This window comes from Pandoraea nosoerga, from assembly GCF_902459585.1.
Classification (GTDB): Bacteria; Pseudomonadota; Gammaproteobacteria; order Burkholderiales; family Burkholderiaceae; genus Pandoraea; species Pandoraea nosoerga.
In genome coordinates, this window is sequence record NZ_CABPSC010000002.1 from 1 (window position 1) to 57,671 (window position 57,671).

General features: G+C 66.4%; 45 protein-coding genes, 1 tRNA gene and 1 pseudogene (1 of these 47 running past the window's edge). 30 read left to right on the plus strand and 17 right to left on the minus strand.

Features of this window, described 5'->3' with window-relative positions; translation table 11 throughout:
* From PNO31109_RS03055 to PNO31109_RS03080, 6 genes and pseudogenes are all read left to right on the plus strand, one after another.
* Positions 1–262, plus strand: a pseudogene (locus PNO31109_RS03055) (hypothetical protein); the annotation flags it as partial.
* A gap of 92 nt (positions 263–354) precedes the next feature.
* Positions 355–1,050, plus strand: a complete 696-nt coding sequence (locus tag PNO31109_RS03060) for a DUF3613 domain-containing protein (RefSeq protein WP_150554191.1) — start codon at positions 355–357, stop codon at positions 1,048–1,050.
* A 6-nt stretch (positions 1,051–1,056) separates the two neighbouring features.
* Entirely contained in the window at positions 1,057–3,147 is a 2,091-nt protein-coding gene (locus PNO31109_RS03065) for a pilus assembly protein TadG-related protein (protein WP_150554192.1), read from the plus strand.
* Between the two features lie 153 nt (positions 3,148–3,300).
* Complete coding sequence (locus PNO31109_RS03070; protein ID WP_150554193.1) at positions 3,301–4,698, plus strand: sigma 54-interacting transcriptional regulator; 1,398 nt, start codon at positions 3,301–3,303, stop codon at positions 4,696–4,698.
* Between the two features lie 339 nt (positions 4,699–5,037).
* Positions 5,038–5,763: a DUF2968 domain-containing protein gene (locus PNO31109_RS03075; RefSeq protein WP_150554194.1), complete on the plus strand. Its 726-nt coding sequence runs from the start codon at positions 5,038–5,040 to the stop codon at positions 5,761–5,763.
* Positions 5,764–6,148: 385 nt separating this feature from the next.
* A complete protein-coding gene (locus PNO31109_RS03080) occupies positions 6,149–8,041 on the plus strand; it encodes a potassium transporter Kup (RefSeq protein ID WP_150554195.1) in 1,893 nt (630 codons plus the stop codon).
* 181 nt (positions 8,042–8,222) lie between these two features.
* Here the strand turns inward: PNO31109_RS03080 and PNO31109_RS03085 are convergent, their stop codons facing one another.
* Positions 8,223–10,559 (minus strand): Tex family protein, encoded by a 2,337-nt coding sequence (locus PNO31109_RS03085; protein WP_150554196.1) that lies wholly within the window; start codon positions 10,557–10,559, stop codon positions 8,223–8,225.
* 72 nt (positions 10,560–10,631) lie between these two features.
* Here PNO31109_RS03085 and PNO31109_RS03090 point away from each other — a divergent pair, with 72 nt between their 5' ends.
* The 3 genes from PNO31109_RS03090 to yoaA all read left to right on the plus strand — a co-directional run bounded on the left by PNO31109_RS03090 (position 10,632) and on the right by yoaA (position 14,327).
* Positions 10,632–11,558, plus strand: a complete 927-nt coding sequence (locus PNO31109_RS03090; protein WP_150554197.1) for a hypothetical protein — start codon at positions 10,632–10,634, stop codon at positions 11,556–11,558.
* A gap of 104 nt (positions 11,559–11,662) precedes the next feature.
* Positions 11,663–11,866 (plus strand): YdcH family protein, encoded by a 204-nt coding sequence (locus PNO31109_RS03095; RefSeq protein ID WP_150554198.1) that lies wholly within the window; start codon positions 11,663–11,665, stop codon positions 11,864–11,866.
* Between the two features lie 175 nt (positions 11,867–12,041).
* Positions 12,042–14,327 carry a DNA repair helicase YoaA gene (gene yoaA, locus PNO31109_RS03100; RefSeq protein ID WP_241013929.1) on the plus strand — a complete coding sequence of 762 codons (2,286 nt, stop codon included), beginning with the start codon at positions 12,042–12,044 and terminating at the stop codon, positions 14,325–14,327.
* A 110-nt stretch (positions 14,328–14,437) separates the two neighbouring features.
* Here the strand turns inward: yoaA and PNO31109_RS03105 are convergent, their stop codons facing one another.
* Positions 14,438–15,262: an outer membrane protein assembly factor BamD gene (locus PNO31109_RS03105; RefSeq protein ID WP_150554199.1), complete on the minus strand. Its 825-nt coding sequence runs from the start codon at positions 15,260–15,262 to the stop codon at positions 14,438–14,440.
* Between the two features lie 21 nt (positions 15,263–15,283).
* On the opposite strand from PNO31109_RS03105, the gene PNO31109_RS03110 reads away from it, so the two are divergent.
* Together PNO31109_RS03110 and pgeF are read left to right on the plus strand one after the other, a co-directional pair.
* Positions 15,284–16,477, plus strand: coding sequence for an RluA family pseudouridine synthase (locus PNO31109_RS03110; RefSeq protein ID WP_150554200.1), 1,194 nt, complete (start codon positions 15,284–15,286; stop codon positions 16,475–16,477).
* On the plus strand, positions 16,458–17,294 hold the full coding sequence (gene pgeF, locus PNO31109_RS03115) for a peptidoglycan editing factor PgeF (RefSeq protein WP_370749710.1): 837 nt from the start codon (positions 16,458–16,460) through the stop codon (positions 17,292–17,294). Before PNO31109_RS03110 ends, pgeF begins: the two co-directional genes overlap by 20 nt.
* 64 nt (positions 17,295–17,358) lie before the next feature.
* Here the strand turns inward: pgeF and PNO31109_RS03120 are convergent, their stop codons facing one another.
* A complete protein-coding gene (locus PNO31109_RS03120; protein ID WP_174966256.1) occupies positions 17,359–17,613 on the minus strand; it encodes a hypothetical protein in 255 nt (84 codons plus the stop codon).
* 284 nt (positions 17,614–17,897) lie between these two features.
* Here PNO31109_RS03120 and phaC point away from each other — a divergent pair, with 284 nt between their 5' ends.
* The 8 genes from phaC to PNO31109_RS03160 all read left to right on the plus strand — a co-directional run bounded on the left by phaC (position 17,898) and on the right by PNO31109_RS03160 (position 27,799).
* Positions 17,898–19,667: a class I poly(R)-hydroxyalkanoic acid synthase gene (gene phaC / locus PNO31109_RS03125; RefSeq protein ID WP_150554512.1), complete on the plus strand. Its 1,770-nt coding sequence runs from the start codon at positions 17,898–17,900 to the stop codon at positions 19,665–19,667.
* 61 nt (positions 19,668–19,728) lie between these two features.
* The gene (locus PNO31109_RS03130; protein ID WP_150554201.1) at positions 19,729–20,910 is read left to right on the plus strand and encodes an acetyl-CoA C-acetyltransferase; all 1,182 of its coding nucleotides are present in this window, start codon (positions 19,729–19,731) and stop codon (positions 20,908–20,910) included.
* A gap of 195 nt (positions 20,911–21,105) precedes the next feature.
* Positions 21,106–21,846, plus strand: coding sequence for a 3-ketoacyl-ACP reductase (locus PNO31109_RS03135; RefSeq protein ID WP_150554202.1), 741 nt, complete (start codon positions 21,106–21,108; stop codon positions 21,844–21,846).
* A gap of 156 nt (positions 21,847–22,002) precedes the next feature.
* The gene (gene phaR, locus PNO31109_RS03140) at positions 22,003–22,581 is read left to right on the plus strand and encodes a polyhydroxyalkanoate synthesis repressor PhaR (protein WP_150554203.1); all 579 of its coding nucleotides are present in this window, start codon (positions 22,003–22,005) and stop codon (positions 22,579–22,581) included.
* Positions 22,582–22,720: 139 nt separating this feature from the next.
* Positions 22,721–24,088 carry a 30S ribosomal protein S12 methylthiotransferase RimO gene (gene rimO / locus PNO31109_RS03145; RefSeq protein WP_150554204.1) on the plus strand — a complete coding sequence of 456 codons (1,368 nt, stop codon included), beginning with the start codon at positions 22,721–22,723 and terminating at the stop codon, positions 24,086–24,088.
* A gap of 130 nt (positions 24,089–24,218) precedes the next feature.
* Positions 24,219–25,154, plus strand: coding sequence for a sugar kinase (locus PNO31109_RS03150; RefSeq protein WP_150554205.1), 936 nt, complete (start codon positions 24,219–24,221; stop codon positions 25,152–25,154).
* Between the two features lie 189 nt (positions 25,155–25,343).
* Positions 25,344–26,525, plus strand: coding sequence for a beta-ketothiolase BktB (gene bktB / locus PNO31109_RS03155; RefSeq protein ID WP_150554206.1), 1,182 nt, complete (start codon positions 25,344–25,346; stop codon positions 26,523–26,525).
* A 53-nt stretch (positions 26,526–26,578) separates the two neighbouring features.
* On the plus strand, positions 26,579–27,799 hold the full coding sequence (locus tag PNO31109_RS03160) for a cystathionine beta-lyase (RefSeq protein ID WP_150554207.1): 1,221 nt from the start codon (positions 26,579–26,581) through the stop codon (positions 27,797–27,799).
* A 74-nt stretch (positions 27,800–27,873) separates the two neighbouring features.
* Here PNO31109_RS03160 and serB read toward each other — a convergent pair whose 3' ends face one another.
* The 8 genes from serB to mfd all read right to left on the minus strand — a co-directional run bounded on the left by serB (position 27,874) and on the right by mfd (position 39,338).
* Positions 27,874–28,752: a phosphoserine phosphatase SerB gene (serB, locus tag PNO31109_RS03165; protein ID WP_150554208.1), complete on the minus strand. Its 879-nt coding sequence runs from the start codon at positions 28,750–28,752 to the stop codon at positions 27,874–27,876.
* 63 nt (positions 28,753–28,815) lie between these two features.
* Positions 28,816–29,826 (minus strand): GlxA family transcriptional regulator, encoded by a 1,011-nt coding sequence (locus PNO31109_RS03170; protein WP_150554209.1) that lies wholly within the window; start codon positions 29,824–29,826, stop codon positions 28,816–28,818.
* 60 nt (positions 29,827–29,886) lie between these two features.
* Positions 29,887–30,444 carry a cysteine hydrolase family protein gene (locus PNO31109_RS03175; RefSeq protein ID WP_150554210.1) on the minus strand — a complete coding sequence of 186 codons (558 nt, stop codon included), beginning with the start codon at positions 30,442–30,444 and terminating at the stop codon, positions 29,887–29,889.
* A 144-nt stretch (positions 30,445–30,588) separates the two neighbouring features.
* Positions 30,589–31,542: an ornithine cyclodeaminase family protein gene (locus tag PNO31109_RS03180; RefSeq protein WP_150554211.1), complete on the minus strand. Its 954-nt coding sequence runs from the start codon at positions 31,540–31,542 to the stop codon at positions 30,589–30,591.
* A 175-nt stretch (positions 31,543–31,717) separates the two neighbouring features.
* Positions 31,718–32,746, minus strand: a complete 1,029-nt coding sequence (locus tag PNO31109_RS03185; protein ID WP_150554212.1) for a threonine/serine dehydratase family protein — start codon at positions 32,744–32,746, stop codon at positions 31,718–31,720.
* A 158-nt stretch (positions 32,747–32,904) separates the two neighbouring features.
* Positions 32,905–34,191, minus strand: coding sequence for an MFS transporter (locus tag PNO31109_RS03190; RefSeq protein ID WP_150554213.1), 1,287 nt, complete (start codon positions 34,189–34,191; stop codon positions 32,905–32,907).
* Positions 34,192–34,410: 219 nt separating this feature from the next.
* Positions 34,411–35,628 carry an acetylornithine deacetylase gene (argE, locus tag PNO31109_RS03195; protein ID WP_150554214.1) on the minus strand — a complete coding sequence of 406 codons (1,218 nt, stop codon included), beginning with the start codon at positions 35,626–35,628 and terminating at the stop codon, positions 34,411–34,413.
* A gap of 245 nt (positions 35,629–35,873) precedes the next feature.
* On the minus strand, positions 35,874–39,338 hold the full coding sequence (mfd, locus tag PNO31109_RS03200; protein WP_150554215.1) for a transcription-repair coupling factor: 3,465 nt from the start codon (positions 39,336–39,338) through the stop codon (positions 35,874–35,876).
* A gap of 109 nt (positions 39,339–39,447) precedes the next feature.
* On the opposite strand from mfd, the gene ispD reads away from it, so the two are divergent.
* Positions 39,448–40,170, plus strand: a complete 723-nt coding sequence (gene ispD, locus PNO31109_RS03205; RefSeq protein WP_150554216.1) for a 2-C-methyl-D-erythritol 4-phosphate cytidylyltransferase — start codon at positions 39,448–39,450, stop codon at positions 40,168–40,170.
* Between the two features lie 69 nt (positions 40,171–40,239).
* Complete coding sequence (gene ispF / locus PNO31109_RS03210) at positions 40,240–40,779, plus strand: 2-C-methyl-D-erythritol 2,4-cyclodiphosphate synthase (RefSeq protein ID WP_277396701.1); 540 nt, start codon at positions 40,240–40,242, stop codon at positions 40,777–40,779.
* Between the two features lie 294 nt (positions 40,780–41,073).
* Here ispF and PNO31109_RS03215 read toward each other — a convergent pair whose 3' ends face one another.
* From PNO31109_RS03215 to ompR, 4 genes are all read right to left on the minus strand, one after another.
* Positions 41,074–41,601 (minus strand): carboxymuconolactone decarboxylase family protein, encoded by a 528-nt coding sequence (locus PNO31109_RS03215; protein WP_150554217.1) that lies wholly within the window; start codon positions 41,599–41,601, stop codon positions 41,074–41,076.
* Positions 41,602–41,660: 59 nt separating this feature from the next.
* Entirely contained in the window at positions 41,661–42,209 is a 549-nt protein-coding gene (locus tag PNO31109_RS03220; RefSeq protein WP_150554218.1) for a peroxiredoxin, read from the minus strand.
* 242 nt (positions 42,210–42,451) lie between these two features.
* Entirely contained in the window at positions 42,452–43,792 is a 1,341-nt protein-coding gene (locus PNO31109_RS03225) for an ATP-binding protein (RefSeq protein ID WP_150554219.1), read from the minus strand.
* A 191-nt stretch (positions 43,793–43,983) separates the two neighbouring features.
* Positions 43,984–44,709, minus strand: coding sequence for an osmolarity response regulator transcription factor OmpR (ompR, locus tag PNO31109_RS03230; protein ID WP_010808867.1), 726 nt, complete (start codon positions 44,707–44,709; stop codon positions 43,984–43,986).
* Between the two features lie 169 nt (positions 44,710–44,878).
* Here ompR and PNO31109_RS03235 point away from each other — a divergent pair, with 169 nt between their 5' ends.
* From PNO31109_RS03235 to PNO31109_RS03245, 3 genes are all read left to right on the plus strand, one after another.
* Positions 44,879–45,208 (plus strand): hypothetical protein, encoded by a 330-nt coding sequence (locus tag PNO31109_RS03235; RefSeq protein ID WP_150554220.1) that lies wholly within the window; start codon positions 44,879–44,881, stop codon positions 45,206–45,208.
* A 277-nt stretch (positions 45,209–45,485) separates the two neighbouring features.
* On the plus strand, positions 45,486–46,988 hold the full coding sequence (locus tag PNO31109_RS03240; RefSeq protein ID WP_370749788.1) for a DUF1800 domain-containing protein: 1,503 nt from the start codon (positions 45,486–45,488) through the stop codon (positions 46,986–46,988).
* Between the two features lie 126 nt (positions 46,989–47,114).
* Positions 47,115–48,362: a DUF1501 domain-containing protein gene (locus PNO31109_RS03245; RefSeq protein WP_150554222.1), complete on the plus strand. Its 1,248-nt coding sequence runs from the start codon at positions 47,115–47,117 to the stop codon at positions 48,360–48,362.
* Positions 48,363–48,404: 42 nt separating this feature from the next.
* Here PNO31109_RS03245 and hpnD read toward each other — a convergent pair whose 3' ends face one another.
* Complete coding sequence (hpnD, locus tag PNO31109_RS03250) at positions 48,405–49,292, minus strand: presqualene diphosphate synthase HpnD (RefSeq protein ID WP_150554223.1); 888 nt, start codon at positions 49,290–49,292, stop codon at positions 48,405–48,407.
* Between the two features lie 270 nt (positions 49,293–49,562).
* Here hpnD and PNO31109_RS03255 point away from each other — a divergent pair.
* A tRNA-Leu gene (locus tag PNO31109_RS03255) sits at positions 49,563–49,649 on the plus strand.
* Positions 49,650–50,062: 413 nt separating this feature from the next.
* Here PNO31109_RS03255 and PNO31109_RS03260 read toward each other — a convergent pair.
* Positions 50,063–50,875: an IclR family transcriptional regulator gene (locus tag PNO31109_RS03260; protein WP_150554514.1), complete on the minus strand. Its 813-nt coding sequence runs from the start codon at positions 50,873–50,875 to the stop codon at positions 50,063–50,065.
* A gap of 353 nt (positions 50,876–51,228) precedes the next feature.
* On the opposite strand from PNO31109_RS03260, the gene PNO31109_RS03265 reads away from it, so the two are divergent.
* The 5 genes from PNO31109_RS03265 to PNO31109_RS03285 all read left to right on the plus strand — a co-directional run.
* A complete protein-coding gene (locus tag PNO31109_RS03265) occupies positions 51,229–52,782 on the plus strand; it encodes a class I adenylate-forming enzyme family protein (RefSeq protein WP_150554224.1) in 1,554 nt (517 codons plus the stop codon).
* 37 nt (positions 52,783–52,819) lie between these two features.
* Positions 52,820–53,614 carry a citryl-CoA lyase gene (locus PNO31109_RS03270; RefSeq protein WP_150554225.1) on the plus strand — a complete coding sequence of 265 codons (795 nt, stop codon included), beginning with the start codon at positions 52,820–52,822 and terminating at the stop codon, positions 53,612–53,614.
* A 48-nt stretch (positions 53,615–53,662) separates the two neighbouring features.
* On the plus strand, positions 53,663–54,988 hold the full coding sequence (locus PNO31109_RS03275; protein WP_150554226.1) for an MFS transporter: 1,326 nt from the start codon (positions 53,663–53,665) through the stop codon (positions 54,986–54,988).
* Between the two features lie 201 nt (positions 54,989–55,189).
* A complete protein-coding gene (locus PNO31109_RS03280; RefSeq protein WP_241014026.1) occupies positions 55,190–56,032 on the plus strand; it encodes a MurR/RpiR family transcriptional regulator in 843 nt (280 codons plus the stop codon).
* 433 nt (positions 56,033–56,465) lie between these two features.
* Positions 56,466–57,671: the 5' portion of an MFS transporter gene (locus PNO31109_RS03285; RefSeq protein ID WP_150554228.1), read on the plus strand. Its footprint extends 273 nt past the window's final position; the window shows 1,206 of its 1,479 coding nt (coding positions 1–1,206); the start codon lies at positions 56,466–56,468; its stop codon lies beyond the right edge, outside the window.

The window sequence follows — 57,671 nt, forward strand, 5'->3', positions numbered from 1 at the left end:
GTCACTGCGGCCCGCCCCACCCGCGTCACCCGTGCCGCCAGACGCCGCGGGCAAGGCGACGCCGTCGTCGGCGCGCGCTTTGGCAGCGGACGGCCCGGTGGTCGTGCGTCTGGGCGCCGGCGAGAGCAATTCGGGGTGGGCGAGGGCGGCTGCCGGCGCGGCGTCGCAGGCAGCGGCCGACGCGAAGCTCGCACGTGCGAGCGATGCGTCGCGCAGCGACATGCCGACGTCGCTGCTCGATCGGTTCGGCCACTCACAGTAAGGCAAGTCGCGCGAAGACGCTCGTGCGCGGGCGCCCCCCGCCACGCATGGCGGCGCGCCTCAGGCAGGCTCACGCAACAGGAGGGAGACGGAATGATGGCAGTCCGGAAGTTCACAGCAAAGGCGGGCATGCGCACGCACGCGGCCGGACGCCGGCACGCCGCCGCGTTCATCGCCCTCGCCAGGCTCGCCAGGTTCGGCGCCATGTTCGCCGCGTTCACCGTGTCCGCTGTATGGGCAGGTAGCGCTGTCGCGCAAATCAGCGCGCCGATCACGGGGACGATGGGCAGCGCCAGTGCCGCGGCCGACGCGAACGCGCGCACCGTCGCGCCGCCGGCGCAATCGGCGCAATCGGCGCAATCCGCGCAAGTGGCCGGCGATGTGGCTGGCGATGTGGCCGGCGATGTGGCCGCCGGTGCGGCGCAGCCGCGGGTCGTCCAGGCCTCGCAGGCGGGGCAGCCAGGGCAGGCGGCACCGGCTGCCAGGGTGCCGGCCAACGTCGTGCGCCGCACCACGCCGCTGCGGGTCGGCGAACATGCGTCCGACGGCATGCTCGGTGATGAAACCGAGGCGTTGCTGGCGCTCCAGGCGAGCAACCTCGCGGCAGGCCCGGGGCTGCCGATGCTGGGCGCCACCGCGTCGCGCGCATACAAGCGCTATCTGGACAGCTTCACCTACGCGATTCCGCAGTTCTATCCGACGATGGTGCAAACCGAGAGCGGGGTGGGCAACAACAGTGGCAGTGGCGGAGCCGCACCGGCGGCGGCGGGGGCTGGCGCCAGCCAGTGACGTGACATGACTGCGCGTGCGCGTGTGCGCCATTTCGTTCGTGTTCCACCCGGCGTGCGGCAGCGCGGCTCGGTGCCGATCGTGGCCTTCGCCTTCGTGATCGTCGCGCTGGTTCTCGCGTTCGCGATCGACGCCGGGTATGCGTTCATGAAGCGGCGCGACCTGCAGCGCGCCGCGGACATGGCGGCGCTCGCCGGTGCGCAGACGCTGCCGGGCTGTGCGAACGCCACGTCGTATGCCGCCGTGGCGCAGGCCAACGTGACGTCGAATATGGGCAGCAACGTGAGCGGATTGCAGGTCACGTCGGCGTGCGGCATCTGGACCTCGCCCGCGGCGAACGCCACGGGCCCCGGAACGTTCGCCGCGGTGAGCTCGGGCAATGCCGCGAGCGGCAACGCGGTGCAGGTCACGCTCTCGCTCACGGTACCGTCGTTCTTCCAGCTCACAGGCAATCGCACGATCACGGCCACGGCCATCGCCCGCAAGGCGCCGGCGGTGGTGACGTTTACGGTCGACTCGGGCCTGCTCGCCCTCAACACGAGCAACTCGGTCCTCGCACCGCTGCTCAACACCATCGGGATATCGCCGTCGCTCTATGTGGGCGCGGCGCAGCAACTCGTAGGCGTCAATGTCACGCCGAAAGGCATTCTGCAGGCGCTGGGCGTACCGATCACGGGCGACGTGTCGGTGGCTTCGCTCACGGGCGTGGCCGCGGTGAGGAATCTCACGGTGGGCTCGTTGCTCAGCGCGACGAATACGGCGCTCGCGACGCAAAACGGTGCGCTCTCGGCGTCGGTCACCGCGATGAACAACCTCATCAGCGTATTCGCCGGCAGCCCGGTGCTGAATCTGCCGATCAATCTGCTCAGCACGGCCACCACGCCCGGGATCATCGCGAATATCGACGCGGCGGGCGTCAGCGCCGCGAACGCGCTCACGGCGAACATCGGTGTCGCGGACCTGATCACTGCCGCCATCATCGGTGCGAACGGCACCAACGCGATCTCGATCAGCGCACCCGTCAATACGCTCGGGCTGTCGGTCTATGCACGGGTGGTCGCGCCGCCGCAGGTGGGCGTCGGCGGCGTCGGCGCGACGGCCACGTCGGCGCAGCTGCGTCTTTTCGTGAGCGTCAATCCCGGCGCGACCGGGCCGGTCTCGTTGCTTGGCGGACTGCTGAGCGGTCTCAATACGACGCTGAACCTGCCGCTCGTGCTCGAACTGGCGCAGTCGAGCGCCACGGTAACGGCCCTGCAATGCGGGGCGACGCCAGCGGCGACGCTACAGGTGAATTCCGGGCTGGTGAACGTGTGCGTGGGCGGTACGGCCAGCGGCGTGAACATGGCGACCAATACGGCGAGCTGCACGACGCTCATGACGCAGCGCACGACGGTGGCGAGGCTGCTCGGCCTGATCGACGTGAACGCCAACGTCAATCTGTCGCTCGCCTCCAGCGCACCGGCGCCGATCACGTTCAGCGGTCCGTTTCCGCAGAGCGTCGGACCGATCGGAACGAGCGTGAATCTGGGTTCGATCGTCGGCGGCCTGCTGGCCGGTCTGTCGCTGGACGTGAGTGCGTCGGCGAGCGCCAGCACAGGCGCGCTCGGCACCGGACTCGTGAACAACGTGCCGGCCGCGGCGGCCGGCGCGACGATCTCGACGGTCAACGCGTTTCTCAGTTCGGCCGCATCGGGACTGAAGACGACGACCAATGCACTGGGCAGCACGCTGGGCGGTGTCCTGACGTTGAACCTGCCGCAGGTCGTGGGCGGCGTCGGCGGGCTGGTAACGGGGCTCGTCAACACGCTGGGCGGCATCGTGAACGGCTTGCTCGGCGGCCTCTCGGACCTCGTTTGCAATCTCGGCGGGAGTGCTGCAAATGCATGTCGTATCAACGCCGTATCGAATTCGATCGGCACGAGCGACATATCGCCCGTGCTCGGCAGCATTCTCTATACGTTGCTCAACCCGCTGCTCACGCCGTTGAGCACGCTGCTCAACACGCTTCTCACGTCGCTCGGCATCCAGCTGGGCATGACGACGGTAACGGTGGACAGCATCAACTGCCAGAACGGCCTCGTGCAACTGGTGTATTAGCGGCGAAGTGGGGAAGCGCAGATATGCGGATGTGCGGATGTGCGAAGCGATGGACCCGACCGAGACGGCCAGGCGTGCGGACGTCCCCCGGGGCGGCCGCACCGGATTTCATCATGACGGATGCCCGTGGTGTCCGGCGACCAGCGGAACAGCATGAAAAGCAAGCCAATACGTGAAGATCTCGACGTGTACGTGTGGGAAGGCAAGTCGGATATTGCCGAGCGCGTCGCGCACTGTCTCGCGAGCTTCGACATGGAGGTCATTCGTGCCGACGGCATGGATCTGTCGCGCGGGCGCACGAAGGCGAGGCCGTCTATCGCCGTGGTGAGCGTGTCGGTGATCGAGGGCGCTTCCACCAACGCGAATGAGTGGCAACTGGGCCATGGCATGCCCGTCATCTGGGTGGCGACTTCCCCGCGCGAGAACGATCCGCGGGTCTATCCGCCGGAATACAGCAACATCCTCACGCTCGACTTCACCGGCGCCGAACTGCGCACGCTCATCTTCAAGCTCGCGGGCGCCATCGCCGAGGCGGACAAGGCGCCGGCGCCGAGCGATCCGCTCGTCGCGCAATCGAGCGCCATGCTCGCGCTGCTCGCCGAAGTCGACGCGTTCGCCGACTGCGATTCGAACGTGCTGATTCACGGCGAGACGGGCGTCGGCAAGGAACGCATTGCACGGCTGCTGCACGACAAGCACAGCCACTACGGTCAGGGGCCGTTCGTGGCGGTGAACTGCGGCGCGATTCCCGACGGGCTCTTCGAGTCGCACTTCTTCGGCCATGCCAAAGGGGCGTTCACAGGGGCGCTCTACTCGCACAAGGGCTATTTCGAGCAGGCCAACGACGGCACGCTGTTCCTCGACGAAATCGGCGATCTGCCGCTGTATCAGCAGGTCAAGCTGCTGCGCGTGCTGGAGGACAGCGCGGTGACGCGTCTGGGCTCGGCGCAGCCCGTCAAGCTCGACTTCCGACTGGTCGCGGCGACCAACAAGAACCTCAAGGCGATGGTGCGCGAAGAGTTGTTCCGTGCGGACCTGTTCTATCGCCTTGCCGTGATCGAGCTGCGCATTCCCAGCCTGGAAGAGCGCGGCCCCGTCGACAAGCTGGCGGTCTTCACGGCGTATCTCGGCAAGGTCGTGGGCGACGGCGAGATCGGCGCGCAAGTGCCGCCGTGGTTGCGCGAGCTGGTCGAGGTCGGGGTGTTTCCGGGCAACGTCCGGGAAATGCGTAACATCGCCGAGCGCGTGGGTATCATCTATCGCCAGTTGGGGGCGTGGGACGAGCGGCGCATTCGCCCGATCTTCGAGGCGCTCTCACCGGCGCCCGCCGCACGCGGCGACGACGTGGCGCGCGGCGGCGCACTGGTCGACCGCGCTCGCTGGGACGCGGCCGAGCGCGCCCGCATCGTCGCCGCGCTCGACGCCAACGGCTGGCGCCGTCAGGACACGGCCAACGCGCTGGGCATCAGCCGCAAGGTCCTGTGGGAGAAAATGCGCAAATACCAGATTCTCGGCAACGACTCGGAACTGGCCAACGAGTACGAGGCTTGAGACGCCGGGGCCCGTCCCGGCACTCCCCATCCTGCGTGGGACAGACCTCGAAACGCCGTCGTATGACGGGATTTTTCCGACAAGCGAGTTCGCCCGTGCGGAACCCGGCGCCCCCTGGAGTTGCGCGGTGTCAACAGATGAAATGGGGCGGCCACAATTGCGCATTCCCCGCTTGGAAGAGCGCCTGTCAATGGATAGAATTGTCGGCTATTGCGGGCATGCGGTTATCATTCCACAAATACGCAGGTCTCAGATCCTCGGGACGGAGTCCGGGGTGGCGAATGAATGCGACGAACAAGGGCCTGAAACGGCTCGGTCGATAACAGGAAAACAGATCAGATGAAAATCAGTGATTGCCGGGGGCGGTTTTGGTTGGGCGTGGGGGTGGCATGCCTGGCTGCCTGGGGGACGTCAGCAGGCGCAGCTGAAGCCGTCAAGGATGTGACCGGTGCGGCGCCCGCCCAGCTCGCGGCTCCGGCAGTGTCCGCAACGGCTGGGGCGCAGCCTGCCGCATCGGGGACGATCCAGGAACTGCGCGATCGCATCCAGAACAAGGAAGTCACCGAACTCCGTACCACGTACAACGGCCGCTACGGCGCGAGCCTGCTGTTCTATCCCCAGACGATGGGTTATTACGTGGCCCTGTTCCACGAAGGCCAGTTCTGGCGCGTGGTCAAGCTCAACAACGAGAAGAAGGCCGAGGCGCTCTACGGCGACTTCGTGCGCCAGACGCAGGTACTCGCCGACGTCGAGATCCGCCGCATCAAGCTCGAAGCACAGAAGGCGTTGATGGAGCGCCAGCTCGCCGAGAGCGAAGCGCGCCTGAACGCGGTGCAGAACGATCTCGCGATCCAGCGTCAGCAGGAGCAGGCCCTGGCACAGAACCAGCAGGCCATTCGCGAACAGGCCTCGGCGCTCGAGACGGAACGCACGGCAGCCCGCATCCGCCTGACCGACCTGCAAGGCCAGATCCGCTCGCTCGAAGCCGAGCAGAACAGCGCCGACTCCGATCTCGTGCGCTCGGTCAAGAACGCCAGCGGCCGCAAGCCGGTCCGCCGCCGTTGAACGACGGGGCTACTCAGGGCCCCGGATGTACAAAAAGCCGCCTCCGGGCGGCTTTTTTCGTTGCGGCATGGCCGACCGCGGCCCGGCGGGGTGCCGCGCTACACCCAATCGGCAAGCCTGTCGACAGGCAGTCCGTCATGGCCGGGATATGTCGCGCATTTGCAACTTGCAAACGGGCGTCCACAAGCCCGGAGCCCGGCGGCATAACATCGGTGAAACCCTTGCCCCATCGCACTGGTCACGGCGTGCGGCTCGAATTATCCTAGCGAAGCCCGTCATGCAGGACGCCCGGCACTCAGGACCTGCCCGGACTGGCGAGGGAACCGGCGCCCAGTTAGAATAGCGGCCATTTTGTGCAGCGCAATATTGCGATTACCCAAACCTTATGACGCAAAACATTCGACACGGGCAGCGCCGTCAGGCTTTGCCCGCGCTCATGGTGTCGGCCATCGGCGTGGTCTTCGGCGATATCGGTACCAGCCCGCTCTATGCGCTCAAGGAATGTTTCGATCCGCAGCACGGCATTCCGTTTAACCAACAGGCCGTGTTCGGCATCATCTCGCTGCTGTTCTGGGCCTTGGTGGTCGTCGTTTCCCTGAAGTACGTGCTGTTCGTGATGCGAGCGGACAACCGAGGCGAAGGCGGCGTGCTCGCCCTCATGGCGCTGAGCCTGCGCAGCGTGCGCGGCGGCGGCCGATGGGCGTCGGTGCTCATGATGCTCGGCATGTTCGGCGCGTGCATGTTCTACGGCGACGCCGTCATCACACCCGCCATTTCCGTGATGTCGGCGGTCGAAGGCCTGGAGATCGCCGCACCGTCGCTCTCGCGCTTCGTCCTGCCGATCACGATCGTCATTCTGATCGTCCTGTTCTCGATGCAGAAGTCCGGCACGGCCAAGGTCGGCCGCCTGTTCGGACCGGTGATGGTGACGTGGTTCCTGATCCTCGGCGTGCTCGGCCTCTACAACATCGTGGCGGCGCCGGAGATCATCAAGGCGATCAATCCTTACTACGGCATTCACTTCATCCGCACGCACGCGCTGCAGGCGTATATCGTGCTCGGTTCCGTGTTCCTCGTGCTCACCGGCGCCGAAGCGCTCTACGCGGACATGGGTCACTTCGGCATCCGGCCGATTCGCTTCGCGTGGTCGTTTCTCGTCTTCCCGGCGCTGGCGCTGAACTACTTCGGCCAGGGTGCCTTGCTGCTGTCCGACCCGAAGGCCATCGAGAACCCGTTCTTCCTGCTGGCCCCGGACTGGGCGCTCCTGCCGCTCGTGATCGTGGCGACCGCGGCCACGGTCATCGCCTCGCAGGCGGTGATCTCGGGGGCGTTCTCCCTCACGAGCCAGGCGATTCAGCTCGGCTACGTGCCGCGCATGAAGATTCTGCACACGTCCGATCGTGAAATCGGCCAGATCTACATGCCGGTGATCAACTGGTCGCTGCTGCTCGTCATCATCTGGATCGTGCTGGCGTTCAAGTCCTCGAGCAACCTGGCGGCGGCATACGGTATCGCCGTGACGACGACGATGGTCATCACGACGATTCTCGCGTGCGTAGTCATGGTCAAGGTGTGGAACTGGAACAAGTTGCTCGTGGCGCTGATTATCACGGGCTTTCTGGTGGTCGACTTCGCGTTCTTCGGCGCCAACCTGATCAAGGTGGAAGAGGGCGGCGGGCTGCCGCTCGCGCTGGGCGCATTCCTGTTCTTCATGTTGATGACGTGGCACAAGGGCCGTCAACTGCTGCGTGAGCGCACGGCCGCCGACGGTATTCCGCTCGGGCCCTTCCTGCAGGGGCTGCTCGCGCATCCGCCACATCGCGTGGCCGGCACGGCGATCTATCTGACCGGCGGCAACACGCTCGTGCCGGTGAGCCTGCTGCACAACCTCAAGCACAACCGTATCCTGCACGAGCGCACGATTTTCCTTACCTTCCGCACGGTGGACGTGCCCTACGTGGAGGACGCCACGCGCATCGAGGTCAAGGACCACACCGGCGGCCTTTACAGCGTGGTGGCGACCTTCGGCTTTAACGAGACGCCCGATGTGAAGGAGGTGCTGCATCTGCTCGAGGAGAAGACGGACATGCATTTCGAGCTGATGGACACGTCGTTCTTCCTCGCGCGCGAGACCGTGGTGCCGACGAAGCTGCCGGGAATGTCGATCTGGCGCGAGCGTCTGTTCGCGTGGATGCATCAGAACGCGGCCAAGCCCACCGACTTCTTCAGCATTCCGGCGAACCGCGTCGTGGAGTTGGGCACGAAGATCGAAATCTGAGGCAGCGTGCGCGGTGCGGAGGCGACATGCCGCGCCGGTCTCGCATTGCCGTCGCGCGCGCCATCTCAGGCGTCGTCCCACGAAAAAAGCCCGCTCGATGGAGCGGGCTTTTTCATTGCGACACGTCGTTCGCCCTCGCACGGACGCCACCTTCGCGCCGAGGGTGACATCGCGCGCGAGTTCAACGCTTGAGCTTGGCGAAGGCGGCGGCCATGGCGCTGACCGTCTCCGGCTCGCGTTGGCGGGGTGCGCCGCCGCCACGCTGCGCACCGCCGCCGTGGCGCTGGGCGCCACTGTTGCCAGCGCGCTCGCCAGCACCGGCGGCCGGAAGGTCGTCGTTCAGACGCATGGTGAGCGAGATGCGCTGACGGCGGGGGTCGACTTCGAGCACCTTGACCTTCACGATGTCGCCGGCCTTCACGACTTCGTGCGGGTCCTTGATGAACTTCGTCGACATGGCGGACACGTGGACCAGGCCGTCCTGATGCACGCCGATGTCGATGAACGCGCCGAATGCGGCCACGTTCGTCACCACGCCTTCGAGCTGCATGCCCGGCTTCAGGTCGGTCAGCTTCTCCACGCCCTCCTGGAACGTCGCGGTCTTGAACTCGGGACGCGGATCGCGGCCCGGCTTCTCGAGCTCGGTCAGGATGTCCTTGATGGTCGGCAAGCCGAAACGCTCGTCGACAAATTCGTTCGCCGACAGGCTGCGCACCACCGGGCCGTTGCCCATCACGTCACCGATGGACTTCTTGATCTTGGCGAGAATGCGCTCGACGACCGGATAGGCTTCCGGGTGCACCGACGAGCGATCGAGCGGGTTGTCGCCGCCATTCACGCGCAGGAAGCCGGCAGCCTGCTCGAAGGTCTTGTCGCCAAGACGCGGCACCTTCTTGAGCGCCTCGCGGTTGGGGAACGGGCCGTTGCTGTCGCGAAAGTCCACGATGTTCTTCGCGAGCGTGCTGTTCAGGCCCGACACGCGCGCGAGCAGCGGGACCGACGCGGTGTTCACGTCCACGCCCACCGCGTTCACGCAGTCCTCGACCACGGCGTCGAGCATGCGCGCCAGCTCCCGCTGGTTCACGTCGTGCTGGTACTGGCCGACGCCGATGGCCTTCGGCTCGATCTTGACCAGCTCGGCGAGCGGGTCCTGCAGGCGCCGAGCGATCGATACGGCGCCGCGCAGCGAGACGTCGAGTTCCGGGAATTCCTTGGCGGCGAATTCGGAGGCCGAATACACCGAGGCGCCGGCTTCCGAGACCACGATCTTCTGCAGCTTGAGTTCGGGGTGGCGCTTGATGAGCTCGAGCGCGAGCTTGTCCGTCTCGCGCGACGCCGTGCCGTTGCCGATGCTCACGAGCTGCGCGCCCGTGGCGGCCGCGATTTTGGCCAGGCGTGAAATCGAACCTTCCCAGTCGCGGCGCGGTTCGTGCGGGTAGATGGTGTCGGTGCCGAGCAGCTTGCCGGTGGCATCGACGACGGCGACCTTCACGCCGGTGCGCAGGCCCGGGTCGAGGCCGATCACGCCCTTCGGGCCGGCCGGTGCGGCCAGCAGCAGCGCCTTGAGGTTGCGCGCGAACACGCGAATCGCTTCGTTCTCGGCGCGCTCGCGCAGTTGCGTGAGCAGCTCGGACTCGAGATGCGGCTGCACCTTCACGCGCCAGCACCAGCGGCACACGTCGGCCAGCCACTTGTCGGCGGCGCGGTTTTGCTGACGAATGCCGAAGTGCCCGGCAATCAGGCCTTCGCACGGGTGCGGCACCTGGGCGTCGAGCTCTTCGCCGAGGCCGAGTTTGACCATCAGGATGCCGAGATTGCGGCCGCGGAAGAGGGCGAGCGCGCGATGCGACGGGACGGCCGAGATCGGCTCGTCATAGTCGTAGTAGTCGCGGAATTTCTCGCCTTCCTCGTTTTCCTTGCCTTCGATGACTTTCGAGGACACCACGCCCTGAGTCCACAGGTAGTCGCGCAGCTTGCCGAGCAGTTCGGCCGTCTCGCCAAATTGCTCCGACAGGATGTCGCGCGCGCCGTCGAGCGCAGCCTTGACGTCGGCTACGCCTTTGCCGGCGTCGACGAACCTGGCGGCTTCGGTTTGCGGATCGAGCGTCGGGTCGGCGAGCAGCGCCTGCGCGAGCGGCTCGAGGCCGGCCTCACGGGCGATCTGCGCACGCGTGCGGCGCTTCGGCTTGTACGGCAGATAAAGGTCTTCGAGCGTCTGCTTCGTGTCGGCCGCCTCGATGGCGGTGCGCAGTTCGTCGGTGAGCTTGCCCTGTTCGTCGATGCTCGCGAGGATCGCGGCGCGGCGATCTTCCAACTCGCGCAGATAAAGCAGGCGTTCTTCCAGCGTGCGCAATTGGGTGTCGTCGAGGTTGCCCGTCACTTCCTTGCGGTAGCGTGCGATGAATGGCACGGTGGCGCCTTCATCGAGCAATTGCACGGCGGCAGCGACCTGACGCGGCTGCACGCTAAGTTCGGCAGCGATGCGTTGAACGATCTGAAGAGCTACGTTTTGCGTCATGAGTGTTGCGAATTACCCAAGTGCCAGGAGCGGGGCATTTTGCCATAAACGGCGGACGCGTCCGGGCGGGCAATGCTAAAATTTGACATCACTCTGCTCAACCTCATGATTTCCTTCGCAAAATTGTTTTCGCGCCGCCATGTTGGCGTGTCGCTCACCGCATTTGCCGCGCTCGGCAGCGTGGCAGCGGTCAGTGTCTGGCCCGGCGTATTGCTCGCGCAGGGATTGTCGGCCACCGAGGCCGCCGGGCGCACGACCGAACAACTGCGCGTGCCGCAGGTGCCGTTCGATGCCACCGCCGATCGCATACCGTCGCCCGCAAGCGCGGCGTCGGCCGCGGCCGCGGCAGCGGCCGAGGACGACGACACGCCGGTGGCATACGACGATCAGCTCGATCTGCATCCCGCACAGGACGACTTCGCCGGCCGTCGCGCCTTGCTCGAGCGTCAGCGCGCATGGGTGGATTACCGGTTCGAGGAAGCGAAGTACGAATGCGCGTCGAAGTTCTTCGTGAACTACTGCATCGACAAGGCGCGCGACGCGCAGCGCGAGGCCCTCAAGGCCATTCGCAGCCAGCGTCTTGTGCTCGAGGATCAGGAGCGCAAGGCGCGTGCGCAGGAGCGCGAGCAACGTCTGGCCGAAAAGCGGGCGCAGACGGCAGCCGAGGCGCCGCAACGCGCTGCCGAGCGTGCGCAGAACGTGGCGGACTACGAAGCCAAGCAAGCCGAATACCAGCAGCGCGTGACCGAGCGCACGGGCCAGGCCCCGCAACGCGCGGCCAACGTCGAGCAGTACAATGCCAAGCAGGCCGAGCAGCAAAAGAAGCTCGAGGATGCCAAGGCATCGGCCGCGCAGAAGGCGGCCGAGCGCGAAGAGAACGTGCGCAAGTACAACCAGAAGCAGCAGGAAGCCATCGAGCGCAAGCAGAAGTCGGACCAACGCCGCAACGAGTCCCAGTCGGGCGGCTCGCCGGCCCAGAAGGCGCTGGAAGGGAAGTAAGCGAGTCGGACCGGCGGCGTTGCGCGCCGGTCAGATTCGCGGACGTGGCCCCGGCAAGGCTGGCGGGCCCGGTATCATTCGAGAGTCGCAGGAGAGTTGCCAGGATGCAGCACGATCTTCACTCCATTGGACGCCGCATCATCGAGTTGCAGATCGAGCATCGCGATCTCGACTACCTGATCGACAAGTTGCTGACGGAGCCGACATACGACGAACTGCAGGTCACGCGGCTCAAGAAGCGACGTCTGAAAATCAAGGACACCATCACCCTGTTGCAGGTGCAGCAGATGCCGGACCAGCCCGCCTGAGCGGGCGCCGCGCACAACGCCCGCGAGGCCCGGCCAAGCTGCCCGGCCTCGCGGCCCGCGATTGCGCGGTTTTCATTTTTCATCGCGGCGCGGCGAGTGCGCACCGTCCGGCGGTTCGAACCGTTCCGACGGATGCGCAAGCGTATCGCGCGCCGCCTTTGCTTTTTTTGCCGTTTTGATCGATTCCGCCGCCGCTGCCAGCGATTCCCCCGAGACCGGTTCCCCATCCGACGCCGCTACGTTCCACGGGCTCAAGCCGCTCGCCCCCAAGCGCGAGCGGGAGCTGCAGGCAATCTTCGGCGACGGGGGGATGCTCGCGCGCGCCATCGATGGCTACCGTTCGCGCGAGCCGCAAACCGAGATGGCTCGCGCCGTGGCCGCCGCCATGGACACGCACGACACGCTGATCGCCGAGGCGGGTACGGGCACGGGCAAGACCTACGCGTATCTCGTGCCGGCCATGCTGTGGGGTGGCAAGACGATCATCTCCACAGGCACCAAGCACTTGCAGGACCAGATCTTCGCGCGCGACATTCCCACGGTGCGCCGCGCGCTCGCGGTCCCCGTGACGGTGGCGATGCTCAAGGGCCGCGCGAATTACCTCTGTCACTACTATCTGGAGCGCGCCCAGCAGGAAGGGCGCTTCGCGTCGCGTCACGAAGCCGCGCAGTTGCGCGAGATCACGACCTTCGCGCAGATCACCAGGAGCGGCGACAAGGCGGAGCTCGCGTCCGTGCCCGAGAACGCGCCGATCTGGTCGCAGGTCACCTCCACGCGTGAGAACTGCCTGGGCCAGGACTGCCCGCGTTACAAGGACTGCTTCGTGATGCTCGCGCGCAAGGAGGCGCAACAGGCGGATATCGTCGTTGTGAACCATCACCTGTTCTTCGCGGACGTGATGCTGCGCGACACGGGCATGGCGGAGCTGCTGCCAAGCGCGAACACGGTGATTTTCGACGAAGCGCACCAGTTGCCGGAGACCGCGACGCTGTTCTTCGGCGAGACAGTGTCGAGCGCACAGATGCTCGAACTGGCGCGTGATTGTGTAGCCGAAGGGCTGATCCACGCGCGCGATGCCGCGGACTGGGTCAAGCTGGGCGCGAATCTCGAGCGCGCCGCACGCGACGTGCGCCTGACCTTCGGCCCTGACAACGCGCGCATGTCCGTGACGCAACTGCCGGAAAATCACGAGCTCTTCGACGCGCTCGAGGCGGTCGACGCCGCGCTGCAAGACATGATCGGGACGCTCACCCATCAGGCTGAACGCGCCGAAGCGCTGGGCGCGTGCCTGCGCCGCGCGCTGGACCTGCGCCAGCAGGTGGGGCGGTGGCAGACGGGCGAGAGCCCGCCGTTGCCCGGCGAGCCGCCATTGCCGCTGCTCGATCCGGACGCGCCGCGCGTGACCGACAGCAAGCGCGAGAGGGCCGCGAAGGCAGCGAAGGCCGCCGAGGCGCGCGAAGCCGAAGCGGCGCGCGCTGCGGTTGAGGCGGCGTCACGGGGCAGCGATCGGGGCAGCGATGGCGGCGATGGCGGCGATGGCGGCGATGGCGCCGGCAGCGGGCAGAAGGCCTATACGCCGCCCGAGAACGTGCGCTGGATCGAAGTGTTTTCGCAGACGGTGCAGTTGCATCAGACGCCACTGTCGATTGCGCCGATCTTCGCGAAGCAGCGTGCCGGTGCGCCGCGCGCCTGGATCTTTACGTCGGCTACGCTCTCGGTGAAGGGCAATTTCACGCACTACGCCGCGCAGCTGGGCCTCGACGCGCAGAAGTCCCTCACGCTGGCGAGCCCCTTCGATTATCAGAACCAGAGCTTGCTCTACGTGCCGCGCGGACTGCCGCAACCGTCAGCGCCGGGCTTCACCGACGCGGTGCTCGACGCCGCGCTGCCCGTGCTCGAAGTGAGCGGCGGCAGGGCCTTCGTGCTATGTACGACGCTGCGGGCGGTCGGGCGTGCCGCCGAGCGTTTGCGCGACGAATTCGAGCGTCGCGGCTGGGACTATCCGCTGCTCGTGCAGGGAGAGGCGAGCCGCACCGAACTGCTCGACCGTTTTCGCGCGTTGGGCAACGCGGTGCTGGTGGGGAGTCAGAGCTTCTGGGAAGGGGTGGACGTGCGCGGCGAGGCGCTGTCGCTGGTCATCATCGACAAGCTGCCGTTCGCGCCGCCCGACGACCCGGTGCTCGCAGCCCGGCTCGATGCACTCACAAAGAAGGGGCTCAGCCCGTTCGCCGTGCACCAGCTGCCGCAGGCGGTCATCACGCTCAAGCAGGGCGCCGGTCGCCTGATTCGTTCCGAGCGTGATCGCGGCGTGTTGATGATCTGCGATCCGCGTCTTGTCGACAAACCCTACGGGCGTCGGATCTGGCAGAGCCTGCCGCCGTTCAAGCGCACGCGCGAACTGCCGATCGTGCGCGGATTCTTCGACGAGATGGCCGCCGGGGGCGACGCAGGTCGATCCTGACGCGCGGCCGGCCGCGCGGGCGCCGGTCGCCTCTCGGGCGCCCAGAAACGAAAAGCCCCCGCACGGGCGGGGGCTTTTGTCATGCCGTCTTGCTCGGGAGCACCGGCAGCTTAACGCCAGATTTGCCACCACGACTTCTTGTCGCCGCTGGTGTCGATACGGCGACCCACCGTCAGATAGCCGCTGTTCGGATACGTCTGTTCCATCACGCGACGCGCGTCGTCGCGCAGTTCGGTCATGCCGAGTTTGTCGTAAGACTTGATCATGATGCCAAGCGCGTCTTCGAGCGCCGGCGCCTTGTCGTAGTCCTTGAGCGCGGTCTGGGCGCGGTTCACGGCGGCCAGGTAGGCGCCACGGCGATAGTAGTACTCGGCCGCGTGCACTTCGTGTGCGGCCATGGCGTTGACGGCGTAGCGCATGCGCAGGGCAGCGTCGTTTGCGTACTTGCTGTTCGGATAGTGCTCGACCAGATACTTGAAGCTGTCGTAAGCCGCACGCAGCGCCTTCGGATCGCGCTCGCTCAGATCCTGCCCCGAGAAGCGCCCGAAAAGACCGAGGTCGTCGTTGAAGTTGATCAGGCCCTTGAGGTAATAGGCGTAGTCGATCGAGGGGCTGTCCGGATGCAGGCGGATGAAGCGATCCACGGCCGTGAGCGCCTGCGCCGGCTCATTGTCCTTGTAGTAGGCGTAGGCCGTGTTGATCTGGGCCTGTTGCGCATGCGGGCCGAACGGGTCGCGCCCTTCGAGCAGTTCGTAGTACTTGGCGGCCTTCGTGTAGTCGCCGCTATCGAAGCTGTCCTTGGCTTCCGAGTATAATTTGTTCGTCGACCAGCTGGCCGTTTCGTCGACTTTCTCCGGCAGAATGCCGCAGGCGGCCACACCGCCGACCAGGATGGCGGCCAGCGTCAGATGTTTGACAAGTTTCAGGGCTTGCATGCTCGTTGGCTTCACTTCTCGATGACCCGTTCAATACTGCCGGATTATAGCGTAACCGCCTCATTAGCCACGGAAAATGCGGATGACTCGTCCGATGACGATTTCGATTCGCTTGCCGAGGCTTTCCCGGGTGCCGCGCACGGCATCGCCACCTCCACCGACGCCTCCACCGCCGCCCCCGCACCGGGCGGCCCGGCCCCGTCGTCCGACCAATCCGGCCAATCGATCGCGAATGTCCCGCTCAGCGCGACATTGCCCGACGCGGTGGCCGGCGAGCGCCTCGACAAGGCGCTGGCCCTCTGTTTTCCCGAATATTCCCGGAGTCGCCTGCAGGCGTGGGTCGAAGACGGACGCGTCGCGCTCGACGGTGTGACGGCCAAGGTGCGTCAGAAGGTCGCCGGCGGCGAGTCGGTCCTCATCATGCCGGCGGCGCTGCCCGAGCAACTCGCGTTTGCACCGGAGCCGGTGCCGCTCGACGCCGTCTACGAAGATGCCGCGCTGGTCGTCTTCAACAAGCCGCCCGGGCTGGTCGTGCATCCGGCGGCCGGCAACTGGTCCGGCACGCTGCTCAACGGGCTGCTCCATCGCTACGGACACGCCGCCGCCGATCTGCCGCGCGCCGGCATCGTGCATCGGCTGGACAAGGAGACGTCGGGGCTGATGGTGGTGGCGCGCACGCTCATCGCGCAAACCGACCTCGTGCGCCAGTTGCAGGCCCGCACCGTCAAGCGCCATTACGCGGCGCTGGTCTGGGGACGCCCGCCGCTGCGCACGATCGTAGACGCGCCGATCGGGCGCGACCCACGCGAGCGCACGCGCATGGCGGTCGTGCAGGGGCAGGGCGGCAAGCCCGCGCGCACGCGCGTGGCGACTGTCGCCAGCGGGGAATGGGAAGGCTCCCCGGTGTCGCTCGTGCTGTGTTCGCTCGACACGGGGCGCACGCACCAGATTCGCGTCCATCTCTCGCACCTCGGACATTCGCTGCTCGGCGATCCCCTGTACAAGCCGCGTCACAAGCGACCGGCGCTGCCGGGCGACTTTGCGCGCCAGGCCCTGCACGCGTGGCGTCTGGGGTTGCTCCATCCCGACGACGGACGGGCAATGCACTGGCAGGCGGCGCTGCCCGGCGACATGCAAGACCTCATGGCCGCCATTGGCCTCGAATTCGATTTCTCAACGCTGCCCGACTCGCTCGATGACTTCTTCCCTGCCTGAGCCATTTTCTCCAGCCCCGATGCCCGCCGACTGGATCGTGCCCGACTGGCCGGCGCCGGCCAACGTCCGCGCGGTATTCACGACACGCGCCGGTGGGGTGAGCGAAGGGCCGCAGGCGACGTTCAACCTCGGTTACAAGGCCGACGATGACCCCGAGGCCGTGCGCGTGAACCGCGAGCGGCTCCGGGCGTATACGGGCGTGCCGTCGGCGTGGGTCGCGCAGGTGCACGGTCCGCGCGTCGTGGACGCTCGGGACGCGCTCGCCGCCGCCGAGGCCGGCGAACCGCTGCAGGCCGACGCCAGCATCACGACCGCCGTGGGCCTGGCCAGCACCGTCATGGTGGCGGACTGCCTGCCGGTGCTGCTGTGCGACGCCGGGGGCCGCGCCGTCGCAGCGGCCCATGCCGGCTGGCGCGGACTGTGCGCGGGCGTGATCGAGCAGACCGTGCAGGCGTTGCGCGCCCGTTTGAAGGACGAGGCGGACGGCGCAGAGGCATCGGTCATCGCCTGGCTCGGGCCGTGCATCGGCCCGACGGCGTTCGAAGTCGGGCCGGAAGTGCGCGCGGCGTTTCTCGATGCGGCCACGCCCGAAGAGCGGGACGCGACGCGCGCGGCGTTCGTGGCGCGCGGCGCGCCGCAAGCGGACAAGTCGCTTGCGGACCTGTGTGCGTTGGCCCGCTTGCGGCTCGCGCGCGAGGGCGTGACGAACGTCTCGGGCGGGCAGTGGTGTACGGTTGGCGATCCGGCGCGGTTCTACTCCTATCGACGCGATCGCGTGACAGGGCGCATGGCCGCGCTCGTGTGGCGCGTGGCGTGAGGGGGGCGAGAGGGGCGAGAGGGGGCGAGAGGGGGCGAGAGGGGGCGAGAGGGGGCGGCGCGTGTCACTCGGACGCGTCCGACGTCGGTCCGGTCCCGGGGGCTGCGCCATGGAGGGCGGCATCAGCAGGCGCTGCGGCATCGCGTCGCAGCGCCTGGGCGCTACGGATGCGGCGAATGCGGCTTCCCGCAATGTATAGCCACAGCAGCGCGGGGGCGATGCCGCCGCCGGCGAAGATCAGCAGACCCAGCCAGACCGAGGGTGCGGTGATTGCCACCATCGCCATGACATACAGCCATCCGAGAATGACGATAAACATCGGGACAAACGCGCATTCAAAAAAGGAAGGGGTGACGGGACAATGCCCCCCGGGACGTAGCCGCAAGCATTGACAGGCCTGCGCACGCACGCAAGAATGCTCCACAGGCGGGGCGCATCGCTCGCAAAGCGAAGCCCGCCGCCGCGTTTCGGGCACTGGCCCGTGAACGCAACGGACGTGACACTCAGGCTATCATGAATCGCGCCAGTGCCAACTTCGATCCGGCTTCGTTTGCCGCCTCGTTCGCTCAGCAGTTCCCCTCCGCTTCGCTCTCCGCCCAGGACATGTCGCAGTGGTTCAAGGTCGCCCAACAGATGTTCGGCGCTTTGCCGGGGCTTGCCGCGCAGACCGGCTCCGCAGCCAGCGGCGCTTCGAGTGCTGCCAGCACCGCCAATCCCTTCACTGGTCTCTTCGATCTGTTCGGCAAGGCGGGCAGCCTTCCAAAACCCACGCCCGTGCACGTCGATCCCGCGCGCCTGAGTGCGCTGCAGGCGGACTACGCGCGTGAATTTTCCGAACTTGTCGCCAGCTTCAATCAGCCGGGACTCGACACGGCGCCCTCGCTTGGCGACCGCCGCTTCGCAGGCGAGGGCTGGCGCAACCCGTTCTATGCGCTGCCGGCCGCGCTATACCTGCTCAACGGCCGCTTCCTGATGCGCATGGCGGAACTGGTCGACGCCGACGCCAAGACGCGCGAGCGTATACGCTTCGCCGTCGAGCAATGGGTGGCGGCGAGCTCACCGGCGAACTTCATCGCGACCAATCCCGACGCGCAGCAGCGCCTCGTGCAGACGCACGGCGACAGCCTGCTCGCGGGCATGCAGCACCTGCTGGTCGACATGGGCAAAGGCAAGGTCTCGCAGACCGACGACGCGGCCTTCGAAGTCGGGCGCAACGTGGCGACCACCGAAGGCGCCGTGGTCTTCGAGAACGACCTGATTCAGCTCATCCAGTACAAGCCGCTGACGGCGACCGTCTATCAGCGTGCGCTGCTGATCGTGCCGCCTTGCATCAACAAGTACTACATCCTCGACCTGCAGCCCGAGAACTCGCTCGTGCGCTACGCGGTGGAGCAGGGACATACGGTGTTCGTCGTGTCGTGGCGGAACCCGGACGCGTCGCTCGCCCACAAGTCGTGGGACGACTACGTCGGCGAAGGGCCGATTGCCGCCATCGACGTCGTGCGCGAAATCAGCGGGCAGCCGCAGATCAACGCGCTCGGCTTCTGCGTGGGCGGTACGCTGCTGGCGGCGGCGCTTGCCGTATTCGCGGCGAGGGGACAGAAGGGGCGCAAGTCGCCGGTCGCCAGCGTGACGCTGCTCACCACGCTGCTCGATTTTTCCGATACCGGCGTGCTCGACGTATTCATCGACGAGGCACACGTGCAATTTCGCGAGCAGACCATCGGCGGCGGGCTGGGGCAGCCGCCGGGCCTCATGCGCGGCGTGGAACTGGCCAACACGTTCTCGTTCCTGCGCCCGAACGACCTGGTCTGGAATTACGTCGTCGACAGCTATCTGAAAGGCAATGCGCCGCAGCCGTTCGACCTGCTGTACTGGAACGGCGACGGCACCAACTTGCCGGGGCCGATGTTCTGCTGGTATCTGCGCCATCTCTATTTGCAGAACGAGCTGAAGCAACCTGGCCGCGTGCAGACCTGCGGCGTGCCGGTCGATCTGGGCGCCATCGACGCACCGGCCTACGTATTCGGCTCACGCGAGGACCACATCGTGCCGTGGACATCGGCGTTCCGCTCGCTGGCCCTGCTCGGCGGCGAGCGCCGGTTCGTGCTCGGCGCGTCGGGGCACATTGCCGGCGTGGTCAATCCGCCGGCGAAAAAGAAACGCAGCTATTGGCGCAACGACGACGTGGGCGTCGAGGCGAACGACTGGCTGGCCGGCGCGACGGAGCACCCGGGCAGCTGGTGGACCGACTGGAGCGAATGGCTGGCGGGCTATGCCGGCAAACGCGTCAAGGCGCCAAAAGCGTATGGTAATGTTGCTCATGCACCCATCGAACCGGCGCCCGGCCGCTACGTCAAGGCGAAGGCCTGAGCGGTAGCGGCAACGCGGGCATCCCCCCCGGTTCGACTCATTTGATTACGAGGAAAGAGACATGACGGATATCGTGATTGTGTCGGCTGCGCGCACCGCGGTCGGTAAGTTTGGCGGCTCGCTCGCGAAGGTGGCTGCGCCGGATCTGGGCGCCATCGTCATCGAGGAAGTGCTCAAGCGCGCCAGGCTCAAGGGCGAGGACGTGAGCGAAGTCATCATGGGCCAGGTGCTGACCGCGGGTTCGGGCCAGAACGTGGCGCGTCAGGCGTCGATCAAGGCCGGCCTGCCGTCGATGGTGCCCGCGATGACGATCAACAAGGTGTGCGGCTCCGGCCTGAAGGCCGTGATGCTCGCCGCCAACGCCATTACGGCCGGCGACGCCGACATCGTGGTCGCGGGCGGCCAGGAGAACATGAGCGCCGCGCCGCATGTGCTGCCGGGCTCGCGCGACGGTTTTCGCATGGGCGACGCCAAGCTCGTCGACAGCATGATCGTCGACGGCCTGTGGGACGTGTACAACCAGTACCACATGGGCATCACGGCGGAGAACGTCGCGAAGGAATACGGCATCACGCGCCAGATGCAGGACGAGTTCGCCGCGGCGTCGCAGAACAAGGCGGAAGCGGCGCAGAAGGCCGGCCGCTTCGACGACGAGATCGTGCCGGTGTCGATTCCGCAGCGCAAGGGCGACCCGGTCGTCTTCAAGACGGACGAGTTCGTGCGTCACGGTGTGACGGCCGAGTCGCTCGCGGGTCTGAAGCCGGCCTTCACGAAGGACGGCACGGTCACGGCCGCCAACGCCTCGGGCATCAACGACGGCGCGGCGGCGGTGGTGGTGATGTCGGCCCGGCGCGCCGAGCAGCTTGGGCTCACGCCGCTCGCGCGCATCGTCGCGTATGCAAACGCCGGCGTCGATCCGTCGGTGATGGGCATCGGCCCGGTGCCGGCTTCGCAGCGTTGCCTCGCGCGCGCCGGCTGGAAGGCGAGCGATCTGGACCTGATGGAAATCAACGAGGCGTTCGCGGCGCAGGCGCTGGCCGTCAACAAGCAGATGGGCTGGGATACGTCGAAGATCAACGTGAATGGCGGGGCGATCGCCATCGGTCACCCGATCGGCGCGTCGGGCTGCCGCATTCTCGTCACGCTGCTCCACGAGATGGCGCGCCGCGACGCGCGCCGCGGCCTCGCCTCGTTGTGCATTGGCGGCGGCATGGGGGTGGCGCTGGCGGTCGAGCGCGTCTGAGGCGCTTCGGGAACGCCGTCCATTCGTCCATAACGATTTGAATCGAAACGGCATCGGCCGCGCGTGCAAGGCGCGCGGCAGCATGCCGGGGCAGTCAGGAGACGAAAGGCGCGCGGGAACGCGCGGCTTGCGCGTCGGTCAATTGGCAGTCGCAACAGGCGGCACGCGGTGCCGTTATTTAGGGGGAAGCGTTCCATGACTCAACGCATTGCATACGTGACAGGCGGGATGGGCGGTATCGGTACGTCCATTTGCCAGCGGCTGTACAAGGATGGTTTCAAGGTCGTAGCGGGCTGCGGGCCGAACTCGCCGCGCCGGGTGAAGTGGCTCGAAGAGCAGAAGGCGCTCGGCTTCGACTTCGTGGCGTCCGAAGGCAACGTCGGCGACTGGGATTCGACCAAGGCGGCGTTCGACAAGGTGAAGGCCGAAGTCGGCGAGATCGACGTGCTGGTCAACAATGCCGGCATCACGCGCGACGTGGTGTTTCGCAAGATGACCCGCGAAGACTGGGACGCCGTGATCGACACCAATCTCACGAGCCTGTTCAACGTCACGAAGCAGGTGATCGACGGCATGTGCGAGCGCGGCTGGGGTCGCATCATCAACATCTCGTCGGTCAACGGCCAAAAGGGCCAGTTCGGTCAGACGAACTACTCGACGGCCAAGGCGGGCATTCACGGCTTCACGATGGCGCTGGCGCAGGAGGTGGCGACCAAGGGCGTGACGGTCAACACCGTGTCGCCGGGCTATATCGGCACGGACATGGTGCGCTCGATCCGCCAGGACGTGCTCGACAAGATCGTGGCGACGATCCCGGTCAAGCGTCTGGGCGAGCCGGGCGAGATCGCGTCGATCGTGGCGTGGCTGGCTTCGGACGACTCGGGCTTCTCGACGGGCGCGGATTTCTCGCTCAATGGCGGCCTGCACATGGGCTGAGCGGTGACGGGGCCGGCGCGGACCGAATTTCGCAGTCGCACCCCGTTGCGGGTTAGGGCTTTGCCGCATGGCAGCAAACGTCCTAGAATCGATAATATGTGACTAACCCCGACCGCCGGTCGGGGGAGTCCTTCATAAAAGCAGGAAACCCACCGCATGACCGCGAGCAAGAAGACTGACGAGCGCCTGATCAAAAAGTATCCGAACCGGCGTCTGTACGATACCCAGACCAGTACGTACATCACCCTTGCCGATGTGAAGCAATTGGTACTCGAGACCGAAGAGTTCAAGGTCGTCGATGCCAAGACGGGCGAGGACCTGACCCGCAGCATTCTGCTGCAGATCATTCTGGAAGAAGAAACGGGCGGTGTCCCGATGTTCTCGAGCGCCATGCTCGCCCAGATCATCCGCTTCTACGGCCACGCGCTGCAGGGCATGATGGGCACGTACCTCGAGAAGAACATCCAGACGTTCATCGAGATTCAGAACAAACTGGCCGATCAGTCGAAGGGCATCTACGAGGGCGCGGCCTTCAATCCGGACGTCTGGGCGCAGTTCATGAACATGCAGGCGCCGATGATGCAGGGCATGATGACCAACTACATCGAGCAGTCGAAGAACCTGTTCGTGCAGATGCAGGAGCAGATGCAGAGCCAGGCCAAGAACATGTTCAGCACGTTCCCTTTCCCTGGCGCCCCCGGCGCCCCCGGGACGGACCCGAACAAGAAGCCCTGAACGCCCGCCTTCCCCCGACAGGAACGTTGCGGTGTGACCGGGGCGCGCATCGCGACGAATGTTGGAACGCACCGCGGGCGAACAAGGTAAAATGCGCGGTTCGACCGTTACACGTATTCACTAGATCAGGATTCGCCCCATGTCCCGCCCATCGCCCGCCGGCACCCCCAAGGTCGGCTTCGTTTCGCTCGGCTGCCCGAAGGCCCTGGTCGATTCCGAGCAAATCCTGACCCAACTGCGCGCCGAAGGCTACGACATTGCCGGCACCTATGACGGCGCCGATCTCGTCGTGGTCAATACCTGCGGCTTTATCGACGACGCCGTTCAGGAAAGTCTCGACGCCATCGGCGAGGCACTCGCCGAAAACGGCAAGGTGATCGTCACGGGCTGTCTTGGCGCGAAGAAGGACGCCGCCGGCCAGGACATCGTGAGCGCAGTCCACCCGAAGGTGCTCGCCGTGACGGGCCCGCACGCCGTGGGCGAAGTGATGAGCGCCGTGCACACGCACTTGCCGAAGCCGCACGATCCGTTCACCGACCTCGTGCCGCCGGCCGGCATCAAGCTCACGCCGCGTCACTACGCATATCTCAAGATTTCCGAAGGCTGCAACCATCGCTGCACGTTCTGCATCATCCCGTCGATGCGCGGCGATCTCGACTCGCGCCCGGTGGCCGAGGTGATGCTCGAAGCCGAGAACCTGTTCAAGGCGGGCGTGAAGGAACTGCTCGTGATTTCGCAGGACACCAGTGCCTACGGCGTCGACGTGAAGTACCGCACCGGTTTCTGGGCGGGCCGCCCGCTCAAGACGCGCATGACGGAACTGGTCACGGCGCTCGGCGAGTTGGCCAGGCAGTATGGTGCGTGGGTGCGCCTGCACTACGTCTATCCGTATCCGCACGTCGACGAAATCATTCCGCTGATGGCCGAGGGCCACATCCTGCCGTATCTCGACGTGCCGCTGCAGCACGCGCACCCGGACGTGCTCAAGCGCATGAAGCGTCCCGCGTCGGGCGAAAAGAACCTCGAGCGTATTCAGGCGTGGCGCAGACTGTGCCCGGATCTGACGATTCGCAGCACGTTCATCGCTGGCTTCCCCGGCGAGACGGAAGCGGAATTCGAATATCTGCTGGACTTCCTGCGCGAAGCACAGCTCGATCGCGTGGGCTGCTTCGCCTACTCGCCGGTCGAAGGCGCGAAGGCCAACGAATTGCCGGGCGCGTTGCCCGACGAGGTTCGCGAGGCGCGCCGCGCGCGCTTCATGGAGGTGGCCGAAGCGATTTCGGCCGAGCGCCAGCAGCGCAAGGTCGGTCGGACGATCCAGGTGATCGTCGACGAAATCAATCAGGACGGCGGCATTGCCCGTTCGGCGGCAGACGCCCCCGAAATCGACGGTCTGGTCTACATCGAGCCGACGCCCAAGGCCGCGAAGCGCCTGAAGGTCGGCGAGTTCGTGAACGTGACGCTCACCGGCGCCGACGGCCACGACCTGTGGGGCGAAGTGGTCTGATGCACGCGGCGCGCGCGGTTGCCGCGCGCGCTCGCAAATCCTTGAGTCGCAATTTCCGAAGCTCAATCAGTTTCTCCAGCCCGTTCAGCCTCCTCGGCCCTCCAGCCCCATTGCTCCGAAGACCGCACCGATGACGCAAGCCCGCTCGCAAACTCCGCAAGTCCTGGCCATGGGCGAAGCCATGGTCGAATTCAACCAGTCGCCCGACGACCCGCGCCGGTATCTGCAGGGTTTCGGCGGCGACACGTCGAACTTCGCCATCGCCGCGCGCCGTCAGGGCGTTCGCACGGGCTTCGTGAGCGCCGTGGGCGACGACCTGTTCGGCCGCATGCTGCTCGATCTGTGGCGCGAGGAGGATGTCGACACGCGCTACGTGAGCGTCGACGCGCAGGCGCCGACCGGCGTCTATTTCGTGTCGCACGACGAGAACGGCCACCACTTCGACTATCTGCGCGCCGGCTCGGCGGCGAGCCGGTATCGCGCTCAGGACCTGCCGCGCGACGCGCTCGCCGGCGCCTCGTTCCTGCATCTGTCCGGAATCAGCCTGGCGATCAGCGTGAACGCCTGCGATGCCGCGTTCGACGCAATGTCGAAGATCCGCGCGGCCGGGGGCAAGGTGTCGTTCGATACCAATCTGCGCCTGAAGCTGTGGCCGCTGGCACGCGCGCGCGCGACGATGCGCGAGGCGTTCAGCCTGACCGACGTATGTCTGCCGAGTTGGGACGACGTGACGGCCGTCACCGGCCTGGAAGACCGTGACGCCATCCTCGACGCGCTGCTCGCCTACGGGGTGAAGGTCGTCGCGCTCAAGCTGGGCCGCGAGGGCTGCTACGTGGCCACGCCGGACGAGCGACGCATTGTGGCGCCGTACCCGGTGCAGGCGGTCGACGCGACGGGCGCCGGCGACTGCTTCGGCGGCGCTTTCGTCGCGCGACTGGCGCTGGGCGATGATCCGTTTGCCGCCGCGCGCTACGCCAATGTGTGCGCCGCGCTGTCCACGACCGGATACGGTGCCGTCGCCCCCGTGCCGCGCGCCGAAGCGGTGCTGCGCACGCTCGCGGCCTGAGGCCCGAGTCCCGCCGGCGGGGGCGGGTGACGGGCCGTTCGCGGCGCCCGTCATCTGCCATCGTCTGCCGGTGCAGCGCCTTGGCGCACCGCCATGCGCCACCGAAGCTTCCCTCCAAAGTCCCTGCCATCGCGGTAACCCCCGCGGCGGTATACTCGTTGCCAATCCAAATCCACCCGGAGAAGAGACATGCAACGAGAAGTCGTGATCGTCAGCGGTGTGCGCACTGCCATTGGTGATTTTGGCGGCAGCCTGAAGGATTTCGCGCCGACGCAGCTCGGCGCCATCGTCGCGCGCGAAGCCATGTCTCGCGCCAACGTGGGCGGCGAGGACATCGGCCACGTGGTGTTCGGCAACGTCATCCATACCGAACCGAAGGACATGTATCTGGCGCGCGTGGCGTCCATCGAGGCCGGCGTGAGCCAGCATGCGCCGGCCATGACGGTGAACCGCCTGTGCGGCTCGGGCCTGCAGGCGGTCGTCTGCGCCGCGCAGTCGATCCTCCTGGGCGATGCGGACGTGGCCATGGCCGGCGGTGCGGAGAGCATGAGCCGCGCGCCGTACATCATGCCGGGCGCCCGCTGGGGGACGCGCATGGGCGAGTCGCGCCTGGTCGACATGATGCTCGGGGCGCTGCACGATCCGTTCGCGAATATCCACATGGGCGTGACAGCCGAGAACATCGCAAGGAAGTGGGGCATCACGCGCGAGGATCAGGACCGTCTCGCGGTGGAGTCGCACCAGCGTGCCGCGCGTGCGATGGCGGCCGGCTACTTCAACGACCAGATCGTGCCGGTGACGCTCAAGACCAAGAAGGGCGAAGTGGCGTTCACCACCGACGAGCACGTGCGCGCCGACGTGAGCCTCGCGGACATGGCGAAGCTGCGTCCGGTGTTCGAGAAGGACGGCACGGTAACGGCGGGCAATGCCTCGGGCCTGAACGATGCGGCGGCGGCGCTCGTTCTCATGGAGCGCGCCGAAGCCGAGCGCCGCGGCGCGAAGCCGCTCGCCCGGCTGGTGAGCTACGCGCACGCCGGCGTCGATCCGAACTACATGGGCATCGGCCCCGTGCCGGCCTCGCGCCAGGCGCTCGCGCGTGCGGGTCTGAAAGTCGACGACATCGACGTCGTCGAAGCCAACGAAGCGTTCGCGGCGCAGGCTTGCGCCGTGACGCGCGACCTCGGCTTCGACCCCGCGAAGGTCAACCCGAATGGCTCGGGCATCTCGCTCGGTCATCCGATCGGCGCGACCGGCGCCCTCATCACCGTCAAGGCGCTGCACGAACTGCAGCGCACTGGCGGCCGCTACGCGCTGGTGACCATGTGCATCGGCGGCGGGCAGGGCATTGCGGCCGTGTTCGAGCGCGTGTAACTTACTCCCGAGGGGCCGGCGTTCTTGCCGGCCCCAGTTTTTCCGGAGCCGTGATGACGCAAGACAACCGCAAGCCCTTCGATACGCCGGAAGCCAACGGCTGGCACTGGCAAACCAACATCCTGCACGCCGACACGCAAGTCCCGGCCGGCTTCGCCGCCATGCCGGTGCCGGTCGCGCGCGCCTCGACGGTGGTCTTTCCCGATCTGGCCGCCATGCGCTCGCTCGACTGGAAGAACGACAGTCAGTGGCGCTACGGACTGCACGCCACGCCGACGTCGATGGAACTCATGCGTCGCCTGGCCTCGCTCGAAGGCGGCAGGCACTGCCTGCTGTTCCCGTCGGGACTGGCTGCAATCTCGAACGTCTACTTCGGCCTGATCAAGAGCGGCGACGACGTCCTCGTGCCCGACAACGCCTACGGTCCGAACCGCGAGCACGGCGACTGGCTCGCCGAGTCGTTCGGCATCACGGTGCGCTACTACGACCCGATGATCGGCGAGGGCATCGGCGCGCTGATTCGGCCCAACACGAAACTGATCTGGCTCGAAGCCCCGGGCTCGGTCACGATGGAAGTGCAGGACGTGCCGGCGATTGCCCGCGTGGCGCGCGAGCGCGGCGTGCTCACCGCCATCGACAACACCTACTCGGCAGGGCTGGCCTTCCGCCCGTTCGAGCATCAGGTCGACATCTCGGTGCAGGCGCTGACCAAATACCAGTCGGGCGGCAGCGACGTGCTGATGGGCTCGGTCGTGACCGTCGATGACGACATTCATCATCGCCTCAAGCAGGCACGCATGCGCATGGGCGTGGGGGTGTCGGCCGACGATTGCAGCCTCGTGCTGCGCAGCCTGCCGAGCATGCGACTGCGTTTCGAAGCGCACGACCGCGCGGCGACGGCATTGGCGACATGGCTGGGTGCGCGCGACGAGATCGCGGCGGTGCTGCACCCCGCGTTCGAGGACTGCCCGGGGCATCGGAACTTCCGTCGCGACTTCACGGGCGCGGGCGGCCTGTTCTCCGTGGTGTTCCACGAACGCTACGCACAGGCGCAGATCGACGCCTTCATCGAGGCGCTGCGTCTGTTCAAGATCGGCTTCAGTTGGGGCGGCGCACACAGTCTGGTCGTGCCGTACCGCGTGCCGTCGATGCGCACGGCCACGACATGGCCGCACAAGGGCGCGCTCGTGCGCTTCTATGTGGGGCTGGAGGACGTGCGCGATCTGCAGTCCGATATCGAAGCCAGCCTGAAGGCGCATCTCGGCGGCGCCTGAGCGGCCGCCGCCATTGCGCGCCAAGCGGCAAAACGCATTCGCCCGGCACCGCAACGGCGCCGGGCGAAGTCGCCTCAGGCGTCGCGGAACAGCGATAGCAGGCCGTCCAGGCCGACGTGGTTGAACGCCACCGAGGCCTTCTCGCGCACCACCGGCTTCGCACGGAAGGCCACCGACAGTCCCGCAATCGCCATCATCTGCAGATCGTTCGAGCCGTCGCCCATGACAATGGCTTGCGAGGGCGTCGCACCGAACTGCGCCGCCACTTCGGCGACCGTGCGCGCCTTCACTTCGGCGTTGACGATCTCGCCGAGCACGCGGCCGGTGAGCCTGCCGTCGACGATTTCCAGCGTGTTGGCGCGCGTGACATCCAGATTCAGACGCGCCTTCAGGCGATCGGTGAAGAACGTGAAGCCGCCCGAGACGAGCAGCGTGCGCAGGCCCAGCGCCTGCACGCCGCGCAGCATGGTCTGCGCGCCGGGCGAGAGTTGCAGGCGCTCCTCGTAGACCTTTTCGAGCGCATTGGCCTCCAGACCCTTGAGCAGCGCCACGCGGCGCGTAAGGCTCTCGTTGAAGTCCTTGATCTCGCCGCGCATGGCCGCTTCGGTAATGGCCGAGACTTGCGCCTTCAGGCCGCAATAATCGGCGATTTCGTCGATGCACTCGATGGTGATGAGCGTCGAGTCCATATCCATCGCGACCAGCTTGAAGTCCGCCAGACGGCGCGTGCTGTCGACCAGCACGGCGTCGACCCGGTGCTGCTGTGCAAAGGTTGCAGCCACGGCGCGCAACGCCGGAGAATCGGTGACGCCGGCAATGCGGGCGATCGGGGCGCGCGTGTCGGCGCAAAACGTAACCGGGGCGCCGGGCACCAGTGCGCGAATGGCGGACTGCAGCGCGTCTGACGCCGGCAACGAGGCGGGCGCACCGAGAATGACAAGGTCGTGGGTCATGATGAAATGGCAGTCTTGCGGAATACGGGCGACCGACATTCTACCCGGGTTGCGGTGCGGCACTTACGCGTCCGGGCGCGCGCGGCGGGCCTGACTTGGCGGCAGCGTTTCGAACTTGTGCCACACGCGGCGCAGGTGGCGGCTGGAGCCAAAGCCGGTGCGCTCGGCAATGCGCTCCAGATCGAGCCGCGTGTTGCCCAGCATCTCGCGCGCCAGGGCGATGCGCAGACGATGCAGATAGTCGATGGGCGCGACGCCCGCGTGCTCGCGGAAAAGACGCGTGACGTGGCGCTCGCTCGTGCAGGCGATTTCCGCCATGAGGGCAAGCGTCCAGTCGCGGGCGGGCTCGGCGGCCATGGCGTCCTGAACGCGATGCAGCGCCGGATGCAGATGGTTGCGGCCTTCGAGCCATGGCGACAACTGCGGATCGGCGCCCGCGCGCCGCGCGTAGACCACCATGTGCCGCGCAATGGCCGCGGCACATACCGCGCTCGTGGCATTGGCAATGAGCGTGAGCATCAGGTCGAGGCCCGTCGTCACGCCGGCACTGGTCCACACGTTGCCGTCCCGCACGTAGAGCCGGTTGTCGGCGACGCGCGCGCTGGGCGCAAGTGCTCGCAGTTCGTCGCAACTGCTGTGATGCGTGGTGCACTGGCGCGCGTCGAGCAGGCCGGCGCGCGCCGCGAGCAGTGCGCCGGTGCAAATGCAGGCGATTTGGTGCGTGGGCCCCACGACCCGGCGCAGCCACGCGATCGCGCGCGCCTGCGCGAGCGCCGGCGACTCGCCGCGGCCCGGCGCCTCGCCCGAGGCGCCCCACACCGGCAACGGCTTTTCCACCGTGCCGGCGATCACGAGCCAAGCGTTCTCCGGCAGTGCGTCGGGCAGCACTTCGAGCGGCGAGATCCGCAGCCCGATCGACGTCGCCATCGAGGGCCGCGTTGCGACATAGCGCAACGTGAAACGCACGTCGTTCTGCAGGTGATTGGCGATGCGCAACGCCTCTGCCGGCGCGGCGACGTCGAGCAGCAGCGTATCGGGCATGACCAGCAGGTAGACGGGTTGCAGACGCGGCATGGGCGAGATCCGGTCGGTCGGACAAGGCGCCCGCAGGACGCCTTCGGACAAGCCTTGACGTTACACCGCGGCGAGCGCTTCCTCAACCGTGACGACGCGCGCGAACCGATCGACGAGTACCGTTTCGGTCCGCTCCTTGAGTTCTTCCACCGACAGTTCGCGGCCGGTGCGGGGGTGCCGCATCGGGAACGTGAGTGTGGCCTCGGTCACGAAGTCGACGTCGTAGCCGGCGTCGGACGCGGCCCGCGTGGTCGTCTCGCAGCATTGTTCGGTGCGAATGCCCGAGACGATCAGGCGAGTGATGCCGTGCTCGATCAGCCACGCGCCGAGCGTGGAGCCCGCGAGAGCGCTGTGCCTCGTCTTGTCGACGGTGACGGCCGGCGCGATGCGCAGTTCCTCGAGCGTGCGCACGAAGCCCGACTCGCGCGAGAACGGACCCGACGAGACGTGGAACACCTGCACCACGGGAATGCCCCTGGCGACGGCGCCGTCGATGAGGGCCTGCTGGCGCTCGAAGTACCTCGCGAGGTCGTCCTCGCGCCAGAACGGGCGCTGGCGAAACGACTCCTGCGCATCGATGACCAGCAGGGCGGTGCGGGGGGATGGGACTTGTGACATTTGCGGCTCCGTATGACGGTTGACGATAGCCCCATCGTAGGGTCGCGTGCGTTATCGCGACAGGCCGGGCGCAGACCGGAACCGGACGGATCCGGACGAATCCGGACATCGGGGGCGGCTGCCCGACGCCGATCACCACCCGGCTCAGATTGCGACGCGGGCGCCCGCGCCGGCGTCCTGTGCGCGTTGATACAACGCGGCGGCAAGCGCCACGTCCTGCGCGCCCATGCCGAGTGATTTGAACAACGTGACCGATGCCGCGTCGGTGCGCCCCGGATGCGCGCCCACCACGATCTCGCCGAGTTCGGCGAGCAGGTGCTCCGGTCCGATCCGGCCTTCGGCGGCTGCGGCGAGATAGTCGCCCGATTCGTTGATCGTCGACTCACGCCGGTCGACGAAGAGCTGCCCCAGGGCCATGAGCGCCGTGTCGGCCTCGCGATGGCGCGGCGTGCTGCTGCCCACGAGGTTCACATGCGTGCCCGGTGCGAGCCATTTCGCCTCGAGCACGGGGTCCGTCGCGTTGGTGACCGTGACGACGATGTCGGCGTCGCGCACGGCGTCCTGAACGCTGCCTGCCGCCTCCAGCGTGACATCGTAGTGCGGCTGGACGGCGTCGACGAATCGCTGCGCACTCTCGAGCGAGCGGCTTGCCACACGCACGTGACGCAGGGGCCGCGCCGCCACCAGCGCCGCGAGATGCCAATGCGCCTGATGGCCGGCGCCGATGAGCGCAAGACGCGTCGCATCGTGGCGGGCCAGCAGCCGTGTGGCCAGGCCGGTCACCGCCGCCGTGCGAATGCCTGTGATCTGCGCAGCGTTCATGATGGCTAGCAGCTCGCCCGTCTCGCCGCTCATGAGCACGACACAGCCTTGGTGCGGATCCTTGCCCAACGTGCTGTTGCCCGGGAAGAACGTGCCGACCTTGGCGCCGTAGACGGGCTCGCCGCCGCCGATGAAGGCGGGCATCATGCCCAGCAGTCCCTTGGCGCCAAGCGCCTCGGGCGGGCGCACGATCTGGCGCAGCGGCAGATGGATCTGGCCGCGTGCGAGCGCGGCGAACATGTCCGACATCACGGGGATGGCGTCGGCGACCGGCATCAACGCGGGACTTGCGCGGCGTCGAGCACGAGCACGGCGGGCGAGGGTGAGGTGGCGCTCATCGGGGCGAACCTGGGCGGGGCATGCTGGACAGTAGTGGCAGTAGCAGCAGTAGCGGCAGTAGCGGCAGTAGCGGCGAGGACGGTCTCAATGGTGGAGAAACGGCGAGCGCGTGTCAGCGGCCGCCCTGCGCGGCGAGCGCGGCGTCGATGTGGCGCTGGAATGTCGCCGTGTCGGTGTTCGTCCCGCACAGCAGCACGCCCACTCGCTTGCCGAGGAGCGTCTCGCGCAACGGCCCCATGAGGGCGGCGGTCGCAGCCGCGCACGCCGGTTCGACCGCGAGCTTCAACTCGCGGAACAACGTGAGCATGCCGGCGCGCATCTGGTCGTCGGTCACCGTGACCAGCTCGTCGATATGGCGACGGCACAGCGTGTAGCTATAGCGTTCCGTGTGCGGCGCCATCAGACTGTCGGCGATGCCCGTCATCGGGCCCATCTTGATGGGGCCGCCGGCGGCGAAACTCTGCGCCATGGCGTCCGCGCCGGCGGGCTCCACGCCGTAGACCTTCACGTGCGGCGCGAACAGCTTGAAGGCCGTTGCCACGCCCGCGATCAGTCCGCCGCCGCCGATGGGCACGATCACCGCATCGAGCTCCGGCGCCTGCCGGGCCCACTCGTAACCGAGCGTGGCCGTGCCGAGCACCGTCCGGTAGCCGTTGAACGGATGCACGAAGTAGCGGCCTTCGTCCTGCTCCACGCGCTTGACGATGTCGAACGCCTCGTGCACGTTCTCGGCGAGCACCAGATCCGCACCGTACTCGCGGCACAGGGACGAGCGCGCCGGGCTTGCCGTCTTGAGCATCACCGTCTTGGCGGCCACGCCCATCGCCTGCGCGGCGTAAGCCACGGCCACGGCATGGTTGCCCGCCGACACGCACGTCACGCCGGCCTTGCGCTGGGCGTCGTCAAGCGAGAGCAGGTTGGAGAAGGCGCCGCGCGCCTTGAACGTGCCGGACGCCTGCAGTAGTTCGAACTTGAACGTCACGCGCGTATCGCCCAGCGTCGGGAAGTCGCCGCGCGTGAACACCGGCGTGGTGCGCACGTATCGCTTGAGTGTCTCGTGCAGGGCCGCGATGGCGTCCCGGGTCGGCGCGGGCTGGCCGTCGATGGTCTCGGCGTGCAGGTCGGGGGTCGATTGCGTCACTTGAAACTTGTCTCCGTCATGAAGGCCCGCAAGCCGGGCTCCGGAAAAGCACCTGCGCGACACGTCGCGCAGGGCGCCACTGATAGGACCGCGATCGCATGGGCGTATCGCGATTTGCCGCGCCTGCCGCGCCGCAGCGGGCAAAGCGCACGCTGGCCTCAGCGCAGGCCGAGCGTGCGGCTGCGCAGCAGCGCGGTAATGCTGATCACGGCGGCGAAAATCAGATAGAAGCTCGGGGCAAGCTTGTTGCCGGTCGCGCCGATGAGCCACGTAATGATAAACGGCGCGAAGCCGCCGAACACGGTCGCCGCGATGTTGTAGCCGAGCGAGAGGCCCGTCGTGCGCACCTGCACCGGGAAGAGCTCGGTGAGCAGTGCGGGCAGTGCGCCGAAGTACGTGGTCATCAGCAGGCCGAGCACGATCTGGAACACCATCAGCGAGGCGAACGTCGGATTCGCATCGAGATAGCGGAACATCGGATAGACAAGGATCAGCAGGGCGACAGCCGCGGCGAGCATCGGCTTGATGCGGCCATGCGTGTCCGACCAGTGGCCGACGATGGGCGCGACGATCAGCTGCACCACACCGGTGAGCAGCACCGCCGAGAACGCCGCGGAGGACGGCAGGCCGAGCTGCTTCACGGCGTAAGTCGGCATGTAGAGCACCAGGTACGTCGCCACGGTCGCCATTACGACGACGCCGATGGCAAGCAGCAGGCGCTCCTTCTGGCTCGCGAACGTGTCGCGCAGCGGGCTTTGCGTGGGCTCGATGTCGAGGAACTCGGGCGTCTCGTCCAGGCGCCGGCGGATGTAGTACGCGACCGGGCCGATGAGCAGGCCGAAGAAGAACGGGATGCGCCAACCCCAGGACGCCATCGCCTCGGGCGACAGATTGCCCGTGAGCAGCGCGCCGAACCCGGCGGCCAGCAGCGTGGTGAGGCCTTGCGAGGCGACCTGCCAGCTCGAGAAGAAGCCGCGCCGCTGCGGGGCGTGCTCGGCAAGAAATGCCGTGGCGCTGCCGAACTCGCCGCCGGCCGAGAAGCCCTGCACCATGCGCGCGATGACGATGCCCACCGGCGCGAGCACGCCGATCGCGGCGTAGGTCGGCATGATCGCGATGAGCAGCGTGCCGACCATCATCAGCACGATCGAGAGCGTGAGGGCGGCCTTGCGTCCGGCGCGGTCGGCATAGGCGCCGATCACGATGGCGCCGAGCGGGCGCATGAAGAACGACACGCCGAACGTGCCGAGCGTGAGCAGCAGCGACACCGTGTCGTTGCCGGTCGGGAAGAACAGCTTGGCGATGGTCACGGCGAAGAAGCCGTACACCACGAGATCGAACCACTCGAGCGCATTGCCGATCGAGGCCGATACGATGACACGCCAGGCGTGCGGGGACGTGCGGGCGGCAGGGGCCGTCGCGTTGGGGGCTGCGCTTGCGCTCATGGGCGAGATCTCCAAAACCTGTCTGGCGTTGTGTGCTTGTAATGTTGCGAAGGGGTTGTCCTGTGCGCCCATTCTTTTGCAGGCGTCTGGTACTGCGTACAACGGTGTCCCGGCGCCGTACCGGCCGTCCAAGACAACGGGCCGCACCCGCGAAGCGGATACGGCCCGGCAAACGTCACGTCTTCATGCTGGCGTCGCAGGCGAGCATGGCGGCCCGTCTCAGGCGTCGACCGTGTTGCTGCGAATGAGCTTTTGCAGGAACGATTCGCACTGCGCGATCTGTTCGAGCGACACGAATTCGTTGGGCTTGTGCGCCTGCTCGATGTTGCCCGGGCCGCACACGATCGAGGGCACGCCCGCGAGCTGGAACTGGCCCGCTTCGGTGCCGTAGGCGACCTTGCGCTTGTCGGTGTCCTTGGTGAGCGCGCGCACGAGTTGCGTGATGGCGTCCTGCTCCGAGGCGTCGAGCGCCGGCGCGGCGGCAATCTTCTTGAATTCGATGCCTGCGCCCGGATGCTCCTCGCGCATCTTCGGCACGAGCTCTTGCGCCGCGTATTGCTGGATGCGCTGGAAGATGCCTTCGGCGTCCACGCCCGGCAGGTTGCGGTACTCGAAGACGAATTCGCACAGGGCCGGAATCGTGTTGAGCGCAATGCCGCCCGAGATCGTGCCTGTCTGCGCCGTGGTGAACGGCACGTCGAAGAGCTCGTCGAACGGGCCGTTTTGCTTGAAGTGATCGGCCAGATCGCGGATGTAGCAGATAAGGCGCGCCGCGTATTCGATGGCGTTCGAGCCCTTGGGCGTGAGCGAGGAGTGCGCGGCGTGGCCGCGCACGCAGCAGTGATAGGCGTTGATGCCTTTGTGCGCGACGATCACGCGCATGCTCGTGGGCTCGCCCACGATGCAGCCGTCCGGGCGAATGCCGCGCTCGCGCAGCTCGGCGAGCATCACCGGCGCGCCCACGCAGCCGATTTCTTCGTCATACGAGAACGCGAAGTGGAACGGCGTCTTGAGCCTGGCCTCGCGCATGGCGGGCAGCATCGTCATGACCGAGCCGATGAAGCCCTTCATGTCGCACGTGCCGCGGCCGTAGAGGTTGCCGTCGCGCACCACGGGTTTGAACGGATCGGTGTCCCAGGCCTGGCCGTCGACCGGCACCACGTCGGTGTGGCCCGAGAGGACGATGCCGCCCTGCGTATTGCCGTCGGCGGCGGGCAGCGTCACGAACAGGTTGGCCTTGCGCTTGGTGGCGTCGTAGGACAGCCACGGCTCCACACCGGCGTCCTTGAGCGAATCGCGTACCGTCTCGATCAGGCCGAGGTTCGACTCGCGGCTCGTGGTGTCGATGCTCACCAGCTTCGTGATCCAGTCGAGCGATGCCGGCTGGGCCTCTGTGGCGGCCTGCGCTGCGATGGCTTGGGGGGAAGCGCTTGTCATTCGAATCTCCGGAAATCTGCCAGTCATGTGCGTCACATGGTCTGGGAAATGGTACTCAAAAATAATTTAGAGGTAAAAGGTTGCTCACACAACATTTCTTACCTCGCGGGAATCGGCGGGCTGGGCAAGGGTTTGCCCGGTACGCCGGAATCGGGAAATCGGGAGGTGGCCGAAATTGGTGCGGTGCACACCGGCGGGCGGCCGTCTGTGGCCGCTCGCCGCGCGTGGGAACGAGCGGATGGACGTCACGCCGCGCGCGCCACGGGCGAGCCCAGCGCGCGCAGCGTCTCCTTGATGGCACGCACGCGATCGCTCAACTGCGCGTGCCTGAGCTCGACGCGCAGCTTGTCCTGACCGGCGAGCTTGATGTGACGATGCTTCTGCACGAGCTCGATGATGCGCATCGGGTCGACGGCCGGTGTCGGCTCGAACTGCAGCGCGATCGCTTCCTCGCTCGCGTCGATCTTCGTGATGCCCAGCGGCTTGGCCAGCAGACGCAGGCGATGCGTCTCGATGAGAGCCTGCGCCTGTTGCGGCAGCTTGCCGAAGCGATCGACGAGCTCCTCCTGAATCGTGTCGATGGCGTCGGCGTGCGTGCCGTTGGCGAGCCGCTTGTAGAGCGAGAGGCGCTCCTGAACGTCGGCGCAATAGTCATTGGGCAAAATGGCCGGCACGTGCAGGTTGATCTCGGTCGTGGCGGCCAGCGGCGCCGTCAGGTCCGGCTCACGGCCGGCCTTGAGCGCGCTCACGGCGTCGGCCAGCATGTCCGTATAGAGCTGGAAGCCGATCTCGTGAATTTCGCCCGACTGCTTGTCGCCGAGCACTTCACCCGCGCCGCGAATCTCCAGGTCGTGCATGGCGAGGTAGAACCCCGCGCCGAGTTCTTCCATCTGCTGAATCGCTTCCAGGCGTCGCTGCGCCTGCTTGGTCAGCGCCTTCGGATCGTGCACGAGCAGATACGCATACGCCTGGTGATGCGAGCGGCCCACGCGGCCGCGCAACTGGTGCAACTGCGCCAGACCGAACTTGTCCGCGCGATGCATCAGGATCGTGTTGGCGGTGGGCACGTCGATACCGGTCTCGATGATGGTGGTGCACAGCAGCACGTTGGCGCGCTGCGTGACGAAATCGCGCATCACGCGCTCCAGATCGCGCTCGTGCATCTGCCCGTGGGCGACGACGATGCGCGCTTCGGGCACGAGGGCTTCGAGCTGCGCCTTGCGGTTCTCGATGGTCTCGACCTCGTTGTGCAGGAAGTACACCTGGCCGCCGCGCTTGAGTTCGCGCAGCATGGCCTCGCGAATCACGCCGTCTTCCTCGCGCCGCACGAACGTCTTGATCGCCAGGCGCTTTTGCGGCGCGGTGGCGATGACCGAAAAGTCGCGCAGGCCTTCGAGCGCCATGCCCAGCGTGCGCGGGATCGGCGTGGCGGTGAGCGTGAGCACGTCCACTTCGGCGCGCAGCGCCTTGAGCGCCTCCTTCTGACGCACGCCGAACCGATGTTCCTCGTCGATGATCACGAGCCCCAGGCGCTGGAATTGGATGTCGTTCGAGAGCAGCTTGTGCGTGCCGATGACGATGTCCACCTGTCCTTCGTTGATTGCCTTCACGCTCGCATTGACTTCCTTCGCCGTCTTGAAGCGCGAGAGCTCCGCAATGCGCACCGGCCAGTCCGCGAAGCGATCCGAGAAGGTCTGCGCGTGCTGCTCGGCGAGCAGCGTGGTGGGCGCGAGCAGGGCCACCTGCTTGCCGTCGAGCACGGCGATGAAAGCTGCGCGCAGCGCCACTTCGGTCTTGCCGAAACCGACGTCGCCGCACACCAGACGGTCCATCGGGCGACCGCTCGTCATGTCGCTCATCACGGCCGCGATGGCGGCGGCCTGGTCCGGCGTCTCCTCGAAACCGAAACTGTCGGCAAACTTCTCGTAGTCGCGCGGCGAGAGTTCGAACGCATACCCCGAGCGCGCGGCGCGTCGGGCGTAGAGATTGAGCAGTTCGGCGGCGGTGTCGCGAATCTGCTGCGCCGCGCGGCGCTTGGCGCGCTCCCACTGTCCCGAGCCCAGCGAGTGCAGCGGCGCGGTGTCGGGGTCGGCGCCGCTGTAGCGTGAGATCAGGTGCAACTGCGAGACCGGCACGTACAGCTTGCTGTCGCCCGAGTATTCGAGATGCAGGAACTCGGTCTCGCCTTCGCCGAGGTCCATGCTCACGAGACCCTGATAGCGACCAATGCCATGCTGGCTGTGCACGACCGGGTCGCCGACCTTGAGCTCGGCAAGATCGCGCACCATCGAGTCGACCGACGTCGCCTGTTCCTGGCGGCGCCTGCCAGCTCGGCGCGCGAGGCCTTCGTAGAGCTCGTTCTCGGTAATGAACGCGAGGTCTTCCGTCGGCAGCAGGAAGCCCGCGGCGAGCGGCGCGACGCCAATGGCAAAGCGCGCGTCGGACGTGAGGAAGTCCTCGAGCGACTCGACCGTGGCCGGTCGCAGATCGTTGTCGTGCAGCAGTTGCAGCAGCGTTTCGCGCCGGCCTGCCGAGTCCGCGCATAGCAGCACGCGCGCGGGCGTGCGGGCGAGATACGCGCGCAGCGCCGCGAGCGGGTCGTCGGCGCGCCGGTTGATTGCGAGCGGCGGCAGGGCGATCGCCCAGGAGCCGTCGCCTGGCGTCGGCAGTGTCAATCGCGCGAAAGGCTTGGCGAGCGCGAAGAAGTCCTGATCGAGCAGGAATAGCTGTTCGGGCGGCAGCACCGGCCGTTCGCGATCGTGCGACAGGAAGTTGTAGCGCTGGCGCGTATCGTTCCAGAAGCGGTGAATCGCCGCTTCCAGATCGCCGACGAAGACCAGTTGCGCGTCGGCGGGCAGATAATGGAAAAGCGTGGCCGTCTCTTCGAAGAACAGCGGCAGGTAGTATTCGATGCCCGCCGAGGGCACGCCGCTGCCGATGTCCTTGTAGATGGGGCTGCGGCTCGGGTCGCCTTCGAACACTTCGCGCCAGCGGCCGCGAAAGGCCGTGCGGGCTGGCTCGTCGAACGGAAATTCGCGCCCGGGCAGCAGGCGCACTTCCTTGACCGGATACAGGCTGCGCTGCGTGTCCGGGTCGAACGCGCGGATGCTGTCGACCGTGTCGTCGAACAGGTCGAGGCGGTAGGGCAGCGCCGAGCCCATGGGGAAGAGGTCGATCAGACCGCCGCGCACGCAGTATTCGCCCGGGCGCATGACCTGGCTCACGTGCTCGTAGCCGGCCAGCGTGAGTTGCGACTTCAGACGCGCTTCGTCGAGGCGCTCGCCCTGCGTGAAGAAGAACGTGTAGGCCGCCATGAAGCTTGCCGGGGCCATGCGATAGAGCGCCGTGGTGGCGGGCACGAGCACGATGTCGCAACGCTTCTCGCCGAGGTCGTGCAAGGTGGCCAGGCGCTCGGAGACGAGATCCTGGTGCGGCGAGAACGTGTCGTAAGGCAGCGTTTCCCAGTCGGGCAGCAAACGCACGCGGGCTTCGGGCGCGCACCACCTGAGTTCCTGCTGCAGACGCAGCGCGTCGGTCGCCTGTGCGCAGACGACGGCCAGCAGCGGTACGCGCTCGCGGTTTGCTTCGAAGTAGCGGGCGATGAGCAAGGCGTCGCTCGACGCGTGCGAGCCCGCGAAGGCATAACGCTGTCCCGCTTTCACGAGCGGCACGGGCGCGGTATTACGGGATAAGGCGTTGGCGGATGACATAGGAAAAGCGTTGCAGAAATGGCAAAGCACGGGGCTCCATCCACATGGGGCCCCGTGACAGTCAGCGTCTATTATAAAATCCCCGCTTTACCCTTACCTGCGTTTTATCGTGAGCGACCGACTTTTTGCCGTCATCCCGTGCGCCGGCGCCGGTGTGCGCGCCGGGGCCGATGTGCCCAAGCAATACCGGAGCGTGGGCGGACGCGCCATGCTCCACTACGCGCTCGCGGCGTTCGACGCGTGTTCGGAGTTCGCACAGACGGTGCTGGTGCTCGCCCCGGACGACAATCATTTCGACGGCCGGCGCTTCGGCCCGTTGCGCTTTGCGGTGCGCCGCTGCGGCGGCCCGTCGCGGCACGCATCGGTGCTCGGCGGCCTGCAGGCGCTTACCGAGTTCGGGGCGCAGGACAGCGACTGGGTGCTCGTGCACGATGCGGCACGCCCCGGCATCACGCCCACGCTGATTCGCGCGCTGGTCGAAGCGCTGCGCGACGATCCCGTCGGCGGCATCCTCGCGTTGCCGGTGGCCGATACGCTCAAGCGCGAGCAGCCGCCGCGCGAGAAGGGCGCGCTGGCGGCCGTACAGGCGACCGAGTCGCGCGAGGGGCTATGGCAAGCGCAGACACCGCAAATGTTCCGTCTCGGCATGCTGCGTCATGCGCTGGAAGACGCGCTTGCCGCCGGCGCTGAAGTCACCGACGAAGCGAGCGCGATCGAGCGCCTCGGCCATGCGCCGAAGCTCGTGCGCGGCAGCCTGCGCAATTTCAAGGTGACTTATCCCGAGGACTTCGCACTCGCCGAGGCTTTTCTCGGCGCCGCCAGGCCCGCTTGAGGGCAACGCCCTCAGGCCGGCCCGGCAACGTCTGCGTTGTACCGTTTTCTTCGCATCTGGCGATTCTTCATGACTGATCAAGCTGATTCTTCCCGCGCCTCGCTCGCCCCATTCAGCGAGGGGCGCCTGCCCAGACTCCGGATAGGACAGGGCTACGACGTGCATGCGCTCGTGCCGGGCCGCCCGCTCGTGATGGGCGGGGTCACCATTCCGTTCGATCGTGGTCTGCTGGGCCACTCCGACGCCGACGTGCTGCTGCACGCGATCACCGACGCCGTGCTCGGTGCCGCAGCGTTGGGCGACATCGGCCGGCATTTCCCCGATACCGATCCCACTTTCAAGGGCGCGAACAGCGTCGTGCTGCTCAAGGAGGCGATGCGCCGCGTGCGCGAGCATGGCTATGAAGTCGTCAACGTGGATTGCACGGTGATCGCGCAGGCCCCGAAGCTCGCGCCGCACATCGGTGCCATGACGCAGTCGATCGCCGACGCGCTGGGCGTGAGCGTCGGACAGGTCAACGTGAAAGCGAAGACGAACGAAAAACTTGGCTACCTCGGGCGTCAGGAGGGAATCGAGGCGCAGGCGGCGGCGTTGCTCGTGGGCGTCTGAGCGACGGCACGACGGAGGCGCCCATGCGTGTGGCGCCCCCAGGGAAGGGTAGTCGGGCTCGGGCGCGCCAATCGACGCGCATGGTCTGGACGATACGGACGATACGGACGATACGGACGATATGGACGACACGGACGACACGGACGACACGGACGATCGGAACGACCGGAACGACCGGAACGAAAAACGGCGCGGCGGGGATCGTTCCCGCCGCGCCGTTTTGTTTTGTTGCGCGTGGTATCGCGGCCGTGGCTGCTACGCGCGCCCCCGCGCCTGGCCCGCTTAGGCGCCCCCTTACGCCGCTTCGGCGGCGAGCACCTGGGCTGCCGCATTGATGACGGCGGCGATGCGCCCGACGTCGCGCAGTTGCGCGGTGCTCATGCCTTGCTCGTTCGCCAGCAGCGCGTAGTGCGACTTCACGCAGAAGTGGCACTTGCCGACGATGGACGCGGCAAGCGCGTACATCTCGAAGCGGCGCTGATCGACGCCGCCGCGCGTCGCGTAGCCGTTCATGCGCAGTTGCGCCTTTTCGTTCTTGAGATCAGCGTTATCGGCCATCTCCAGATACGGGTACCACGTGTTGTTCATGCCCATGAGCGCGGCCGCGGTCAACGCGCCTTCCAGCTCTTCGGGTGACAGCACGCCGGCTTCGCGGATCGCTTTGACGATCGGCTGGCTCTTCGCCGCGAAGGCGGCGGCGAGGGCGACACCTACGGCATCGTTGCCCTCCAGCGAGGAGCGGGCGATCGTGCCGTCGAGGTTCAGGCGAATGTCCTTGGCGTAGTCAGGGATCTGTGCCTTAATCGCGGTGAGGAATTCCATAAATTTCTCCTATTGCTTGGGGCTGAAAAAGCCCGCTTGCGCGGGCTCCGAGACGACGCTTACAGCGTTGCACCGCCGACCGCGCGGTTGCACGGGCAGAGTTCGTCGGTTTGCAGGCCGTCCAGAATACGCAGGATTTCCTGCGGGTTGCGGCCGACGTTCAGGTTGTTCACCGAAACGTGCTGGATGGTGTTGTCCGGGTCAACGATGAACGTTGCACGCAGGGCCACACCGGCTTCCTTGTCGCGCACGCCGAGCTGGTCGATCAGGGCACCCGTGGTGTCGCCGAACGAGTAGTGGTTCAGCTTGTTCAGGTCCTTGTGCTCACGGCGCCATGCGAGCTTCACGAATTCGTTGTCGCCCGAGCCGCCCAGCAGCACGGCGTCGCGGTCTGCGAAGTCCTGAGCCAGCTTGCCGAACTCGACGATCTCCGTGGGGCACACGAACGTGAAGTCCTTCGGGTAGAAGTAAATGATCTTCCACTTGCCCGGGAACGAGGCTTCGGTGATCGTTTCGAAAGCCGACTGGCCGTTTTCTTCGTGGTTGTTGAAACCAGGCTTGGCCGCTTGAACCGAGAACGCTTCGAGTTTGTCGCCGACAGTTTTCATCGATTTACTCCTTAATAGATGCGGTGAATGTTGGATGCCATGTGTACATCGCAACCTGCAACTGACCGGGGACTTTCGTTCCCGGCCAACTAAAGCAGTATACGCTATCGATGTACCGATAGCAATAGTTTGTTTTTATTTCGGGGATAGTTAAATCAAATCCCGGCGATAGGATTTCGTGTGGCGCCGGCGAATGCCGGGCAAGCCTTGAGCATAGCCAAATTTGCTTCGCGTCACATCCCTTATTTAGCAAGCGGGAATGACACGATGATTTCAAGGCCGGTTCCCGGGCGCACATTGCGAAGCGAGGCGTGGCCCTTGTAGCGCGAGGCAATGCGCTGGACGATCGCCATGCCGAGTCCGGTGCCTTCGGCCTTCGTGCGCGCCGTGTCCACGCGATAGAACGGCCGGAAGACGAGCGCGAGCTGGTCTTCGGGAATGCCGGGACCGGTGTCGCGCACGCGCATCTCGACGCGCTCACCTAGTACTCGCGTCGAGATGAGGACGTTGGCGATGTTCGTTTGTGGGTCGCGTCCGTATTTGCGCGCGTTCTCGATCAGGTTCGTGAGCAGGCGCTTGAGGTCCGTGCGTTCGGCGAGTACGGGCGCGCTGTCGGCGAGCTCGACTGTCACCTTCAGGTCTTCGCGGGCGTCGAACGCCGCGGCCGTCTCGCGCGCAATGTCGGACAGATCGAGCGACTGCATCGTGCGTGAGGCGGGGCGGGCATAATCGAGGAAGCGGCCGATGATCTCGTCCATCTGCTCGATGTCGCTGATCATGTCGCGCTTGACCGATTCATCCGAAGGACTCATTTCCGTTTCCAGCCGCAGACGGGCGAGCGGTGTACGCAGGTCGTGCGAGATGCCGGCGAGCATGAGCGCGCGATCCGCCTCGAGCCGCTCGAGCTCCTGCACCATCTGGTTGAAGCTGCGGTTGGCTTCAGCAGCCTCGCCCATGCCGCGCTCGGGCAACGGGTCCGGGCGCTGACCCTCGCCAATGGCGCGCGCCGCGTGGGCCAGTCGCGCGAACGGACGGTTCACGAGGGCGGTGATGAAGGCGGCGCCGAGCAGCGAGAGGGCCAGCGCGAACGTGCCCCAACTGAAGAGCTGCAGGCCGGTGGCCGTGTCGATGCGGTCCTGCTCGATGGCGACCCAATAGTCGTCCTCATCGATCTTGAAGCTGATCCACATCGCGGGGATTTCGTTGACCGCGGCGGCGATCACGGTGTCGGTGCCGAGGCGCCGCTGAACGTCGCGCACGATCAGGTCTTGCACCACGCCGCCGGGCTGCTTTTCCACTTTGTCGGCCGGCTCGCGCGGGTACACGCGAATCCCTTCGTTGCTCTCCAGATCCTGCAGCAGCGCGCGGCGCAGGTCGGGCTCCGAGTAGAGCAGGGCCGTGCGCGTGAGCTTGACGATCGACACGAGCTGCTGCGCCACGCGCTGTGCGCGCGGTTCGCGCTCGATCACGCGAAAGCTCTGATACCAGGCGGCCAGGCTGACGCCGATGAGCAGGGCGATGAGGAAAAAGGTACGCCAGAAGAGACCGCCGAACAGCCCGCGTACCATCCGTATCGGATGCATGGGGGGCTCCGTCTAACGCGCGATGCGTACTACCGCGGAGATGATCCCGAGCGTCGGCGGGCAACGCTCGACATCGGTGATGCGCTGCGTCCGGAAAGGCGGCACGGGGCAAGTCGCGAGGCCGGTGCGCACGTCACGCGAACGTGTTGCGCCCGGCATCGTTTTGCTGCGTGAGACGTGGGGCTCGCAGGTCACGCGCCGCCGTCCGGGATGAACACGTAACCAAGGCCCCAGACGGTCTGAATGAAGCGAGGGCTGCCCGGGTCCGGCTCGATGAGCTTGCGCAGACGCGAGATCTGCACGTCGAGGCTGCGATCGAACACTTCGTATTCCCGACCGCGCGCCAGTTCCATGAGCTTCTCGCGCGAGAGCGGCTGGCGCGGGTGGCGCGCGAAGACCTTGAGCACCGAGAACTCGCCCGTGGTGAGCGCGATTTCCTGGCCGTTCTTGGTGAGCGTTCGCGTAGCGAGATTCAAGGCGAAGTCGCCGAACTCGAACGTCTCCATCGTTTCGCTGGGCGCACCGGGGAGCTCGGGCGGCGCCTGGCGACGCAGCACGGCATGAATGCGGGCGACGAGCTCGCGCGGATTGAACGGCTTGGGCAGATAGTCGTCCGCGCCCATTTCGAGGCCGACGATTCGGTCGACATCCTCGCCTTTGGCCGTTAACATGATGATCGGCGTGCGGTCATTGGCGCCACGCAGGCGGCGACAAATCGACAGACCGTCTTCACCGGGGAGCATCAGGTCCAGCACGAGCAGATCGAAACGCTCGCGCACCCAAAGCTTGTTCATGGCCGTGGCATTCTCTGCCACAAAGACATTGAAACCCTGTTCCCCGAGGTAACGACGCAGCAGGTCGCGCAGGCGCGGATCGTCGTCGACAACCAGAATTTTGGGAGAGTTTTTGTTTTCCATGCCACGTATCTTAGCCCGAAATGTTGCGATCTGAGGAGGCCGCCAAAGCGGGTTACAAAGGGTTACACAATTTACCCTACGGCTTGTGCGCTGACCATAGGCAGTCGGTACACTTGCAGCCCTGCCAGGGCGAAAACTTGCTGCACGGCATGAAGGACACACGCACAAGATGAGATGGGCTGCTGAGTTGACGCTACTGGTCGGGGGGATCATGCTCTGGGGGCACCTGAGCGTGACGTATGCCCGTCCCGCGCCCCATTTCAGTGCTCAGTCGCAAGGCATGAGTGCGCCGAAGCTCCAACGCAATGCGCCCGCGCCGTCGCCGCGCAATCCATCGAAGAGCGGCCAGGGCGCGAGCGATGCCGGCGCCGCCGAGCGCCGCGGCGACGAATCGCCGAGCTCGCCGGCGCGTCGTCCCAACGGCCACATGTCGGCCGAAGACCGGCGCCTGCTGCGCCAGCACATCCAGGACGCCGTGCGTGAGCTGTACACCCACTGATTGCCGCTCGCGAGAACCGTCATCATCGAATATCGCTTCTCTCCAAACGCCGGTAATGTCACTTTGACGTGAGCGTCTCATGAGGCCGAATCGAACCCCGCCAGCAACGCTCGACGCTGGCTTTTTTTGCGCCCGCCGTAGGCGAAATCCGACTGCTGCGCGGTGCATCGGACGGCTTGCGCTCATCCCGGCCGTTGTCGCCGCAACGTGGCTGGCGCCCATGCGTGGCGTAGCCGCGGATTTCGCGGGTTCCACCGGTCTCGCCGCAGGGCGTGGCGTGACGTCGCACGAGTCGCGTGCGGCGTCGCCACGCGGTGCAGGGCGCGCGCCTGACCCGGCGTCGCGCGTGCTGGACGCTGACGACGCGCGCTACCTGTTGACGCGAACGGGCTACGCGCCCGACGCGCGCGAACTGGCGCCCTTCGTCGGGCTCACGCGCGCGCAGGCCGTCGACCGCCTGCTCTCCCAGACCCGCCGCACCGCGGTGACCATGCCGCCCGAGTGGGTGAACGATCCGCCGCTCTATGGCGCGCCCGTCAAGAACATGGCCGACGAGCAACGCAGGGCGCTCAACGAGCGACGCAACCGGATGGCCGCGTCGCTCGCCGGCTGGTGGGCGCAGGAGATGGCCACCACGCCTTCGCCGCTCACCGAGCGCATGACGCTGTTCTGGCACAACCATTTCGTCTCGAGCGACGACAAGGTGCGCGAGCCGGTCGCGCTGTATCGGCAGAACGTGCTGCTGCGGGCGAACGCGCTGGGCAACTTCGGCACACTGCTCCACGCGGTGTCGAAGGACCCGGCAATGCTCGTCTATCTGGATGGCGCTGGCAGTCGCAAGGGGCGACCCAACGAGAATTTCGCGCGCGAGGTGATGGAGCTGTTCACGCTCGGTGAAGGGCATTTCAGCGAGCAGGACGTGCGCGAGGCAGCGCGCGCGTACACCGGCTGGAGCATCGATCGCCCGACGATGACATACGTCTGGCGCGCGAATCTGCACGACACTGGCGTGAAAACGGTGCTCGGGCACACGGGCGACTTCGACGGCGATCAAGTGCTCGACATCTTGCTGGCGCGCCCCGAGACCGCCGCGCTCGTGACGGCCAAGTTGTGGCGTGAATTCGTCTCGCCCACGCCGGAGCCGGTGCAGGCCGCGAAGGTGGCCGGCGTGTTCCGGGCGAGCGGCTATGACGTGCGTGTCGCCCTGCGCGCGTTGTTCCTCACGCCGGCATTCTGGGACGCCCGCAATCGAGGCGCGCTGGTCAAATCGCCGTCCGAGTTCGTGACCGACGCGGTGCGCGAGTTCGACATCGGCTACGACGATCCGCAAATGCTCGCGCAACAGATGCGTGTGCTCGGGCAGGACCTGTTCCGTCCACCCAATGTGAAGGGCTGGCCGGGCGGCGATACGTGGATCGACAGCACGACGCTGCTCGCGCGCAAGCAATTCGTCGAGCGCATGTTCCGCGCGACGGAGCGTGCCAACGCGGGCGGGCCGGCAACGATGGGCCCGGCGATGTCCACGCGCGCCGGAGTGCAGGGCTCGGCCGTGCGCGCGCCGCGGACCATGCCAGGAACGGTGGCTGGCGTGCGCTTCGATCTCGCGCGCTGGCTGCAGCCGTATGCGCTGGGGCCGGTCGATGTGCCCGACGCCGCCTCGCGCGAGGCACTGCAACGGGCGGTGCTGCCGTTGGCCCCGGCGGTGGCGCACACGAGCGGCGACAGCAGTGCGGCGTACTTGCAGGCGTTGTTGATGGATCCGGCGTATCAATTGAAGTAGCGGAAAGTAAGTGGAAAATGCCCGGAAACTACGCGGAAAGTACGCGGAAAGTACGCGAGAGTGTGCGCACAGGAGCCGCATGTGCTTCGCCAGTGTGGGTCAATGCCGAGCAGCAAGAGGTGCGAGATGCGTGATTTTCGTCGACGGGATTTTCTGACGTTTGCTGCCGGGCTGGGCGCGGCGTGGCTCGCCCCATTGCCTGCGTTCGCGGCGGCGCGCGACCTGTCCCGGCCGCTTGCCGGCGCGCAGGCGCCACATGGCGGCAGCTACGACAACCTGCTCATCCTCATCGAGCTCAAGGGCGGTAACGACGGCCTGAACACCGTCATCCCGTATGGCGATCCGCTCTATGCCGCTCTGAGGCCGAACATCGGCATCAAGCGAGAGCAGGTGATACAGCTCGACGAGCGCAGCGGCCTGCATCCGGAGCTGCGAGCGCTCATGCCGATGTGGCAGGCGAACGAGTTGGCGATCGTGCAGGGCGTAGGGTATCCGCAGCCGAATCTGTCGCACTTTCGCTCGATCGAAATATGGAACACCGCCTCGCGTGCCGACGAGTATTTGCGCGACGGCTGGCTGTCTCGCGCCTTTGCCGAGCGTGCGGTCCCGAGTGGATTCGACGCTGACGGCGTGATCGTCGGCAGCGCGGAACCCGGACCGCTCGCCGGCGGCGCCCGCGCGGTGACCTTGACCAATCCGGCGCAGTTTCTGCGCGACGCGGGCCTGGCGTCGGCGAACGCGGCGCAGGCGAGCAATCCCGCATTGGCGCATGTGCTGCGTGTCGAGAACGACATCGTGAAGGCGGCGCACGGGCTGCGCCCGCGCCAGGGGCAGTATGTGCTCAAGACGCCGATGCCGCCGGGTGCGTTCGGCAATGTGGTGAAAACGGCGCTGCAGGTCCTTGCGGCGGCGGACTCGCCGGCGGGCGTGCCGCTGCCGGGACGCGGCGTGGCGGTGCTGCGTCTGACGCTCAACGGTTTTGACACGCATCAGAACCAGCCGGGGCAGCAGGCCAGTTTATTGCGTCAATTGGCGCAGGGAATGATGGCGTTGCGCGCGGGGCTCACGGCGTTGGGCCGATGGCAATCGACGATGATCGTGACGTATGCCGAGTTCGGCCGTCGCCCGCGAGAGAACCAGAGCAACGGGACCGACCACGGCACGGTCGCGCCGCACTTCATCGCGGGCGGCGGGGTGCGCGGCGGGCTGTATGGCGAGGCGCCGCGTCTGGATCGCCTGGACGGCAACGGCAACTTGCCCTTCGCGGTCGACTTTCGCGAGGTCTACGCGACCGTATTGCAACGATGGTGGGGAATGGACCCGCGGCCGGTGCTCGGCGCGCCGTTCCAGCCGCTGGACGTGCTGCGGGGGTGATCGGTCTCGCTTGCGAGCGCGCGGCTATCGCGCCGCAGCCGCTCAGCGTGCTCGCCAGGCGCGCCAGAATTTCCGAAGCGGCGTGAGGTCGATGCGCTGATGGAGCACCTGATAGTCGCTGACGGCGACTTCGTCGAGAAGCGCCAGTTGCAGCGCAGCCAGCGCGAGCAATGGTTTTTGTTTGCGGCGGTCGCGCCCGGGCATCGCGGCGGCGGCCTCGACGATGGACTGGCGTGCGCGCGCGTGCTGGAACTTCATCAACTCGACGAAGGCGGGCGAGTACTTGCCGTTCTGCAGGTCGGCGGCGGTGACACCGAAGCGTTGCAGCTCGTCGATGGGGAAATAGACGTATCCCGCGCGCGCGTCGACGCCCACGTCCGTGACACGTCGGCCGAGCGTGATGGCGTGACCGAGAGCGCGGGCGAGGGCGGGAGTCCGGGCGTCGTCGAAGCCGTAGACGTGCGAGACCAGTTCGGCGGGCGCGCCGCCGGCGGCGTCGCAGTAGTGATCGAGGCCGGCGAAATCCAGATAGCGCATTTGCGACAGGTCCATCTCGGCGGCGTGCAGGACGGCTTCGAAGGCGTCGCGCGACAGACCGAACGTCTTGACCACGGGCGCGAGCGCGCGCGTGACCGGGTGCGCGGGCGTGCCGTCGAAGAGACGAGCGAGCTCCTGGCGCCACCAGTCGAGCTTGGCGTGGGCAACGCCGGGGTCGTGGACAGCCGAGTGGATGTCAGCAATTTCCTGGCAGAAGGCATGGACGGCGTAGGCCGCGTCGCGCCTGGATGGCCGGAGTTGCAGCAGGGCGTAGTAAAGGGCGGAACCGGGAGGACCAGCCTTCTGGCGACAGTACTCGTGGGCTTGTACGTTGGCCTGTGCGGGACTGTCGGGGGAGCCGGCGTGCTCGTCGGCGTTCTCGTGGGGTTGCATGCGAATGGGATATCGGTTTGGTCAGATGCCCGACAGCAGGTGGCGCAGGCGCGCGACCGGGGCAGATGCCATGAATTGGGGGGAATTCTAGCATTGCGGGGTGGGGCTGGCGGATTGCCGGTGAAATTCACTTCGTGTAGAATGCTCGCCTGCTTTGACGCATGCGAGCGGGGCGGCGACGAGTCGCCCCTTTTTATGTCCGACAGGACGCATGCCGTCGACCCGATGCCGGGCGTCGTACCTTACCCAGGTGCGCGGCGCCCACGGGCTGCGAGGATGGCGAAATTGGTAGACGCACCAGGTTTAGGTCCTGACGCCCGCAAGGGTGTAGGGGTTCGAGTCCCCTTCCTCGCACCAAAAGACCCTTAAAAATCATCGGGATGAAATTTGAGTCCGGCAAAAAATCGAGCCGGTCTTCGTCTGTCTGTCTCCCGAACTTCCAGCTTCCGTGCCGGCCTTTTCCGGCAAACGATTTGTGCGGCCCTGTCCCCGGCGCGCACGTCAGCGGAAGGCATCCATCCCCCCGTAGATTCGCGCGATCAATGGTCCAATCTGCATGCTCCATTTGCTTCGCAACCACATCGGGTGTTCGCTCGCAGAGAGTATCCTCGATGCATAAGTTAGTACGCGTCCCTACGTGCCCCTACGTGTCCCTACGTGTCCCTAAGCGCTCCTACGCGCCTCGAAGCGAGTTTTAGCCGGGCGACGCGCGATTGGCGCCCTCGCAAGCCCGCCTGCCGATGGCAACTCGTTTTCTCGGGCGCGCTGTCTCAATCCCACATTTCCCCAACCGACCGTAGCGCAGAGCGGATGGCATCGACGATAAACGCTTGACGTTGCCGGGACATTCGATCAGTGGGCGCGGCCACGCTGATCGCCGCGATCGGATAGCCTCGGCGGTTACACACGGCAACGCCGACGCCGAGGGCGCCCTTCGCCGCATGGTTGCCCACGACCGACCACCCCCGCTCTCGCGACGCCTTGACGAGCAGACGCAACGTCTCGCAGTTCAAGCCGCCATAGCTCGACAAGGTATCGCCATGCTGCGCGATCACGGCTTGCGCTTCGTGGTCGGGCAGCGCGGCCAATAACGCCAACCCCGCAGCGCCGGCGCCGAGCGGCTGGCGCGTTCCCACATCGACTGCCAGCACCTGGACGGGATAGCTTCCGATCCGGCGCGCAATGCATGACGACATGCGTCCTTCGCGCACCACGGCGAACGCCGCATCCCCGCTGATGGCGCTGACGTGTTCGAGCACCGGCTCGAGCTTGCTGGCGATCACCGATTGCGTCAGCACGTTCTCGGCGCGCCATTGCCGAACGGTCTCGCCCGCGACGTAGCGATAACGTCCGCTCAGTTCGATGTAGCCCGCTTCCCCAAGCGTTTGCAAGATTCGATAGATCGTCGCGCGCTCCAGCTGGCAGCGACGTCCGATCTCGGCGACGCGCAGCCCGGTGTCGCCCGCTTCGATGATGGCCGCCAGCACGTCGAGCCCGCGGCGCAACGCCCGCAAGCCTGCGCTTTTGGTGTCGTCCAAAACGTCCGCCTGATGAACGTTCGAATTGGTGATGATCGTCTGCATGAGAAAAGCCGGAATGAAAAGACGATTCACCATCACCGATGCAAGGTCGCTCATCAACAAGGGAAAACACTGATCCGCGAATGCATCGTCGCCCATGGAAAACGTCCGATTGCCGGACGATTCGATTTCTCGCACCCGGCGCGGCTGCGGAAAATCTCTGGTGTTGGGACGACGGTGGCACATGGCCCGCGCCAAGCGCAGGGGCTTGTCAATGTCCTGGGATGGGCCTGCCAATCGCCCACCAATCTCCTACCGATCGCCTACCGATCGGCTACCGATCGCCTACCAGTCGCCGCCAACAATTGAAAACTGCGTGCACGTCAACCGAGTGCACTCTTCGAGGATTTCGGCACATGTATCCCATTGATTTTTTCTGGCGCGCGGCGCGCCGTTGGCCAGACCATATCGCGATCGACGCGCCTGAAGGCGTCGTTCGCTACGGGGACCTGGCGCGCAGCGTAGCGGCGCTGGCCGCGGCCTTCCAGGCAATCGATCCGTCGCCACAAAGCCGCGTGGCCATCTGCGCGGGCAATAGCACGGCGCATCTCGTCGCGCTGCTTGCCACGCTGGCCAGCGGCAAAGTCTGGGTGCCGCTCAACCCGCGCAGCACGGCACCCGAAATTCAGCGAATCGTCGATACGACAGCGCCGGGCATTGTCGTGACGGACGTCGCATCCGAATGTCTCGTGGCGAACGCCTCGGGATATCGCATCGTCTGCGACGGCGAGGCGGCGGCCGCCACAACCCACCGCACGAACAGCACGCAGGGCACGTTGCTGAGCCAGCTACTCGCCGCGCACGACGGGGCTTCGCCGCGGATCGTCGATCTGCCTGACAGTGCCACGCAGGCGATCAAGTTCACCGGCGGCACCACCGGCATCCCCAAGGGCGTGATGCAACCCTATCGCGCGTGGATGGCCAACGTCGCAAACCAGATTCAGACGTGGGGGCTCACAGAGCGCGATCGCTACGTCGTCGCCGCGCCGATCACGCACGGAACGTCGACGTACATCCTGCCCACCCTCGCGCAGGGCGGGTGCCTCGTCATTGCGTCGCAGGCGGGCGCGCCCGGCGTGCGTGACGCGTTTCGCGACAAAGGCGGCACGATCGCCTTCATGCCGCCTACGCTCATCTACAAGCTCATGGGCTTGCCAGGTGTCTCGCGTCGCGACTTCCCGCAACTGCGGTTGCTCATCTACGGCGGCGCGCCCATGCCGCCGGAGAAGATTCGCGAAGCCCGTGATTTCTTTGGTCCCGTGCTCGCCACGCACTACGGGCAGACCGAGGCGCCCCAGATCCTGACGGCGATGCGCCCGGAAGATTTCGACGATCCGTCGCGCTGGTCATCCGTCGGCCGCGCCACGTGGTTCTCGGAGGTGGCCATCATGTCCGCCGACGGGACGCGGCTGCCGCCCGGGGAAATCGGCGAAGTCGTCGCGCGCGGCGACCTGCTCATGACCGGCTACTGGCAGTTGCCCGACAAAACGGCGCAAACGCTGATCGACGGCTGGCTGCACACGGGCGATCGGGGCTATCTCGACGCCGCCGGCTTCCTGCATCTGAAGGACCGCATCCGCGACGTGATCATCACCGGCGGCTTCAACGTCTACCCGATCGACGTCGAAAACGTGCTGGGCCAGCACCCGAGCGTCTTCGAATGCACGGTGTTCGGCCTGCCGGACGACGTATGGGGTGAAGCCGTGCAGGCCGGCGTGCAACTGCGGCCCGGCGGCGCGGCCACCGAAACCGAGCTGAGCGCCTTCGTTCGAGAGAAGCTCGGCCCGGTCCACACGCCCAAGCGCATCCATTTCTTCGACGATTTGCCGCGATCGTCCGTGGGCAAGGTCGTGAAGAACGCGGTGCGCGACCAGGTCCTGTCCGGGCGCGCGGTTGCCGCGAAACTCTGATGCCCCCGAACCCCTGAACTCCTGAATCCTTGAAGCCATGAAAGCCGATATTCCGTCCGAGCGCAAAGGCCCCGTCACGCGGCTTTGCGCGCACACGCACACGTCACTCCATTACGGCGACGCCGATCTCGTCGAGACACTGATCGGAAAGAAGACGTTCACTGAAGTTCTGCTGCGGCAGATCCTGGGCCGCGCCATTCGTCCCGTCGACGTATGCATTGCCGACGCAGTGCTCGTCGTGCTGATGGAGCACGGACTCACGCCGAGCTCGATCTCCACGCGCCTCGTCTACATGAGCGCCCCGGAGAACCTCCAGGGGGCCGTGGCCGCAGGGCTGCTGGCGGTGGGCAGCCAGTTCGTCGGCACGATGGAGAACTGCTCGCGACTCATTGACCGGGTTCGCGACGCGGCGGATCCACAGGCGCAGGCCTCGGCCATCGCTCGCGAATACCTGCAAGCCCGCAAGGCCATCCCGGGTTTCGGCCATCACCTGCACAAGCCGGTCGATCCGCGTGCCTACAAGCTGCTCGATCTCGCGCGTGCGCAGCCCGAACTGGCCGGCGCGCATATCGAGACGCTGATGTTGCTCTCGCGCGAGATCGACGCCGTGTACGGGCGGGCGATCACGATCAACGCGACGGGCGCCGTTGCCGCGCTGCTCGGCGAGATCGGCGTTGCCACGGACATCATGCGCGGCTTCGCCGTGATCTCGCGCGCGGCGGGCCTCGTCTCGCACGTGGTCGAGGAACGGCAATGCCCTTCGGGACGCTTCATCTGGGAAACGATCGAGGAGGCCATCCCGTTCGTTCCCGGCCGGGCGGATGCGGACTGACGGGCGCGCGAGTTGCCAAACCAACATACGACAATGAGGAGACGAATCATGACTGCCCTATCGACGAACGCCGTCGCGGACCCCGCCTTCGAGCAGCGCACGATGACCAAGGTGGGCTGGCGCATCCTGCCGTTCCTGTGCATCTGCTTTCTCGTGAACTACATCGATCGCACCAACGTGAGCTTCGCCGCGCTCACGATGAACCGCGATCTCGGTTTGACGCCCACCGGCTTCGGCTGGATCGTCGGCGCCTTTTTCTTCGGCTATTGCATTTCCGAGATTCCCAGCAACCTGGCGCTGCAGAAGTTCGGGGCGCGGCGCTGGCTCGCGACCATCATGATCGCCTGGGGTTTCATGACGATGGTGTGCGCGCTTGCCCGCACCCCGGCCGAGCTGATGGCGGCGCGCTTTCTGCTGGGCGTGGCCGAAGGCGGTTTCTCGCCGGCCGTCTTCATCTATCTGGCGCAGTGGTTTCCGTCCCGTTGGCGCGCGAAGGCCATCGCGACGTTTCTATTGGGCGTGCCGCTTGCTGCCGTGTTCGGCGGTCCGCTCTCCGGTGCAATCCTGTCGCTCTCGGGGGTGGCAGGGCTCAAGCACTGGCAATGGTTGTTCCTGCTCGAAGGCGTTCCCGCGCTCGTGCTCGGCGCGCTTTGTCTGCGCATGCTGATCGACTCGCCGACGAAGGCCGCATGGCTCAACGCCGACGAGAAGGCATGGATCGAATCCGAGCTGCGCGCCGAGCGCTTGGAGATCGAGAGCGCGGGGCACATGACACTCGGCCAATCGCTGACCGATTTTCGCGTGATCGTGCTCTCGCTGACGTACCTCACCGGGCTCATCGGGCTAAACGGCGTGTACTACTGGATGCCGCAGATCCTGAAGTCGTTCGGGCTCGATACGGTCACGGTGGGCCTCGTGAGCGCAATCCCGAACTTCGTGAGCGCGGTGGGCATGGTGCTTTGGGCGCGCAGCTCGGACCGTACCGGGCAGCGCGTGGGGCACGTCGTGGCAACGTGCCTGCTCGGCGCGGCGGCGCTCGCGGTGAGCAGCGCGTTCAGCGATCCGCGAGTGCTGATGGTCGGGTTGACGGTGGCACTCATTGGCGGATTCGGGTTTCTCGCGACCTTCTGGGCCGTGCCGTCGACCTTCCTGACGGGCCGCGCCGCAGCGGGCGGTTTCGGCCTGATCCTGTCGATCGGCAACTCGTCCGGCTTCTTCGGGCCGTACATCGTCGGTTGGCTAAGGGAGGAGACGCACGGCTACGGCGGCTCGTTCCTGGCGCTCTCGGGCTTCCTGATCGCTGCCGTGCTGCTCTCGCTCACCTTCGTGCGCCGGGCGCGGGCGCTGGAGGTCGCGCCGTCCGGGGCATCGTAAGCGGGAGCATGCGCGTTTTTCGCGCCCGAGCCCGTCGTCGGGCGCAAACGCATGCGCGCCGCCGCGCGCCGCCGGCCTCGCTCCGGTCCGCCGCGCGGCGGCACCGAATTTTCGGCGCCGAGTTCTCCGCGATTTCGCAATCGGGCGGAATCGCGCGACAATAGCCCGCCCCAACCACGCAAATCGCTCATGGCATCGCATATGAAGAAGTCTTTCGTCGGCCGGATTCGAGAGCAACTGGATCAACTCTCGCCGTCGGAGCGGCGGCTGGCGGAATTCGTGCTCGATCTGCCGGGCGATCTGGCGGGATACACGGCGTCCGAGCTTGCGACACTCGCGCAGGTCTCGAACGCTACCGTCACCCGGTTCGTGAGGCGCCTGGGCTACGAGTCGTTCGACGAAGCGCGCAAGCATGTGCGCTCCGAGCAGCGCGCCGGCTCGCCGTTGGCGATGGCGGCCACCCCGTCCGCGGCACGGACTGCCGCCGACGACCTCGTCGGTGCGCAATGCCGACAGAGCCTCGCCAACATCGACGCCACCTATCGGCGGCTTTCGTCCACCGAAATCGAGCAAATCGCCTCGGCTGTTCTGGCCGCGCGCAAGGTCTGGGTCGTTGGCTTCCGCTCGAGCCTGCCGCTCGCGATGTATCTGCGCTGGCAGTTGCTGCAAATCGTCCCGAGCGCGCAGGTCATTCCCGGTGCGGGAGAGACGCTGGGCGAACATCTCGCGGGCATTGGCGAGAACGATCTCGTGATCGTCTTTGCCTTGCGTCGCCGTGTGCGACAGATGCCGGCCGTCGTCGCCCAGCTCGCCAAAGCGTGCCCGAATCTCGTCTACATCACCGAGCGCAATGCCGGGGGTAAAACGCCCGCGAAGTGGTGGCTGCAGTGCGACGTGCAGGGCCCCGGCGTGCTCGATAACCACACGGCCGTCATCGGCCTGTGTCACCTGATCGTCACGCAGGTCATGACGCTGGCCGGCAATCCGGGACGCCGCCATCTCGGTCTGGTCGAAGCGTTCCACGACGCGCTCGACGAAATCTGACTCACGCTGCCCGCCCGGGCAGACGCGCACACCGCACGCCCGAGCGTCACCGAGCACCGCCTGATCGCATAGCCTGCATAGGCCGCATAGGCCGCATAGTCCGGATGGACCGCGCATCCAGCGCCCGACGGGATACCGGCCGCCGGATGCCGGACTTTTCTGCGCCCTCACGACATCTCCGCGCATTGACCGCCCCGCCCGGTCAAGGGCGCGCCACGTTCGGCGCGTCATGTGCGTGGCGTGTCCGCATCATGTCCGCGCCGTGTCCGCGTCGTGTCCGCGTCGTGTCCGCGTCGTGTCCGGTTAACTCCTGATATGAAAAATAATTTTCAATAACAAATAATATGAAAAAATATTAACAAACGGATGTTCATCCGACGCTGGGTGACGCAATGGTTCGCAAGGCGCCGTTCCAGGCGCAGGGAGTGCAAAGATGGGCGCAGAAGTGGTCGTATCTTCATCGGAACCCAGGCTGCAGCAGCTCGAGCGGGCGCTCGACGACATTGGCGTGACGCCGTCGCACAAGAAAATCCTGGCGCTGATCCTGTTCGGCGTGCTGTTCGACGTCTTCGAGCAGAACGCCGTCGGCCTCGTCGGGCCTTTGCTGCGCGAGTCCTGGGGCGTCTCGGCCGCGCAGATCGGGTTCCTCAACACGCTCACGTTCGGCGCGGCGGCGATCGGGCGGCTCGGCTCGGGCTACATCGCGGACCGCTACGGACGCCGCACGATGCTGAGCATCAACCTGATGCTCTTCACGCTCGGCGCCCTGATCTGCGCGCTCGCGCCCAACTATCCGACGCTCGCGGCCGGGCGTTTCATCGTCGGCTTCGGCCTTGGCGGCGAAATCTCGATCGCCGTCACCATGCTCGCGGAGTTCTGCTCCTCGCGCTTTCGCGGTGTGGCAGTCGGCGCCATCAACGTCGCGGGCGGCGGACTGGGCAATATGCTGGCGCCAGCATTCGGACTCGCGGTCTTCGCATTCTTCCCAGGGCCGGATAGCTGGCGCTGGCTGTTCGGCTGTCTGGTGTTGCCCGCGTTCTTCGTGCTGCTGTATCGCCGCTTCATTCCCGAGACGCCGCGATTCCTGCTCTCGAAGGGCAGGGTGGAAGACGCCAACCGCGTACTCAACGTCCTTGCCTCGGGCAAGCTCGGCAAGTTCGCCGGCGGGGCGAAGCGCTATCTCAGCGAAGCGCCGGGCGGCGCGCACCGTGCGGAAAAGGTGCGCCTGCGCGAGGTGTTCATCGGACCGCTGGCGCGCCGCACCGTGGCCGTGGGCATCGCCGTGTGCATGACGTATGGCGCCCAGATTTCCGTGCTCACGCTCATGCCCACCATCCTCATGGCGCAGGGCTACACGCTCAGCAAGAGCTTCGTGTTCACCATCGTGATGCAATCGGGCAGCTTGCTCGGTGCGCTCACCGCGTCCTATTTCGGCTTCCGCTTCCCGCGCAAGCGCGTATTGACGCTCGGCGCCATTGCGGCCTGCGTGATCGGGTTGTGCTTCGGCTTCCTGTCGAAGTCGCAGCCGCTGATTCTCGTGTTTGGCGCCGCTTTCCAGTTCTGCGTGCTGCTGCTCAATACGTCCATCTGGATCTATGCGCCGGAGCTCTATCCCACGCGAGTGCGTGCGTTCGGCACG

Coding starts and splice junctions, on each gene's coding strand:
- PNO31109_RS03130 (WP_150554201.1), top strand. CDS start 19,729: ATGACGGATATCGTGATTGTGTCGGCTGCGCGCACCGCGGTCGGTAAG.
- PNO31109_RS03225 (WP_150554219.1), bottom strand. CDS start 43,792: ATGCATCCGATACGGATGGTACGCGGGCTGTTCGGCGGTCTCTTCTGG.
- PNO31109_RS03120 (WP_174966256.1), bottom strand. CDS start 17,613: ATGTTTATCGTCATTCTCGGATGGCTGTATGTCATGGCGATGGTGGCA.
- PNO31109_RS03220 (WP_150554218.1), bottom strand. CDS start 42,209: ATGAAAACTGTCGGCGACAAACTCGAAGCGTTCTCGGTTCAAGCGGCC.
- PNO31109_RS03075 (WP_150554194.1), top strand. CDS start 5,038: ATGAAAATCAGTGATTGCCGGGGGCGGTTTTGGTTGGGCGTGGGGGTG.
- PNO31109_RS03160 (WP_150554207.1), top strand. CDS start 26,579: ATGACGCAAGACAACCGCAAGCCCTTCGATACGCCGGAAGCCAACGGC.
- serB (WP_150554208.1), bottom strand. CDS start 28,752: ATGACCCACGACCTTGTCATTCTCGGTGCGCCCGCCTCGTTGCCGGCG.
- ompR (WP_010808867.1), bottom strand. CDS start 44,709: ATGGAAAACAAAAACTCTCCCAAAATTCTGGTTGTCGACGACGATCCG.
- PNO31109_RS03135 (WP_150554202.1), top strand. CDS start 21,106: ATGACTCAACGCATTGCATACGTGACAGGCGGGATGGGCGGTATCGGT.
- phaR (WP_150554203.1), top strand. CDS start 22,003: ATGACCGCGAGCAAGAAGACTGACGAGCGCCTGATCAAAAAGTATCCG.
- phaC (WP_150554512.1), top strand. CDS start 17,898: ATGTCGCAGTGGTTCAAGGTCGCCCAACAGATGTTCGGCGCTTTGCCG.
- PNO31109_RS03150 (WP_150554205.1), top strand. CDS start 24,219: ATGACGCAAGCCCGCTCGCAAACTCCGCAAGTCCTGGCCATGGGCGAA.
- argE (WP_150554214.1), bottom strand. CDS start 35,628: ATGACAAGCGCTTCCCCCCAAGCCATCGCAGCGCAGGCCGCCACAGAG.
- pgeF (WP_370749710.1), top strand. CDS start 16,458: ATGACTTCTTCCCTGCCTGAGCCATTTTCTCCAGCCCCGATGCCCGCC.
- PNO31109_RS03070 (WP_150554193.1), top strand. CDS start 3,301: ATGAAAAGCAAGCCAATACGTGAAGATCTCGACGTGTACGTGTGGGAA.
- PNO31109_RS03095 (WP_150554198.1), top strand. CDS start 11,663: ATGCAGCACGATCTTCACTCCATTGGACGCCGCATCATCGAGTTGCAG.
- hpnD (WP_150554223.1), bottom strand. CDS start 49,292: ATGCAACCCCACGAGAACGCCGACGAGCACGCCGGCTCCCCCGACAGT.
- PNO31109_RS03110 (WP_150554200.1), top strand. CDS start 15,284: ATGACCCGTTCAATACTGCCGGATTATAGCGTAACCGCCTCATTAGCC.
- PNO31109_RS03235 (WP_150554220.1), top strand. CDS start 44,879: ATGAGATGGGCTGCTGAGTTGACGCTACTGGTCGGGGGGATCATGCTC.
- PNO31109_RS03085 (WP_150554196.1), bottom strand. CDS start 10,559: ATGACGCAAAACGTAGCTCTTCAGATCGTTCAACGCATCGCTGCCGAA.
- PNO31109_RS03260 (WP_150554514.1), bottom strand. CDS start 50,875: ATGCAGACGATCATCACCAATTCGAACGTTCATCAGGCGGACGTTTTG.
- PNO31109_RS03170 (WP_150554209.1), bottom strand. CDS start 29,826: ATGCCGCGTCTGCAACCCGTCTACCTGCTGGTCATGCCCGATACGCTG.
- PNO31109_RS03080 (WP_150554195.1), top strand. CDS start 6,149: ATGACGCAAAACATTCGACACGGGCAGCGCCGTCAGGCTTTGCCCGCG.
- PNO31109_RS03270 (WP_150554225.1), top strand. CDS start 52,820: ATGAAAGCCGATATTCCGTCCGAGCGCAAAGGCCCCGTCACGCGGCTT.
- PNO31109_RS03245 (WP_150554222.1), top strand. CDS start 47,115: ATGCGTGATTTTCGTCGACGGGATTTTCTGACGTTTGCTGCCGGGCTG.
- PNO31109_RS03175 (WP_150554210.1), bottom strand. CDS start 30,444: ATGTCACAAGTCCCATCCCCCCGCACCGCCCTGCTGGTCATCGATGCG.
- PNO31109_RS03105 (WP_150554199.1), bottom strand. CDS start 15,262: ATGCAAGCCCTGAAACTTGTCAAACATCTGACGCTGGCCGCCATCCTG.
- PNO31109_RS03065 (WP_150554192.1), top strand. CDS start 1,057: ATGACTGCGCGTGCGCGTGTGCGCCATTTCGTTCGTGTTCCACCCGGC.
- PNO31109_RS03180 (WP_150554211.1), bottom strand. CDS start 31,542: ATGCCGGTCGCCGACGCCATCCCCGTGATGTCGGACATGTTCGCCGCG.
- ispF (WP_277396701.1), top strand. CDS start 40,240: ATGACTGATCAAGCTGATTCTTCCCGCGCCTCGCTCGCCCCATTCAGC.
- PNO31109_RS03060 (WP_150554191.1), top strand. CDS start 355: ATGATGGCAGTCCGGAAGTTCACAGCAAAGGCGGGCATGCGCACGCAC.
- PNO31109_RS03090 (WP_150554197.1), top strand. CDS start 10,632: ATGCTAAAATTTGACATCACTCTGCTCAACCTCATGATTTCCTTCGCA.
- PNO31109_RS03280 (WP_241014026.1), top strand. CDS start 55,190: ATGAAGAAGTCTTTCGTCGGCCGGATTCGAGAGCAACTGGATCAACTC.
- rimO (WP_150554204.1), top strand. CDS start 22,721: ATGTCCCGCCCATCGCCCGCCGGCACCCCCAAGGTCGGCTTCGTTTCG.
- PNO31109_RS03190 (WP_150554213.1), bottom strand. CDS start 34,191: ATGAGCGCAAGCGCAGCCCCCAACGCGACGGCCCCTGCCGCCCGCACG.
- PNO31109_RS03265 (WP_150554224.1), top strand. CDS start 51,229: ATGTATCCCATTGATTTTTTCTGGCGCGCGGCGCGCCGTTGGCCAGAC.
- bktB (WP_150554206.1), top strand. CDS start 25,344: ATGCAACGAGAAGTCGTGATCGTCAGCGGTGTGCGCACTGCCATTGGT.
- PNO31109_RS03215 (WP_150554217.1), bottom strand. CDS start 41,601: ATGGAATTCCTCACCGCGATTAAGGCACAGATCCCTGACTACGCCAAG.
- PNO31109_RS03275 (WP_150554226.1), top strand. CDS start 53,663: ATGACTGCCCTATCGACGAACGCCGTCGCGGACCCCGCCTTCGAGCAG.
- mfd (WP_150554215.1), bottom strand. CDS start 39,338: ATGTCATCCGCCAACGCCTTATCCCGTAATACCGCGCCCGTGCCGCTC.